This is a genomic window from Lacticaseibacillus camelliae DSM 22697 = JCM 13995 (assembly GCF_001311195.1).
In the GTDB taxonomy this organism is placed as follows: Bacteria; Bacillota; Bacilli; order Lactobacillales; family Lactobacillaceae; genus Lacticaseibacillus; species Lacticaseibacillus camelliae.
This window is the reverse complement of the sequence record NZ_BBAJ01000011.1, coordinates 1-45,619: the sequence shown is the minus strand read 5'-3', so window position 1 is coordinate 45,619 and position 45,619 is coordinate 1. Positions and strand designations below refer to the sequence as shown.

42 protein-coding genes and 12 pseudogenes are annotated in these 45,619 nt (G+C 55.9%); 42 read left to right on the top strand and 12 right to left on the bottom strand.

Going from position 1 to position 45,619, the window contains the following annotated elements; all coding sequences use genetic code 11:
- On the top strand, positions 1-575 hold a 575-nt coding region (locus JCM13995_RS03530), incomplete at its 5' end, for a GNAT family N-acetyltransferase (RefSeq protein WP_225350695.1).
- On the opposite strand, the gene JCM13995_RS15620 is transcribed toward JCM13995_RS03530, so the two are convergent.
- The 3 genes from JCM13995_RS15620 to JCM13995_RS03515 are packed head-to-tail and all read right to left on the bottom strand — an operon-like array spanning position 511 to position 2,076.
- Positions 511-1,020 carry an LURP-one-related/scramblase family protein gene (locus JCM13995_RS15620; RefSeq protein ID WP_225350694.1) on the bottom strand — a complete coding sequence of 170 codons (510 nt, stop codon included), beginning with the start codon at positions 1,018-1,020 and terminating at the stop codon, positions 511-513. The two genes, JCM13995_RS03530 and JCM13995_RS15620, sit on opposite strands and share 65 nt — an antisense overlap.
- Positions 993-1,190 carry an LURP-one-related/scramblase family protein gene (locus tag JCM13995_RS15615; RefSeq protein WP_054662527.1) on the bottom strand — a complete coding sequence of 66 codons (198 nt, stop codon included), beginning with the start codon at positions 1,188-1,190 and terminating at the stop codon, positions 993-995. Before JCM13995_RS15615 ends, JCM13995_RS15620 begins: the two co-directional genes overlap by 28 nt.
- On the bottom strand, positions 1,174-2,076 hold the full coding sequence (locus JCM13995_RS03515) for a Cof-type HAD-IIB family hydrolase (protein ID WP_054662524.1): 903 nt from the start codon (positions 2,074-2,076) through the stop codon (positions 1,174-1,176). The genes JCM13995_RS15615 and JCM13995_RS03515 overlap by 17 nt, the downstream gene beginning before the upstream one ends.
- 86 nt (positions 2,077-2,162) lie before the next feature.
- Here JCM13995_RS03515 and JCM13995_RS03510 point away from each other — a divergent pair.
- From JCM13995_RS03510 to tsaE, 3 genes and pseudogenes are all read left to right on the top strand, one after another.
- Positions 2,163-2,847, top strand: a pseudogene (locus JCM13995_RS03510) (uracil-DNA glycosylase).
- An 86-nt stretch (positions 2,848-2,933) separates the two neighbouring features.
- Positions 2,934-3,911: pseudogene (gene pta, locus JCM13995_RS03505) on the top strand (phosphate acetyltransferase); the annotation flags it as partial.
- An 81-nt stretch (positions 3,912-3,992) separates the two neighbouring features.
- Positions 3,993-4,448 carry a tRNA (adenosine(37)-N6)-threonylcarbamoyltransferase complex ATPase subunit type 1 TsaE gene (gene tsaE / locus JCM13995_RS03500; protein ID WP_054662521.1) on the top strand — a complete coding sequence of 152 codons (456 nt, stop codon included), beginning with the start codon at positions 3,993-3,995 and terminating at the stop codon, positions 4,446-4,448.
- A 57-nt stretch (positions 4,449-4,505) separates the two neighbouring features.
- On the opposite strand, the gene JCM13995_RS03495 is transcribed toward tsaE, so the two are convergent.
- On the bottom strand, positions 4,506-5,042 hold the full coding sequence (locus tag JCM13995_RS03495) for a 3'-5' exonuclease (RefSeq protein WP_054662518.1): 537 nt from the start codon (positions 5,040-5,042) through the stop codon (positions 4,506-4,508).
- A gap of 12 nt (positions 5,043-5,054) precedes the next feature.
- The gene (locus JCM13995_RS03490) at positions 5,055-5,810 is read right to left on the bottom strand and encodes an exodeoxyribonuclease III (protein ID WP_054662542.1); all 756 of its coding nucleotides are present in this window, start codon (positions 5,808-5,810) and stop codon (positions 5,055-5,057) included.
- A 120-nt stretch (positions 5,811-5,930) separates the two neighbouring features.
- On the opposite strand from JCM13995_RS03490, the gene murB reads away from it, so the two are divergent.
- The 13 genes and pseudogenes from murB to JCM13995_RS03440 all read left to right on the top strand — a co-directional run bounded on the left by murB (position 5,931) and on the right by JCM13995_RS03440 (position 16,512).
- The gene (gene murB / locus JCM13995_RS03485) at positions 5,931-6,827 is read left to right on the top strand and encodes a UDP-N-acetylmuramate dehydrogenase (protein ID WP_054662515.1); all 897 of its coding nucleotides are present in this window, start codon (positions 5,931-5,933) and stop codon (positions 6,825-6,827) included.
- Between the two features lie 29 nt (positions 6,828-6,856).
- Positions 6,857-7,054, top strand: a complete 198-nt coding sequence (locus JCM13995_RS15610) for a hypothetical protein (RefSeq protein WP_225350693.1) — start codon at positions 6,857-6,859, stop codon at positions 7,052-7,054.
- Positions 7,055-7,126: 72 nt separating this feature from the next.
- Complete coding sequence (locus JCM13995_RS15605) at positions 7,127-8,128, top strand: cation:proton antiporter (protein ID WP_263849552.1); 1,002 nt, start codon at positions 7,127-7,129, stop codon at positions 8,126-8,128.
- The gene (locus tag JCM13995_RS15600; RefSeq protein WP_225350691.1) at positions 8,082-8,276 is read left to right on the top strand and encodes a hypothetical protein; all 195 of its coding nucleotides are present in this window, start codon (positions 8,082-8,084) and stop codon (positions 8,274-8,276) included. The genes JCM13995_RS15605 and JCM13995_RS15600 overlap by 47 nt, the downstream gene beginning before the upstream one ends.
- A gap of 20 nt (positions 8,277-8,296) precedes the next feature.
- On the top strand, positions 8,297-8,956 hold the full coding sequence (locus JCM13995_RS15595) for a hypothetical protein (protein WP_225350690.1): 660 nt from the start codon (positions 8,297-8,299) through the stop codon (positions 8,954-8,956).
- 136 nt (positions 8,957-9,092) lie between these two features.
- Positions 9,093-9,956 (top strand): DUF3737 family protein, encoded by an 864-nt coding sequence (locus JCM13995_RS03475; protein ID WP_054662512.1) that lies wholly within the window; start codon positions 9,093-9,095, stop codon positions 9,954-9,956.
- Positions 9,953-11,124: pseudogene (locus JCM13995_RS03470) on the top strand (MalY/PatB family protein). Before JCM13995_RS03475 ends, JCM13995_RS03470 begins: the two are co-directional and overlap by 4 nt.
- Before the next feature lie 11 nt (positions 11,125-11,135).
- Positions 11,136-11,951 (top strand): aldo/keto reductase, encoded by an 816-nt coding sequence (locus JCM13995_RS03465; protein ID WP_054662509.1) that lies wholly within the window; start codon positions 11,136-11,138, stop codon positions 11,949-11,951.
- Between the two features lie 212 nt (positions 11,952-12,163).
- Entirely contained in the window at positions 12,164-12,703 is a 540-nt protein-coding gene (locus tag JCM13995_RS03460) for a helix-turn-helix domain-containing protein (protein WP_054662506.1), read from the top strand.
- Between the two features lie 12 nt (positions 12,704-12,715).
- Positions 12,716-13,803, top strand: a pseudogene (locus tag JCM13995_RS03455) (ABC transporter ATP-binding protein).
- Positions 13,804-13,835: 32 nt separating this feature from the next.
- On the top strand, positions 13,836-14,633 hold the full coding sequence (locus tag JCM13995_RS03450) for an ABC transporter permease (protein WP_054662503.1): 798 nt from the start codon (positions 13,836-13,838) through the stop codon (positions 14,631-14,633).
- Positions 14,630-15,455 (top strand): annotated as a pseudogene (locus tag JCM13995_RS03445) (ABC transporter permease). The gene JCM13995_RS03450 and the pseudogene JCM13995_RS03445 overlap by 4 nt, the downstream one beginning before the upstream one ends.
- Complete coding sequence (locus JCM13995_RS03440) at positions 15,439-16,512, top strand: ABC transporter substrate-binding protein (RefSeq protein WP_054662500.1); 1,074 nt, start codon at positions 15,439-15,441, stop codon at positions 16,510-16,512. The pseudogene JCM13995_RS03445 and the gene JCM13995_RS03440 overlap by 17 nt, the downstream one beginning before the upstream one ends.
- Positions 16,513-16,635: 123 nt before the next feature.
- On the opposite strand, the gene JCM13995_RS03435 is transcribed toward JCM13995_RS03440, so the two are convergent.
- Complete coding sequence (locus JCM13995_RS03435; RefSeq protein ID WP_156314303.1) at positions 16,636-16,938, bottom strand: hypothetical protein; 303 nt, start codon at positions 16,936-16,938, stop codon at positions 16,636-16,638.
- Positions 16,939-17,567: 629 nt separating this feature from the next.
- Here JCM13995_RS03435 and JCM13995_RS03430 point away from each other — a divergent pair.
- Positions 17,568-17,960: a single-stranded DNA-binding protein gene (locus JCM13995_RS03430; RefSeq protein WP_054662494.1), complete on the top strand. Its 393-nt coding sequence runs from the start codon at positions 17,568-17,570 to the stop codon at positions 17,958-17,960.
- A gap of 45 nt (positions 17,961-18,005) precedes the next feature.
- Here the strand turns inward: JCM13995_RS03430 and JCM13995_RS14270 are convergent, their stop codons facing one another.
- A complete protein-coding gene (locus tag JCM13995_RS14270; protein ID WP_156314302.1) occupies positions 18,006-18,182 on the bottom strand; it encodes a hypothetical protein in 177 nt (58 codons plus the stop codon).
- 232 nt (positions 18,183-18,414) lie between these two features.
- On the opposite strand from JCM13995_RS14270, the gene JCM13995_RS03425 reads away from it, so the two are divergent.
- Together JCM13995_RS03425 and JCM13995_RS03420 are read left to right on the top strand one after the other, a co-directional pair.
- A complete protein-coding gene (locus tag JCM13995_RS03425; protein ID WP_054662491.1) occupies positions 18,415-19,272 on the top strand; it encodes a patatin-like phospholipase family protein in 858 nt (285 codons plus the stop codon).
- A 108-nt stretch (positions 19,273-19,380) separates the two neighbouring features.
- Complete coding sequence (locus JCM13995_RS03420; RefSeq protein WP_054662488.1) at positions 19,381-20,145, top strand: epoxyqueuosine reductase QueH; 765 nt, start codon at positions 19,381-19,383, stop codon at positions 20,143-20,145.
- Between the two features lie 597 nt (positions 20,146-20,742).
- On the opposite strand, the gene JCM13995_RS03415 is transcribed toward JCM13995_RS03420, so the two are convergent.
- The 3 genes and pseudogenes from JCM13995_RS03415 to JCM13995_RS13615 all read right to left on the bottom strand — a co-directional run.
- The gene (locus JCM13995_RS03415; protein WP_156314301.1) at positions 20,743-21,501 is read right to left on the bottom strand and encodes a hypothetical protein; all 759 of its coding nucleotides are present in this window, start codon (positions 21,499-21,501) and stop codon (positions 20,743-20,745) included.
- 570 nt (positions 21,502-22,071) lie between these two features.
- Positions 22,072-24,861: pseudogene (locus JCM13995_RS03410) on the bottom strand (cation-translocating P-type ATPase).
- Positions 24,862-25,157: 296 nt separating this feature from the next.
- A pseudogene (locus JCM13995_RS13615) lies at positions 25,158-26,521 on the bottom strand (aldehyde dehydrogenase family protein); the annotation flags it as partial.
- A gap of 307 nt (positions 26,522-26,828) precedes the next feature.
- Here JCM13995_RS13615 and cdaA point away from each other — a divergent pair.
- The 4 genes and pseudogenes from cdaA to glmS all read left to right on the top strand — a co-directional run bounded on the left by cdaA (position 26,829) and on the right by glmS (position 32,160).
- A pseudogene (cdaA, locus tag JCM13995_RS03395) lies at positions 26,829-27,672 on the top strand (diadenylate cyclase CdaA).
- Positions 27,669-28,737: pseudogene (locus tag JCM13995_RS03390) on the top strand (CdaR family protein). The pseudogenes cdaA and JCM13995_RS03390 overlap by 4 nt, the downstream one beginning before the upstream one ends.
- A 39-nt stretch (positions 28,738-28,776) precedes the next feature.
- On the top strand, positions 28,777-30,138 hold the full coding sequence (gene glmM / locus JCM13995_RS03385; protein WP_054662476.1) for a phosphoglucosamine mutase: 1,362 nt from the start codon (positions 28,777-28,779) through the stop codon (positions 30,136-30,138).
- Between the two features lie 211 nt (positions 30,139-30,349).
- Positions 30,350-32,160, top strand: a pseudogene (gene glmS, locus JCM13995_RS03380) (glutamine--fructose-6-phosphate transaminase (isomerizing)).
- A gap of 126 nt (positions 32,161-32,286) precedes the next feature.
- On the opposite strand, the gene JCM13995_RS03375 reads toward glmS, so the two are convergent.
- Entirely contained in the window at positions 32,287-32,595 is a 309-nt protein-coding gene (locus JCM13995_RS03375; RefSeq protein WP_054662540.1) for a hypothetical protein, read from the bottom strand.
- Positions 32,596-32,844: 249 nt separating this feature from the next.
- On the opposite strand from JCM13995_RS03375, the gene JCM13995_RS03370 reads away from it, so the two are divergent.
- From JCM13995_RS03370 to JCM13995_RS03295, 18 genes and pseudogenes are all read left to right on the top strand, one after another.
- A complete protein-coding gene (locus JCM13995_RS03370; protein ID WP_054662473.1) occupies positions 32,845-33,309 on the top strand; it encodes a VanZ family protein in 465 nt (154 codons plus the stop codon).
- Between the two features lie 72 nt (positions 33,310-33,381).
- A complete protein-coding gene (locus JCM13995_RS03365) occupies positions 33,382-34,134 on the top strand; it encodes a YebC/PmpR family DNA-binding transcriptional regulator (RefSeq protein WP_054662470.1) in 753 nt (250 codons plus the stop codon).
- Between the two features lie 78 nt (positions 34,135-34,212).
- Complete coding sequence (locus JCM13995_RS03360) at positions 34,213-35,064, top strand: ATPase, T2SS/T4P/T4SS family (protein WP_054662537.1); 852 nt, start codon at positions 34,213-34,215, stop codon at positions 35,062-35,064.
- A complete protein-coding gene (locus JCM13995_RS03355) occupies positions 35,057-36,028 on the top strand; it encodes a type II secretion system F family protein (protein ID WP_054662467.1) in 972 nt (323 codons plus the stop codon). Before JCM13995_RS03360 ends, JCM13995_RS03355 begins: the two co-directional genes overlap by 8 nt.
- On the top strand, positions 36,025-36,339 hold the full coding sequence (locus JCM13995_RS03350) for a prepilin-type N-terminal cleavage/methylation domain-containing protein (protein WP_054662464.1): 315 nt from the start codon (positions 36,025-36,027) through the stop codon (positions 36,337-36,339). Before JCM13995_RS03355 ends, JCM13995_RS03350 begins: the two co-directional genes overlap by 4 nt.
- Entirely contained in the window at positions 36,336-36,461 is a 126-nt protein-coding gene (locus JCM13995_RS17495; RefSeq protein ID WP_082397696.1) for a type II secretion system protein, read from the top strand. Before JCM13995_RS03350 ends, JCM13995_RS17495 begins: the two co-directional genes overlap by 4 nt.
- An 84-nt stretch (positions 36,462-36,545) precedes the next feature.
- Positions 36,546-36,770 (top strand): hypothetical protein, encoded by a 225-nt coding sequence (locus JCM13995_RS03345; RefSeq protein ID WP_156314300.1) that lies wholly within the window; start codon positions 36,546-36,548, stop codon positions 36,768-36,770.
- Positions 36,771-36,786: 16 nt separating this feature from the next.
- Positions 36,787-37,083 carry a hypothetical protein gene (locus JCM13995_RS03340; RefSeq protein ID WP_054662458.1) on the top strand — a complete coding sequence of 99 codons (297 nt, stop codon included), beginning with the start codon at positions 36,787-36,789 and terminating at the stop codon, positions 37,081-37,083.
- The gene (locus JCM13995_RS03335) at positions 37,040-37,525 is read left to right on the top strand and encodes a type II secretion system protein (RefSeq protein ID WP_056988977.1); all 486 of its coding nucleotides are present in this window, start codon (positions 37,040-37,042) and stop codon (positions 37,523-37,525) included. The genes JCM13995_RS03340 and JCM13995_RS03335 overlap by 44 nt, the downstream gene beginning before the upstream one ends.
- The gene (locus tag JCM13995_RS03330) at positions 37,506-37,718 is read left to right on the top strand and encodes a hypothetical protein (RefSeq protein WP_054662452.1); all 213 of its coding nucleotides are present in this window, start codon (positions 37,506-37,508) and stop codon (positions 37,716-37,718) included. Before JCM13995_RS03335 ends, JCM13995_RS03330 begins: the two co-directional genes overlap by 20 nt.
- A gap of 70 nt (positions 37,719-37,788) precedes the next feature.
- Positions 37,789-38,799, top strand: a complete 1,011-nt coding sequence (locus JCM13995_RS03325) for a class I SAM-dependent methyltransferase (protein WP_054662449.1) — start codon at positions 37,789-37,791, stop codon at positions 38,797-38,799.
- 13 nt (positions 38,800-38,812) lie between these two features.
- Positions 38,813-40,003 carry an acetate/propionate family kinase gene (locus tag JCM13995_RS03320; RefSeq protein WP_054662446.1) on the top strand — a complete coding sequence of 397 codons (1,191 nt, stop codon included), beginning with the start codon at positions 38,813-38,815 and terminating at the stop codon, positions 40,001-40,003.
- A gap of 52 nt (positions 40,004-40,055) precedes the next feature.
- Positions 40,056-40,514 carry a hypothetical protein gene (locus JCM13995_RS03315; protein ID WP_054662443.1) on the top strand — a complete coding sequence of 153 codons (459 nt, stop codon included), beginning with the start codon at positions 40,056-40,058 and terminating at the stop codon, positions 40,512-40,514.
- A 147-nt stretch (positions 40,515-40,661) separates the two neighbouring features.
- Positions 40,662-41,315 (top strand): amino acid permease, encoded by a 654-nt coding sequence (locus JCM13995_RS16670; protein WP_263849551.1) that lies wholly within the window; start codon positions 40,662-40,664, stop codon positions 41,313-41,315.
- Positions 41,236-42,038, top strand: a pseudogene (locus JCM13995_RS17490) (amino acid permease). The gene JCM13995_RS16670 and the pseudogene JCM13995_RS17490 overlap by 80 nt, the downstream one beginning before the upstream one ends.
- Positions 42,031-43,382, top strand: a pseudogene (locus JCM13995_RS03305) (amino acid permease). The pseudogenes JCM13995_RS17490 and JCM13995_RS03305 overlap by 8 nt, the downstream one beginning before the upstream one ends.
- Positions 43,383-43,570: 188 nt before the next feature.
- On the top strand, positions 43,571-43,768 hold the full coding sequence (locus JCM13995_RS03300) for a recombinase family protein (RefSeq protein ID WP_054662440.1): 198 nt from the start codon (positions 43,571-43,573) through the stop codon (positions 43,766-43,768).
- Between the two features lie 79 nt (positions 43,769-43,847).
- Positions 43,848-44,378 (top strand): recombinase family protein, encoded by a 531-nt coding sequence (locus tag JCM13995_RS03295; protein WP_225350696.1) that lies wholly within the window; start codon positions 43,848-43,850, stop codon positions 44,376-44,378.
- Positions 44,379-44,691: 313 nt separating this feature from the next.
- Here the strand turns inward: JCM13995_RS03295 and JCM13995_RS14265 are convergent, their stop codons facing one another.
- Entirely contained in the window at positions 44,692-45,309 is a 618-nt protein-coding gene (locus JCM13995_RS14265) for a hypothetical protein (RefSeq protein ID WP_156314299.1), read from the bottom strand.
- Between the last annotated feature and the right edge of the window lie 310 nt (positions 45,310-45,619).

The following is a 45,619-nucleotide window of genomic DNA, read 5'->3' as shown; positions in this document are numbered from 1 at the left end:
CCGCAACAATTATGATTCGTCCAAGTAAACCTGAAGACGCGGCGGCCGTTGTGCCGCTGATCGATTTGGTCTTTGAAGAAATGGAAGTACCCGCTTTGATGCGCATGCGCAAGCCCGATTTGTATAAGGTGTTCAGACAAGCCTTTTTGTTGCCTGACTACCGCTACGGCTACCCGCAGACCACGGTTCACGAAGGCGCAAATGGCGTGGATGGGATTCTGGTCGGCTATCCGCATGAGCAAGAAGCGCACATTGATGACGCGTTTAAACCGCTGCTCCCAAGCGTCGGGCTCCCGGTTGACCACGAACTGTTCCCGGATGTTGAAACCGATCCGGGCGAGTGGTACATCGATACCTTGGCCGTGGCCGAATCGGCGCAGCATCATGGCGTTGGCACGGCGCTGTTGAACGGCATCGTGGCGCCGCTCAAAAAGCGCGGGGTGACGCTGCTGTCCCTGAACGTTGACCAGACCAACCCCAACGCCGAGCGGCTGTATCGCAAGGTCGGCTTCAAGAAGACGCGCGAGCTGATGATCGGCTCGCACCGCTACAACCACATGACAAAAGCGATTTAAGCATGAAAAAGGCAGACCCGAAGCGGATCTGCCTTTTTTTATGCTGATGGTTAAAATGATTTTGCGAATCGGTCCGGGCTTGCGGCCAAGAGCTGCCTCGCTTAAGTGCCGAAGTGTAGGCCAGACTGCCGCGCGTCAGGGGGTTGGTCAGGTGCACGAACCGCCACCGGTCGAGGACGGCAGCGACCAAGAGGCCGGCATGGACATTGCGGGGATCGAGGATGTCGATCTTAAACGTGGTCGAGGTCGCGGCCCCCACGGCGGCAATCGTGGTCACGGTTTTCACCCCATGATAGATGTGGTACTCATTGGCGAGCAGATTCCCAAAAATCAGCCAGTTGAGGTCGGTCACAAAGACAAACTCGTGCCAGACCCCGAGCATCTTCTTCACACTGCCGGCTTTTTGGCCGTCTAAGGTCAAGTCGTAGCGGGGCGACATCCCCATGGTTTTCTGGCGGATCTCCCGAGTTCTTGGCCGGAGATGGTGTGCAGGTTGAAACTATCATTGGCCAGGCCGTGGCGCCCGTTGAGAATGAACGCCGGGCGTGATTGGTCGTCCTTGACCACGGTGACCCCGGATTCGTGGAGCGCCTGGGCATCAATGTAGTACAGCATTGACTTCGCCGCCTTTTTCTTGTTCATTCAAGGCGATGGCCCGGTGAATGGCCTGGGCCACCCCGTCTTCAACGTTGGTTCCAGTCACGTGCCAAGCCAGCTGCTTGATTTTGGGGACGGCGTTGGCCATGGCCACACTGTATTTGGCCATGCGGATCATTGACTCATCGTTGAGGTTATCCCCGATGGCCATGACCTCAGCCATTGTGATTTGTTTAAGGGCGGCGTAGGCAGCCAATGCAGGGCCTTTTTGCGCATCCTGAGCGTTGATTTCAAGATTATTTTCGCCGCTGGACGTGACTGCTAAGCTTCCCTGCGCTTCGAGCTGGGCCTTGAGTGGGGCCAGGGCGGCTTGGCCACCATCGGCGAACACGACCACTTTGAGGATCTCGGCCTTTGGCGTGATGAATTGCCGATAGTCGTCAACATATTGCGTGGACAGGTACTGAATGCGGTGCTTGGCCTGTTCAGTGAGCTGGTCTTCTGACCAGTCAGCATGGTAATGGCGCAGGGCGTGCTTCATGTCGGCCAGGCGATGCTCGTATGAATTCGAAACGACGCCGTCTGGAACCACGAGCTCGCAGTAGAAGCCGGCCCGGTCGATCTGATCAAGCACGGCAAGCAGCAGGTCGTGCGCAAGGGGCACATGGACCTTGACCTGCCCAGCCTCGTTGTAAACCAAGGCCCCGTTGATCGTGATGAACGCCGGTTTGAGCCCGTGACGTGAAAGCCGCGGCTGGGCCTGTGGCAAGTTGCGCCCAGTGGCCACGATAAATTCAATGCCGGCAGCCTGCGCATCCCGGATCGCCTGGGCGTTGGCCGGAGAAACTTCAGAGTCGGCATTGAGCAGTGTACCGTCTAGGTCGGACGCGATCAGTTTGATCATGGCAAAACCTCCAATCATCGCAATTTTACCATAAAAGCGGATGCAAAGCGGGCCAGGCTTGAGTACACTAGACTTGGAGGTTAGTGATGAAAACACTGATTCATAATGACTGGCAGACCGTGCTGGCCCCGGTGTTCGCAGGCCCGGAGTACGCCCGGCTGCACCAGTTTCTCAAACAAGAGTACCAAACGCAGACCGTCTACCCGGAGATGCATCACATTTTCCAGGCGTTCGAATGGACGCCATTTGACCAGGTCAAAGTCGTCATTTTCGGTCAGGACCCGTATCATGGCCCGAACCAGGCGGTCGGGGCCAGCTTTGCCGTGGCGCCAGGGGTCCCGCTGCCGCCCTCACTGCAGAATATTTATAAGGAACTCCAGGATGACCTGGGCTATCCACCGGTCAGTCACGGGTATCTGAAGAGCTGGGCGCAGCAGGGCGTCCTGCTGCTCAACGCCGTGCTGACGGTGCGCGCGGGCCAGGCCAACTCGCACCGCGGCCAGGGCTGGGAAACGCTGACTGATGCCGCAATTGCCGCCTTGTCCGACCGTGGCGGGGTCGTCTTCATTCTCTGGGGAAGCTCCGCCCGGGCCAAAAAGCAGCTGATCGATCTGGGCAAAAATGCGGTGGTTGAATCCCCTCACCCGAGCCCGTTGTCCGCGTACCGTGGTTTTTTTCGGCAGCCGGCCGTTTTCGCGGACCAACGCGCTGCTCGCCAAGATGGGCGAAACCCCGATCAACTGGCAGTTGCCCGCCCAGCCTGAGGCGTAAATTTTCAGTGCGGTTTGCCTGAATAATTGCTATGATAGACCCTGAACGTTGTATGCGCTAACAAAGCAATTAATGGAGGGATCATTTTGGACTTAATTCAGAGCTTGGAGCAGAAAATCACCGGCAAGAATTACAGCATCGTTTTTCCCGAAGGCACTGACCCCCGCATTCTTGGGGCAGCAGTCAGACTCGCTTCGGAAGGGCTGATCCAGCCATCGTCCTTGGCAAGCAGAGTGAAGTCGAAGCGGTGGCCAAAGACAAAGGCTTCACGCTGGGCAAGCTGACCATCCGGGATCCGCAAACCGACCCGATTCTGCCGGAAATGGCGAAGGCCTTTTTTTGACCGGCGGAATGGCAAAGCGACTGAAGACCAGGCGGAGGCCATGGTCAAAGATCCGAACTACTTCGGTACTATGCTGGTGTACATGGGCAAAGCGGATGGCATGGTTTCCGGTGCCGTCCACTCGACTGCCGACACAGTGCGGCCGGCGCTGCAGATTATCAAGACGCGGCCAGGCGTGTCGCGGACCTCTGGTGCCTTCATCATGCAGCGCGGGCGTGACGAGCGCTACCTGTTTGCCGATAACGCCATCAACATTGATCCGGATGCCCAGACCCTGGCGGAAATCGCTATCGAGTCTGCCAAAACCGCGAAGTTGTTCGACATTGACCCCAAAGTGGCCATGCTGAGCTTTTCGACGAAAGGGTCAGCCAAGGCGCCACAGGTGGATAAAGTGGTTGAAGCGACTGCTCTGGCGCATCAACAGGCCCCGGACCTGGCGCTGGACGGCGAGTTGCAGTTCGACGCGGCCTTTGTGCCAACCGTGGCTAAGCTGAAGGCGCCGGATTCCAAGGTTGCCGGGAATGCCAATGTCTTTATTTTCCCGGATCTGCAGTCAGGCAATATCGGCTACAAGATCGCCCAGCGGCTCGGCAACTTCGAAGCGATCGGGCCGATCCTGCAGGGGCTGAACAAACCGGTATCCGATCTGTCACGTGGGGCCAATGAAGAGGATGTGTACAAAGTGGCGTTGATCACCGCCGCTCAGAATCTGATCGACTAGTTATGTTAAACTGAGGATGGTTTTGAACCGTCAAATGAGCGCCGGTGCAATTGCCCGGCGCTTTTGTCTGGAGGCGCATTGATGGAATTCGACAATGAAACAGCACTGCAGGGCTTTGCCGAAAGCGTGGCACCGCACTTGGTGGGTGGCGATGTCCTGCTGCTTGACGGTGACCTTGGGGCGGGTAAAACCAGCTTCACCAAGGGCTTAGCGCGCGGGCTGGGAATCACCGATTATATCAAAAGTCCCACCTTCACCCTGATCCGGGAGTATCCGGCCGGTCGCCTGCCGCTTTACCACATGGACCTGTATCGGCTTGAAGGCGGCGGGGCCGGTGACCTGGGGCTGGAGGAATATTTTGAAGGCGATGGCGTGTCAGTGGTCGAGTGGCCGGATTACCTCGGCGAGGCCATGCCCGAGAGTTATCTCCTGATTCATTTCATTAAGGATGACTTTGACGATAACAAACGCACGCTGACCTTCGAGGCTGAAGGCTCACGCGCAAAGGCGTTGCTTGAGGCGTTGCCCATTCAGTAAGCGAGGCACAAAAAATCATCCGCATGGCCGGTTGGTCATCGCGAGATGATTTTTGCGTTAAGCGGTCATTTTCAGCATCGGCGCCAAGGCCGCCTGCCCGAAGCGCTGGGCCTGGGCGATCAAAATCCGCGCGCACGCGTAACTGTCCTGCAAGGCATTGTGATGATGCGCCAGCGGAATGTGCAGCGCCGCGCTGACGGTATCCAGCCGGTGGTTGGGCAGTTCAGGCATCAGCTTTTTCGCGGTCCTGGCGGTGTCGATCACCTGGTAGTGGGGCACCTGAATGTCGTAGCGCTCAAGCGTGCGCCGCAGCACAGACACATCGAACGGCGAGTTGTGCGCGGTGACCAGTTGATCCGGGGTGAAAAAGCTTTGGATGTGCGGCCACACCGCCGGAAACGTGGGCTGGCCAATCACCTGGGCGGCCGTGATGCCGTGAATGCGGACGTTTTGCGGCTCGAATGGGCCTTCCGGATCGATCAGCGTGTAGAATGAATCGACGACCCGGTTTCCCCGCACCACGACCAAGGCCAAGGAGCACGCACTCGCGCGCTGCCGGTTGGCCGTTTCAAAGTCCATTGCAATGAAGTCCATGTCAGTCTCCTATCAGTCAGCGGTTTGCAGCTCGACCGGGCAGTGGTCTGAGCCCATGATTTCGTTGTGGATCTTTGCGTCTTTCATGTACGGCACGAAAGCGGTGCTGCCGACAAAATAGTCGATGCGCCAGCCGGCGTTGCGGGACCGCGCGTTAAACCGGTAGCTCCACCACGAGTAGGCGTCGGCGACGTCAAGGTAGAAGTGGCGGAAAGAATCGGTGAAGCCGGCTTCGAGCTGGGCGGTGAAGTCCGCGCGCTCCTCGTCGGTGAAACCGGCATTGTGGTGATTAGAGGTCGGGTTTTTCAAATCGATTTCGTGGTGTGCCACGTTCAGATCCCCGCAGTAAACCAGCGGCTTTTTCGCCGCCAGCGTCTGGGTGTAGGCGAGAAACGCCTTGTCCCAGCCCTGCCGGTAGTCCAACCGCTTCAGCTCGCTGCCGGAATTCGGGGTGTACACCGTCATGAGGTAGAATTTCGGGTACTCCAGTGTGATCACGCGGCCCTCATCATCGAATTCCGGGACCCCGATGCCGTAGGTGACATTGAGCGGTTCATGTTTGGTGAAAATGGCCGTGCCGGAGTATCCCTTGCGCTCGGCATAGTTGAAATACTGGTGGTAGCCTGGCAGGTCGAGAGTGGCTTGACCGGCCTGCATTTTGGTTTCCTGGATGCAGAACCAGTCCGCGTCCAAGGCGTTGAATGTCGTCATAAAATCGTGCTTTAAGACGGCCCGCAAGCCGTTGACGTTCCATGAAATCAATTTCATCATGTACTGCCTCCGTTCGTAATGCCTTCAGTATATAAGAAAACGGGGCGGGTCTCAAACGGCTGACGAAGGCTGATTTATGTTAAAATTAACCGGTAATTTAATTCTGGGAGGCAGATCATGACTGCAGCCGTAATCGATGGCATAACCATCTTAAAAAATGAACCACTGAGTAAGTACACCTTTACCCGCACCGGCGGGCCGGCCGATCAGCTGGCCTTTCCCCGCTCGGTCGAGGAAGTCGAAGCGCTGCTGCAGTACGCGAGCCGCCAGCACCTGCCAGTCACGGTGATTGGCAACGCCTCGAATCTGATCGTGCGCGACGGCGGCATTCGGGGGTTGACCCTGATCCTGACGGCAATGGCCAAAATCACCGTGGATGGCGACCAAGTGACTGCCCAAGCCGGCGCCCGGCTGATCGATACCACGGAAGCGGCGTACCGCGCCGGCCTGTCGGACTTTGAGTTTGCTTGCGGCATCCCGGGTAGTATCGGGGGCGCCGTTTACATGAATGCCGGGGCGTATGGCGGTGAGATCAAGGACATCCTGGTGGCGGCAACGGTGCTGACCCAGGCGGGTGAGCTGAAACGCTACGACAACGCCGGCATGGCGTTCAGCTATCGCCACAGCATCGTGCAAGACACCGGTGACGTGGTCCTGCAGGCAACCTTTCAGTTAACGCCGGCGCCTAAGCCTGACATTCGGGCCCGGATGGACAAGCTGAACGCGCGGCGGGCAAGCAAGCAGCCGCTGGAGTATCCGTCCTGCGGTTCCGTTTTCAAGCGCCCAGTCGGGCATTACGTCGGGCCGATGATCCAGCAGGCCGACCTGCAGGGCCATAAAATCGGCGGCGCCCAAATCTCAATGAAGCACGCCGGGTTCATTGTGAATATCAATCACGCCACGGCCACGGACTACATGGCGATGATCCGTTATGTGCAAAAAAATGTGCTGGCGAAATTTGGCGTCCAGCTTGAACCCGAGGTGCGCATCATCGGGACTGAACAAGCGTTGTAATGCCAATTTGAAGAAGGGAGGTGAGCGGCGTGCAGTTGGTTGAAGCGGTCTTGCTGCTCATCTCTTTGGTGATTGTCTCTAACGTCATCAGTCATTACTTGGTCGTGGTGCCAGTTTCCTTGATTCAGGTCGCGCTGGGGCTGGGGGCGGCCCTTTTTTTTCAAGCTGAGCCTCGACATGCAGACGGACTGGTTCATGCTGCTGTTCACGGCCCCGCTTTTGTATAATGACGGTCGCCGTTTTCCCAAACGTGAGCTGTGGCAGCTGCGCGGCGCGATTGTGGCAATGCCATTTTTCTGGTGTTTATCATCACTTTTCTCGGCGGGTTCTTCCTGCACTGGTTGGTGCCCGCGATGCCGCTGGCGGCCAGCTTTGCCCTGGCCGCCATCCTGGCGCCGACGGACCCGATCGCCGTTCAGTCGCTGGCCAGTCGGGTGCACCTGCCTGCAGGGTTGATGCATCTGATTGCCGGGGAAAGCCTGATCAACGATGCCAGCGGCCTGATTGGGTTTAAGTACGGAATCGCTGCGGTGATGACCGGGACGTTTATCTGGACGCAAGCCATTGGCGACTTTTTCTACATCGCCGTGGTGGGTGCACTGGCCGGTGCACTGCTGATGGGCATCATCAACCTGGTGCGGCTGTGGCTGCTTCAACAGGGCATCAACGATACGATCCTGCACGCCGTGTTGCAGCTGATCACGCCGTTTTTGATCTATCTGCTGGTCGATGACGTCATCGGCGCATCCGGCGTCATCGCGGTCGTGGTGGCCGGACTGCTCACCAACGCCAGCGGCAACCGCTTCATTTCGGCATTGCCAGAGCTGCGCATCGTGACGGAAAAAACCTGGGACATCGTCGTGTACGTCCTCAACGGCCTGATCTTCATTCTGCTGGGTCTCGAGCTGCCGGTGGCCATGCACGCAACCATTGAAAGCCGCGCGGTGTCGACGTGGCAGGCCCTGCTGGACGTGGTGCTGGTTTACCTGGTGATGCTGGCGATCCGGGTGGGCTGGACGTACGGCTACATGTGGGTTACGGCCTGGCATCAGCAACGCAGACCGACCCAGCGTCTACCTGGCGCTGCTGAACGGCATTGCCGGCGTGCGCGGGGCCATTTCGCTGGTCGGGGTGCTGGCGGTGCCGGTGCTTCTTCCTTCAGGGGCGCCATTTCCAGAGCGTTCGCTGATGCTATTCATCGCGGCCGGGTACATTGTTTTATCGATGATCGTGGCCACATGGGTCTTGCCGGTGATGACCAAAAATCGCGCGCCGCTGCGGTTGCGGGGCTCTGCCGTTGAGGATGCCGGCGATGTGGAGGACGCGGCCCAGCCGGCCGATGTGCGCCTAATGACCCACGCGCAGGCGCAGCGTGTGCTGTACCAGAGCGCCGTGCGCAAGCTGGAAAGCGAGCGCCGGGAAACAAATCAAAAGCCAGTCCTTGACTGATCGACGAGTACCAGCATTTATTGCGGCGCCTGGAGCTTCAAGAAGATGACAGCGATGACTTGCCGCCGTTTATTCAGGATGAGATCGCTCTGCGGGCAGTCGGGGTGGCTGGTGAACTCGCCGCCCTGGAGCAGCTGTTTGAAGCAAATCAAGTCAGTGAGCCGCTTTACCAGAAAACCAAGCGGCGCCTGCACACGCGGGAGCGGTCGCTGACGGCCATGGCCCAGAATCATGGGCACCTGAACCTGTCAGACATTGTGGACCGGGCGAAGGCGGCGATCCCGCATTGGTGGCATAAGGTCGCGGCCGAACGGTTCGGCCGGACGCTTAATGGCGAGCGCTTGGCCGTTGAAAAAGCAATCGCCAAGGGCGGCCTGAAGGCACTGAGCGAGTACTTGCGACAGCCCGAGCACCGGGCCCGCCAGTTCAATCGTCAGGTGATTTACGCCTTGATCGTTCAGTACCGCAACCGCATCGCCACCGCCAAGGCATCGGCCAAGCAAAAGTCGCTGCAGTACGAGCAGGAAATGGCCCGGCTGCGCACTTTGGCCTTGGCCGCTGAACGGGCGGCCATCCATGATCTGCTGGAACAGGGGTACATCACGGTGGCCATGGCGCAGCGGTTATCACAAAGTGTGAACTATACTGAAAACGCCGCGGCTCTGGCCACGCTTGAGTGACGGTCCATCGCATCAATAAAATGATAGAATAGACGGGTAAGCGGGTTCCCGCAGTACCCAGTTTTGTTGCAGGGAGCCTCTGGCTGCCTGCTTTTTTTTGCCCGGAAAAAGCGCTTGGCCAGTGAGGGAGGAAACAATGGAAACCATTCAGGATCAGTTCTTTGATGGCGAGCGGCCGCTTTTTGGCAAACACGATGCCCGGCTCATTCGCACGACGTTCGGTGAAGGGGAATCCCCTTTGAAAGAGAGTCGAGACATCACGCTGCGTGACAGTACCTTTACGTGGAAGTATCCGTTGTGGTACAGCAAGCACGTGGATGTGATCAACACGATCTTTGAGACCATGAGCCGCAGCGGCATTTGGTACACCGATGATATTTCACTGCGCAACTGCAGCTTTCAGGCGCCGAAGTTGTTCCGGCGCGCGCATCACATCACGCTGCAAAACGACCACTTTTCAAACGCCGAGGAAACGCTGTGGTCGTGTTCAGACATTGCCATCGAAAATGTGGATGCCAGCGGTGATTATTTTGCCAAGGACAGTGAGAACATCTATGTGGACCACCTGAACCTGATTGGCAACTACGCGTTTGATGGTTGCCGCTACGTCGAGGTGCACAATTCCACCTTGGTCACCAAAGACGCGTTCTGGAACTGCGATCATGTGGTGATTTTTGATTCAGTGATCTCCGGTGAATACCTGGCTTGGAACACGAAGCACCTGACGCTCATCAACTGCACGATCGCCAGCGACCAAGGACTGTGCTACACGGATGATTTGACGCTCAAGAATTGCAAGATGATGGAAACGGATCTGGCCTTCGAGTACTGCACCAATATCGACGCGGAAGTCACGACGCCGATTCGCAGCGTGAAGAATCCCAGCTCGGGTAAGATCCGGGCGAAGGCGATCGGCACGCTGATCTTGGATCCGACAAAAATCGATCCGGCCAAGACTGAAATTATCTGTGATAATCAGCCCAAGGTGGTGCAGTCATGAGTGCGTTTGATCAGATCATCGATCGCAGTGGAACCGATTCGATCAAGTGGGCGGTGAAGCCCGGCGAGCTGCCCATGTGGATCGCCGATATGGACTTCAAAACCGCGCCGGCGATCATTGACGCGATGCAGCAGAAGGTCCAGTTCGGGGTGTTCGGTTATGAGGAGCCCCCGGCTGCGTACTTCAAAGCGGTGGCCGACTGGTATGAAAGCCAGCACGGCGCGCGGCCGGACCCATCGTGGATGTGGTACTGCACCGGCGTGATTCCGGCGGTTTCCTCAGTGGTGCGGCGGGTCTCACACCCTGGCGATAACGTCGTGGTGCAGGCGCCGGTTTACAACATGTTTTACCACTCGATTGAAAATAACGGCCGGCACACGCTGTCTTCAGATTTGGTTTACGATGCGGCCGCTGGGACGTATCACATCGATTTCGCAGATCTTGAGCAAAAGCTGGCAGAACCGCTGAGCACGCTGATGATCTTGTGTAATCCGCACAACCCGATCGGCAAGGCTTGGTCAAAGGCGACGCTGACCCGCATCGCGGAACTATGCTTGAAGCATCATGTGGTGCTGCTTTCAGACGAGATCCATGGCGACCTGGTCTTCGGGGCGCGGCCTACACGCCGGTTTTCGCGCTGCCTGAAGCCCTTCGCGACAACGCGGTGATCTGTGTGTCGCCGTCCAAGACGTTCAACGTTGCGGCCCTGCACGCGGCGACGGTCATTGTGCCTGGGCAGGCGCTGCGAGAATCGGTGACGCGGGCCATTAACAACGACGAGCTGGCCGAACCCAATCTGCTTTCGCTGCCGGCGAGCATCGCGGCGTACACCCAAGGGGCGGCGTGGTTGGCCGACCTGAAGCGCGTGCTTGCGGCCAATCGGCAGCAGGTTCAAGCTTCCCTGGAAAAAATGCCGGCGGTGCGGCCGGCATTCGAGAATGCGACCTACCTGCTGTGGCTGGACATTTCGGCGCTGCACACCGACAGCGAAACCTTCTGTCGGTTCCTGCGGGCGCAGACCGGGTTGATCCTTTCGGCCGGCAGTGAGTATCGCGGCAACGGGGCTCAGTTTATCCGCATGAACATCGCCTGCCCTCAAGCCATGCTGACAGATGGGTTAGGGCGACTCGCCAAGGGCGTGCAGTTATTTGAACAACAAAATCAATAGGAGGCATTACAATGGCATCTTCGATTTTGAGTGAGACTTATACATTGGCAAATGGTGTGAAGATCCCGAAAGTGGGCTTTGGCACCTGGCAGATCCCTCAGGCAGAGGCGCAGGAAGCAGTGTATAACGCGCTGTCCCTCGGCTACCGGCACATCGACACGGCGCTCGCCTATCAAAACGAGCAAGGCGTCGGCGCGGCCATCAGTTATTCCGGGATCCCGCGTGAGCAGCTCTTTGTGACCACCAAGCTGCCCGCAGAGACGAAGACTTACGCAGGCGCGAAGAAGGACTTTGAGACGTCGCTGAAAAACCTGGGTCTTGACTACGTTGACCTGTACCTGATCCATGCGCCGTGGCCATGGGCCAAGCGCGGCAACTACGACAAGGAAAACAAAGAAGTTTGGAAAGCCATGGAGGAGATTTACCAAAGTGGCCGGGCCAAGGCAATTGGGATTTCCAACTTTGGCGTGCCGGAAATGAAGAACATTTTTGCCGGCGCCAAGGTTAAGCCGATGGTCAATCAGATCCAGTACCACGTCGGCTACACTGAAAACACCATCACCAAGTTTGCCAAGGACAACGGGTTGTTGGTCGAAGCATACTCGCCGTTAGCCACCGGCCGGCTGCTTCAGGACCCAGACCTCACGGCGATGGCCGAACAGTACAACGTGTCGATCGCGCAGCTGGCAATTAAGTTCTGCCTGCAAAATGGCGTTCTGCCGCTGCCCAAGGCGACCCACCGGTTCCACGCCGAGAGCAACACGCAGCTGGACTTCACCATCAGCGATAAGGATATGGACAAGCTGAACAGTCTCGAAGAAGAATAGTGCGGATTCAGATTGTTGCCGTTGCCTGCGGGTGACGGTTTTTTTGTGGCAAAATGACGTTTGCCCACGCGTCAAGGGCTCACCCGCTTGTCAACAAACTGTAATGAAAACGTAGCGCTTTTTGCTTGAATTCACCGCCTGACCCGGTATAATAGGCAAAGCGTACTAAACTTATGGTTTAGTTTGACAAAACCAGGGCTGGGGGTGGCCGAATGGATATTGGTCAGAAGATTCGTGATTTGAGGATTCAGAAAAATCTGACTCAAGAGGAGTTGGGGGAACGCACCGACTTGACCAAGGGGTATATTTCCCAGCTTGAGCATGATCAGTCCTCACCGTCGATGGAGACTTTTTTTGATATCTTGAACGTGCTGGGCCAAACGCCGGCCCAGTTTTTCACTGAGAATAAGAACCAGCAACTGGTATACGCGGTCGCGGATCAGACTGAATACGAGGATGAGGAGCGCGGTTACCAGCTGCGGTGGCTGGTGCCGGAGTCCAATGAGAACGAAATGGAGCCTGTCCACATCACTTTTAAGGCGGGCGGCGAATTCAAAACGTTTGAACCTTCACCGGCTGAGACTTTCATTTATGTGGTGTCAGGGCGAGTGACCCTGCAGCTGGGGAATGAGACCTATTTGGCCAAGCGCGGCGAGACGATTTATTTTCACGCCACGCAGCAGCATCGGATTGTGAACGCGGCGCGCGGCCAAAGTGTGATCCTACTCGTCGCCACGGCGTCGTATCTTTAGGGGGAGTGAAAATTGAGCAAAACGATCATTGAATTGCGGCATGTCAGCAAGGTTTACGGGGACACGACCGTGCTGAAGGACATCAACATTGAAATCGAGCAGGGCAAGTTTTACACGCTGCTGGGCCCCAGCGGTTCAGGCAAGACCACGATCTTGCGGGCGATTGCCGGTTTTCTCGATCCCACTGCTGGTGATGTGCTGTTTGACGGCAAACGGATCAACGACATCCCGGCCAACGAGCGCAAGGTCAACACTGTGTTCCAGGACTACGCCTTATTCCCACACCTGAACGTCTTCGAAAACGTGGCGTTCGGCCTCCGGATTCAAAAGCGCAGTAAAAAAGAGATCGAAACGCGGGTGCATGATGCGCTGAAAATGGTGCGGCTGGAAGGGTTGGCCGACCGCGAAATCGCCGAGCTCTCAGGCGGTCAGCAGCAGCGGGTCGCCATCGCCCGGGCCATTATCCTGGAGCCGGAAGTGCTGCTTTTGGACGAGCCGTTGTCGGCGCTTGATGCCAAGCTGCGCAAGGACATGCAGTACGAACTGCGCGAGCTGCAGCAGCGGCTGGGCATCACCTTCCTGTTTGTCACGCATGATCAGGAGGAGGCGCTGGCGCTTTCCGACGAAATCTTTGTCATGAACGATGGTGAGGTCCAGCAGTCTGGCACGCCGGTCGATATCTACGATGAGCCGGTCAACCATTTTGTTGCCGACTTCATCGGTGAATCCAACATTGTGTCCGGGCACATGGTGCAGGACTACTTGGTGGAATTCAACGGGAAGCAGTTTGAGTGTGCCGATGCGGGGATGCGTCCGAATGAAGCGGTTGAAGTGGTGCTGAGGCCAGAGGACTTAGACATCACCGCAGTGGGGGCCGGGAAGGTCACCGTTGACGTCGACACGCAATTATTCCGCGGCGACTACTACGAAATCGTGCTTACGATGACGCCAAGAACGAGTGGCTGATTCACTCGACGAATCCCGCCAAAGACGGCGATCGGGTCGACCTGACGTTTGATCCGGAAGATATCCATGTCATGCGGTTGAACGAATCCGAGGAAGACTTTGACGCGCGGCTGGAAAGCTACGAAGGCGAATAGGAGGCGGAGAATGAAAAAAATCAACGCAAAACCTGGTCTTTTACGTGCCTTACATTCTCTGGATCCTGCTGTTCGTGATCGCGCCGATGGTGCTGATCGTCTATCAATCCTTCTTCAACATTGAAGGGGACCTCACGCTCAGCAACTACGCCACTTATTTTCAATCCGGCACTTATATCATGATGACGATCAATTCGGTCTGGTACGCCTTCTTGATCACCGCGTTCACGCTGCTGATTTCCTATCCGGCCGCGTATCTGCTGCATTACGCCAAGCATAAGGAGCTGTGGCTGCTGCTGATCATCCTGCCAACCTGGATCAATTTGTTGCTGAAAGCCTACGCGTTCATCGGCATCTTCAGCCAGGATGGCGGCATCAACACGTTCCTGCGCACGGTCGGGCTCGGCACCCACCAGTTCCTGTTCACGGATTTTTCGTTCATTTTTGTTGCCAGCTACATTGAGATCCCGTTCATGATCCTGCCGATTTTTAACGGCATCGAGGAGCTGAACGAGGGGCTGGTGAACGCCAGCCGCGACCTTGGCGCCAAGTGGTGGCAGACGTTCACGCGCGTGATTCTGCCGCTGACCATGAGCGGGGTGAAGGCCGGCGTCCAAGCAGTGTTCATTCCCAGCCTGAGCCTCTTCATGCTGACTCGCCTGATTGGGGGCAACCGGGTCATCACGCTGGGGACGGCCATTGAAGAGCATTTCCTGACGACGATGAATTGGGGCATGGGCTCGACCATCGGCGTCGTGCTGATTGTCGCGATGGTCATCATCATGTTCCTGACGGGTGAGCGGAAGAAGAAGGGAGGACGGCAAGCATGAAAAAGTGGAAATGGTCGAATCTATACCTGATTTTTGTCTTCATCCTGCTGTACGTGCCGATTGCCTACCTGATCATTTACAGTTTTTCCAAGGGCGACACCATGAGCAACTTCCGGGGCTTCACCTGGGCGCATTATAGCGAGCTCTTCGCGGATACCCGGATGATCCAGATCGTGGTCGACACCTTGATGCTGGCGCTGCTGTCCAGCCTGATCGCGACGATCGTGGGGACTTTGGGGGCGCTGGCGATCAGCCGGACGAGCAAGCCCGTCCTGAAAAATACGATCCTGTCGCTGAACAACATTTTGATGGTTTCACCGGATGTCATCATCGGCGCCAGTTTTCTGATCTTTTTCACGGCGCTGCATGTGCGCTCGGGTTCTTGTCCGTGCTGCTCAGCCACATCGCCTTCTCGATTCCCATCGTGGTGCTGATGGTGCTGCCGCGGCTGTCGGAGATGAGTCCGTCGCTGCTGGATGCGGCGCGGGACCTGGGGTCGACGAATACGCAGACCCTGACCCGGGTGATCATGCCGTTCATTACGCCAGGCATTCTATCCGGCTTCTTCATGGCGTTCACGTACTCGCTGGATGATTTTGCCGTGACCTTCTTCGTCACCGGGAATGGCTTCGAGACGTTGTCCGTTGAGATTTACGCGCGGGCGCGTCAGGGCATCAGCCTGGAGATCAACGCGCTGTCAGGGGTCATGTTCATTTTCTCCCTGGTGCTGGTCATCGGTACTACTTCATTCAGCGCGGCACGGCTTCACACAAGGCGAAGCTGAAGGCAAAGGGGGCGGCACTCAATGAAACGACTCATTAGCATGGCTGCCGTCATACTGGCCGCCGTCATCGGGCTGGCCTTTTGGAGTAACTCGCTGCAAAAAGCCCAGGGCGCAACGGGTGATAATACGTTGAACCTGGCCAACTGGGGCGATTACATCGATCCGGCACTGGTCAAAAAGTTTGAAAAAGAGTCCGGCTACCACGTCAACTTGGAGACTTTTGACTCCAATGAAGCGATGTACACCAAGATTCAGCAAGGCGGCACCTCCTATGACCTGACCGTGCCTTCCGAATACATGGTCGAGAAAATGGCGCGCGCCAAGATGCTGATCCCGCTGGACAAAAGTAAACTGCACGGGCTGAACAATTACGGTTCGCTGTACATGAACCGGTCGTTTGATCCCGGCAACAAGTACTCGCTACCCTACTTCTGGGGAACGCTGGGGATCATTTACAATGACAAGTTTGTTTCGGCCGAAGAGGTTCAGCACTGGAACGACTTGTGGTCGCCCAAGTTCAAGGACAACATCATGCTGATCGACTCGGCACGCGACATCATGGGCTTTTCGCTGCGGTCGATGGGCAAGTCCATGAACACGACCGACCCGAATACCTTGGCGCTGGCCAAGGCAAAGCTGGATCAGATGTCACCCAACGTCAAGGCCGTCGTCGCGGATGAAATCAAGATGTACATGGCGGCCGACGAGTCTGCTTTGGCCGTGGATTGGTCAGGCGAGGCGGCCGACATGATGGCGAATAACTCACACCTGCGCTATGTGGTGCCGAGTGAAGGGTCTAACCTCTGGTTTGACAACTTGGTCATTCCGAAGACCGCCAAGCATTTCAAGGCCATTTACGCGTTTCTGAACTTCATCACGAAGCCGAAGAATGCCGCCCAAAACGCTGAGTACGTCGGTTATTCCACCCCTAACACAGCCGCCCTCAAGCTGCTGCCGAAGTCCGTGCGGAATGATAAGCAGTTCTACCCGGATGCGGATGTGATCAAGAAGTCTGAGGTTTACAAAGATCTCTCACCGAAAACGGTGGGGCTCTACAACGACTTATACTTGGAATTTAAGATGTATCGCCGTTAGAACTATCGAACGTCGATACTAAAACGCGAGAGACTCATGCTGCTAGGCAGCATTGAGTCTCTCGCGTTTTTACTGATTTAGGTTTAGACAGCGAAAATAGGAATTCCATGCACACGTCCTTAATCACTCATCAGCTAGAAATTGATTAAAATTGTTTTCCTTAGAGTCCAGAATCAAGGTTTTACCGGCGTACAAAGAAACATATATCCCGCGTTTGCGGATTGGATCTGTGATTAATTTTTGTTTGGCCATGGAATCGAGCACAAGTTTTTGCGCCTGCGTTGCCAGTTGCTTGCGGGAACTCAGCACGAGTGAGGAGACTTTTAAGGCATCGGCATGCGCCGCCAAGCGATGGTCTTGGCCGAGCGTCACGCTTTGCAGGTACATCGCCCAGTCATACTCATGTTGAGGGGCCCCGTTTTTCACCGCTTGGCAGCGCCGAATCGCTTGTGTCACTGCTGCTACTGCTTTTTGGCTTGCTCGATCGATCAGGGGTGGTCCCAGATTTTTTGACAGACGCGGGATGGGGTTGTTCGCTGTTCTGCCAATGGAGATTTGGCATGAAGATGCCGATCCCGACTAGAAATAAGCCTGCAGCCGCGGCAAGCTCCGCCAAATGACGGGAGCGCTGAAGCAAAAGGCATCCGATTGAGACAATGATTGTGAGTATGCCAAGGACAATTAAAAGCCAGCTGATATGTGCCATTGACGCTTCCTCCTGTCGCTGAACTTGCTTCCAAATCTGATTGCTTGTTATTGCGGTGAGAACTAGTCTTCATTGTGCGAGCCGAGCGGTGACCGAATGGGGTTAATGGGATGCCTTATATTAGCACGTGGGCAATCAATCTGAAAGCCTCAGCTTTGAACAGACTGTCCCTGTTGGGCGGTGGCGCAGGTTCAGGATTGTAAGGGGATTCGTGGTGGTTGGCGAAATATATCCTCAGACCCGCGAAAAAGACGGGGTCACGCAAGAGAAACGGAGGAATCACTCATGTTCAATCGAGTGTCGCTGACAGGGCATTTAGTGCGAGAAATGGAGCTGAAGAAGACGGCTGGTGGCATCAGTTACGGTTTTTTTCACGCTGGCGGTCGCGCGGGGCGCACGGGATGAGCAGGGCAATCATCCCGCTGACTTTATTCGCGCCATCGTGTGGGATAAAAAGGCTGAGTTGATGGCCAGGTATTTACACAAAGGGTCATTAGTTGGGGTGGAAGGAAGATTGCAGTCATACGCGCGTGAGAACGGTGAGGGGCAGCGGCGCACCGAATTGGAGGTCGTGGCGCAAAACATTATTTTCCTCGAGTCGCAAAAGGTTTACGAGTTCAGGCAAGGTCAAAAGGCTCAGCGTGCCGGTGGTGGGGATGCCGGCTCAGGATTTACCCAGGGCGATCCCTTTGATCCCGAGAAAAAAGACGTCGCGATTCCAGAAGAGGATCTACCTTTCTAACGAGACAAGAAAAGCGCCCATCTACAGGCGCTTTTCTTATCCACGTTACTTGTTCTCGTGGAGCTGCTCATTCTTGCGCTGGACGCCTTTTAGCGCTGTATCAAACAGCAGTGCGACGTCCTCAGGTGACTTATCGCTTAAATCCTGCTGACGCAACCATTCTAGCGCGATGGCTTCATCGCGATTGGTCGGGAAAAACTGTGAAGCGTTTTCTGTTGTCATGCTCTCATCTCCTGTGCATATTATGGCACACGAGGGGCGGCTGCGGCCATTTGGCACGCTTTTTTTCGTTCAGCCCCACCTATGCCGCGTTGAGTGTTGGTTTGACCTTCACAGACGCCACCGGCTGGCGACTTGTAAATAAGCGGTTTCTCCCGTATACTAAACGCCAAATGTTTTCTCGAAGATCTGGCGGTCGCGACGCACTGCAGTCGCACAACAAAGGAGACGGCGAATGTACAAAGCAGCATTAGTTCTTGAAGGGGGCGCCTTGCGCGGCCAGTACACAGCAGGCGTGCTCGACACGTTCTTGACGCACGACGTTCATTTCGAGTTAGTCGTCGGCGTTTCTGCTGGTGCGCTGTGTGGGACGAACTATCTCTCCGAGCAGATTGGGCGCACGAACGCGATCAACACGAAGCATCGCACGGACAAGAATTATATCTCGGTCGGGCGCGCACTGCATCACCAGGACATCATCAATTTGGATTATCTTTTCGGCGAACACGGCGGCGACTGGGAGAATTTTGATGACCGAACCTACCGCACTTCCCGCAGTGAGTTTGTCGTTGTGGCGACCTCGATCGAGCTGGGTCACGCGGTTTACTTCCGGCATCCCCAAGGGCGTGATATGGTGGCCGACCTGAAGGCGAGTGCCGCGATGCCGTTCATTTCGGCTGAGGCCTACACCAGTGCGGGGCCATGCCTGGACGGCGGCATTGCCGATTCGATTCCCTTCGAGTACGCGCAGCACCGCGGGTATGACAAAGTGGTCGTCATTCGCACTCGCGAGCGTGCCTATCGCAAGTCGCCGACGAGCCAGGTCCTGCGCCGCGCCTATCAGCGCGCCTTTGCCGCCCATCCGACGTTTGTTCAGACCGCAATTGCCCGGCCGGAGATGTATAATCGGCAGGCGGCGGCCTTGGAACAATTGGAAAAGGCCAATCAGGTCTTTGTGATCGCACCTGAGCAGCCGGTGACCGTGGGCCGGCTGGAGCACGATGTCGATAAGCTGAAGGCGCTGTACCAGACCGGGACGACCGAAGCGGCTTCAGCTTTACCGGCGATGCGTGACTACCTGGAGCAGGACTAGCCAGCAGGATTAACGGCGGCGCCGACCGACCTGTTTGTCGCACCACCGGTTTGTTGTGTTTGCAGCACCGCTTTTGTATACTGGGAGCATCAAGCGGGAGGGGTGGCCATGCTCGAATACGAAACCATTGCCAGTCAGTTCGAGAAGGATCAGAAAATCAATTTTGATCAGATCCTGCAGCAGGTGATCGCCGGCTGGCAACAGACGGGCCGCCGTCCGCGGCTTCTGATGCACTCGTGCTGCGCGCCGTGTTCGACTTACACGTTGGAATATTTGACGCAGTATGCCGACGTCACGATTTACTACTACAATCCAAATATTCACCCGCGCATGGAGTACGAACGGCGCAAACTCGTGCAGGAACGTTTCATCGCTGATTTTAATCAGCGGACTGGGAACACGGTACGCTTCATCAGTGCCGAGTATCGCCCGAGCGATTGGCTCGCGCACACCAAGGCGCTGAAAGACGAACCCGAAGGCGGGGCGCGGTGCAAAGTCTGCTACAACTTTCGGCTGGACGCCGTGGCCCAGAAAGCCCGGCAGTTGGGCTTTGACTATTTTGGCAGTACCTTGACCATCAGCCCAAGTAAAAATGCGCAGTGGATCAACGAAGGTGGGCTGGAGATCCAACACATTTACAATGTGGCTTACCTGCCTAGCGACTTTAAAAAGCGTGGGGGTTACGCCCGCTCCGTGCAGATGTGCAAAGAGTACAACGTTTACCGGCAGTGTTACTGCGGCTGCTTATTTGCGGCCAAGGCGCAAGGCGTGGACCTCAAGCGCGTGAATCGCGAGGCCACCGCGTATGTTGCGCAGCACGAAGGCGATGATTTTAACGGGATTCAGTTTCGGCTTCACCGTCAGGCCCAGTAGCTCGCATTGAATGCGGGCTATTTTTGTCCTTGCCGGTTGTTTTTAGCCAGGCAGCGTCCTACATTAAAGACGGATGGAACCGGTTACGTCAGGAGGAGGCGAGAACGATGGCAAAAGAACCAGAGATACCAGGGCTTGGTGTCGACTACTCGTTGGTCTTTGATCAGCCCAGGAAGAGCGCGCGGTCCGCTTGGCGCTGAATCCGGTCGTGGCTTACCTGCGGCCCTACAAGGGCGGTTATCGTTTCAGCTCCAACCTCGGACCCACAGCGCTCAGTGTTCGCCTTAAGCGCGCACTGAACCTGCCGTCAAGAACGTTTACGCTTCAGTCAACCAGTGCGGCGTTCAATCCGCTATTCTAAGGTCGGCTGTTGCATGATTAGCCCAAAAGAGCCACCATTCCGGTTTGAATGGTGACTCTTTTAATCTACCCGCTGGCTTCTGCGAACCTGCTGATGAGTGGCGCTTGCGAGTGCGCGATCAGCCTCAAAGTCTAGCCAAGCCTGGTGAGTTGCCGGGTTCGCGCCGGGGTCTGGCAGCATCGAGGTTGGTCGGCCCGCTTTTAGCCACTGCTGACGGTAGTGATGAAGCTGATCCATCATCTTGATGCGCACGGCAGGTTTGCGCGCCGCCCATCCAGAAATTTTCGGGCGGATCGCACGCGTGCCATACTGACAAATTCCTCTTCTGGGTGCGGCGAAAAATCAACGAGGTGTTCCTTGGTCACCAGGCGCTGGATATGCCGCGCCCCGTCTAGCGCGGGCAATCGCCGCGCGCCTTTCACCAACCTTGTCAACGCTGATTTGCGGGTGGCGAGTTCTTTCTGGTGAAGACGCCGCAACTGACGTAACAAAGCCGGTGAGCTCTGGGTAAAAGCGTTCTCTTCCCGCCGCTGCAGCGTTTCTAGATCAATGTCTCCTGCCTGGTAGGCGGTCTGCCAAGCGGTGAATTGCTTGATTTGCCGCCCACGGAAGGACTGGCCACGCTGCAGCTTCGCGAGGCCGTTACGATCAAGCGTCGCAATGGCCCTTCGCACGGCGGTCAAGGCTTGGGCATGCTGACTGTGTAGCAGCGAGAACGAAAGCACCCAGCCGGTGACTGCCAGGCGCTCTCCCAGTGACCAGCTTGCCCCTCGGGCGGCCAGGGTCTTGGATAAGACAACGGTGACGATCTGACTCGGTAAAGCGAGCGGCTCGCCGCTTTCGGTCTGAAAAGTATCTGCATAGATCACCAGCAGCGGCACGTTCGCCACTTCACCAGTTGGGGTCAGGACACTGCGCGTCATTCCGTCGCAGACCCAGCCGGCCACGCGCAACGCAAAGCCGGGTGGTTTCTGAATGATGAGCTTAAAGGCCATTTTTGACGCCTCGCTTTCTCCTTTGCAGTCAGTGTACACCGCGTTAATGACAGCGAGAAGCGATTCGCCTCGGCCGGGCAGCAGTAACAGTGGCCACCAGCTCATTGACAAAAATCACCATGGCCGAGTCAAAATTTTTGCGAGTGGCCCTGACCCATGTTATCTTGACAGTGGAAGAAGGGAGCCGCGGCCAGCGCAGCCTTGGCATCACTACCCGGACACCTCCTGACGGTCCAACCCGCATTCTGGGTCGATCAGGCACACCGAGCCTTCAGATCTGTTTGGCGATGAAGCCCACACCGACACTGTGGGGCCCTTCAAGGGCGTGTGGAAGGATGCTGCTGCCACTTTCCTAGCTTAATCAAGCGACTTGCCGTGGTGACGCGGCAGGGGTAGCAGGGCGCCGGGCAACCGGAGCAATCAAACAGCCGCGAGGAGCGCGGCCAGGGACACCATTTCACGGCGAAATGGTGTCTTTGTCGTGCTTTTTTCAACGGACAGCGCTCTGGCATTGAAGCCGACAAAAAACCGACCAGTTTGACGTTCAAACTGGTCGGTTCAAAATGATGGCTAAGCGACTGCTTTACTAGTGATGCCCAAGCGACGCCGGTCGATCCACTTGCGTAGCTGTTCAATCAGGAAGATCGGAATTGGAATGGCGAAGAGGAAGAGCCAGTCGCTGCCTTGAAGCACTGTGGTGTTGAAGAGTTCCTGCACACCAGGCGTCATGGTCAGGAAGGCGAACAGAATGACTTCAAACACGATCCCGTACCAGACGCGGCGGTTGGAGAACAGGCCGACTTGCATGACCGAGGCCGTCTTGGTCCGGCAGTTCAGGGCGTTGGCGATCTGGGAGAAGACGATCGCGCCGAGCACCATGGTCGTCGCCCGGGAGTAAACCTGACCGGAGGCGGCTAGGGCGATGCTTGGCCAACCGTTTTGCACATTGACGAAGAAGTACGCAAACGTGGAAACGGCGGAGCTAATGAGGCCGTACCAGAGGAAGGCTTTCCAAACCACGGACTTGTTCATGAGGTGCGCGTTCTTGGCACGCGGTGGCTGCTGCATGATCCCAGGTTCGGCTCGTTCGGAGCCCAGCCCCAGCGCAGGCAGCATGTCGGTGCCCAGGTCAACGGTCAGGATCTGCATGACCGTCATTGGGAGTGGAATTAACCCACCGGAGAACAGGAACAGGGCGGAAGGCACGGCTTCTGGCACGTTAGAGGTCAGAATGTAGGTCAGGAACTTCTGCAGGTTAGAGTAGACGGTCCGGCCTTCCTCAATGGCGGCAACGATCGAAGCAAAGTTATCATCGGTGAGGATCATGTCCGCGGCGTCTTTGGCAACGTCAGTCCCGGTGACCCCCATGGCGACCCCAATGTCGGCCTTCTTCAGGGCAGGCGCATCGTTCACCCCGTCACCAGTAGAGGCAACAATTTCGCCGTTCTTTTGCAGGGTCGAAACGATCTTGTACTTCTGTTCAGGCGCAACGCGGGCAAAAATGATCTCACCCTTCAGCGCGTCCTGCAGTTCAGCTTCGCTCATGGCCTCAAGTTCAGTACCGGTCACGACGCGCGCTTTGTCAGAGGTCAGACCAATTTTGACGGCGATCGACTTGGCAGTCAGCGAGGAGTCCCCGGTGACCATGATGATCTTGATGTTGGCTTCATGGCACTTCTTGACGGCGTCGTAAATTTCTGGGCGCGGTGGGTCAGCCATGACAGTCAGGCCGACGAAGGTCAGGTGATTTTCGGCTTCTTCGATGGTCAAATTATCCAGTTGCTTCTGCTGATCAGATTCGGCCGGAATCTCACGGTAAGCGGCAGCCAGGGAACGCAAGCCAAGCTTGGCGTACTTTGTGTTTGCGACGTCAATGGCGCGGCGGTCATCGTCAGTAATCGGCCGAATCTTGCCATCGACCTGAATCGTGTCACACTGGTGCACAATGTCTGACAGCGAGCCTTTGACGCAGACGGCCAGGGTGGAATCATTGATCTGGTGGACCGTGCTCATCCGCTTACGGTCGGAGTCAAAGGAAAATTCCTTGACCCGCGGGGTTTCTTTATTGGCTGCGGCCAAATCGTAGCCAGCCTTTTGAGCGAGAATGATCAACGCCGCTTCGGTTGGGGTGCCTAGGATTTTAGGCTTGCCGTTGTCTTTATCCTGCTGAACCTGGGTATCATTGTTGAGGGCCGAAACGCTGATCAGCCGGTTCAACTCTGGTTCTTTTGCAGGATCGACTTTTTGCCCGGCAAGCTCAATGTGGCCATTGTTCACGTAGCCCTGCCCGGTGACGATGTATTCCTTACTACGGGTCCAAACATGGTTGACCGTCATCTGGTTCTGGGTCAGCGTCCCGGTCTTATCCGAACAAATCACAGTGGTTTCGCCCAGTGTTTCCACGGAGTTCAGATCCTTGACCAGTGCGTGCTTTTTAGCCATTCGGGTGACGCCTTGCGCCAGACTCAGAGAAACCGTTGGCAGCAGGCCTTCAGGGATGAAGGCAACAATCATGCCCAGTGCAAAGATGAACGCTTTGGCGACAGGGTAGTGAACGAAGAAAATCGAAGCGACGAAGAAGGCGATTCCGATGCCAATGGCAATGATGGAAATCTGCCGAGTCAGGTGATCCAACTCGATGGCCAACGGACTCTTGGCCTTTTTCTGTTGCTGCGTCAGCGCCGCAATTTTCCCAAACTCAGTGTGCATCCCGGTGGCGATGGCCACCGCTTTACCAGTGCCGGCACCAATGGTGGTCCCAGCATAAATCAGGTTGCTTTCGGCAAACTGACCTTCGCCTGGGTCGTATTTCACAAATTTGGACTCTGGTACTGATTCACCAGTCAGCGCACTTTGGTCAACTTGCATCGAGGTGGCCTCGATCAACCGGGCATCCACTGGGATCGAGTTGCCGGCTTGGAGCATGAAAACATCGCCAGGGACCAGCTCGGTGGCATTTTTTTGCTCCAATTTGCCATCGCGATAGACCTGCGTGTAGGTCGGCAGCATGGCCATCAGTGAATCTGTGGCTTTTTTTGGCCTGGAACTGTTGCCAGTAGCTGAACAGCCCGTTAATGATGTCGACCAACCAGATCGCGATCCCCAGTTCCAGCGTTCCGGAAAAGATCGCAACGAACCCGGACACCCACAAGAGAATCGCCATCAGACTGGTGAAGTTCTTAATGAATGCCTTGAAACGAGATTCACCCTGGGCTTTGGTGATCGTATTATCCCCGTACTGGGTGAGCCGCTTTTTTTTGCTTCGGCCTCACTAAGCCCAGTGGCGGTGGTATTGAGATCCTTTAGGACCTCATCAGGTGAATCAGTCGCGTACTGTGCTTTTTTTTCTGTCACAGACATAATCTTTCTAACCTCCACGTTTCGGCATGCGCCGAAAAAATGGCCCGGCTGGGCCGGGCACCCCAAACTTTACGGCCAATTGACCGTGTGGTTCATAGAGCCATTCTAACGCTTTGGCGCCGATTGAACACCCATTTTTGCGGTTTGTTCAAGCGCTTTAAACGGGTGCGCGCAAAACGCAGCCGACTCGCGATGGCAAGCCGTGCTGGCGTTTTAGCAAAATGAGAAATTGATTAATTTGCGTGAATCAAATCGCGCAATTCGCCGATCAGCTCGTTCGGATGACGGGTGGCGCGAGCGACGGTTTTAATGTTCAGCAGGTCCATGTCAGTCAGGTTATGCGAGATCGAGTTCTTGCCGTAAGAGCCGGTGCCAAGCGTTAACGACGGGGTCAGCTTGTTGAACAAGCCGCCAATGCCACCGAGTGAGGCGGGAGAATTGACCAAGATGCGGCAAGCTGGCATGCTTTCGCCAAATGCCGCAATGACCTTTTCGTCGGTCGTGTGGAGTGCCGCAGTGTGACCGAGGCCACCATAGTTGAGGAGGGCCTGGCACAGGTCGAAGGCGCTGGCCTGGTCATTGGCGATGTACAGGCCCAACACCGGGCAGAGCTTTTCCCCGGAAAGCGGGAAATTCTGGCCGATGCCGTCGAGCTTGGCAATCAGCAGCTTGGTGCCTTTTGGTACGCTGAGCCCGGCCTTCTTTGCAATCGTTTCTGCACTCTGGCCGGCGATTGGCCCGCGGACGGTGTGACGCTGAGGATCGATCACCGCGTCGCTGAGTTGCGCAATTTCAGTTTCAGGAACAAAGTAGGCACCGCGCTCACTGAAGGCTTTACGAACAACCGGGTAAATCTCGCGATCAACGACGATGCTGTTTTCGGAGGCGCACACCATCGAGTTGTCAAAAGACTTACTTAATAGGATATCGTTGACCGCAGCATCGATATCGGCAGTTTTTTTTCAATGTAGGCTGGCGCATTGCCGGGGCCCACGCCCAGTGCCGGTTTGCCGGTGGAGTAGGCCGCTTTGACCATGCTGGGGCCGCCGGTCGCGAGGACCAAAGCGACACCCTGATGGTTCATGAGTGCGCTGGACGCCTCAATGCTGGGGTGCTGAATGCACTGAATCAGCCCCGCTGGGGCACCGGCTTTGACGGCCGCGGCCTCCAGCACCTTGACCGTTGCCGCGCCGCACTGCTGAGCCTGCGGGTGCAGACCAAAGATGATCGCGTTTCTGGTTTTCAGGGCAAGAATCGCTTTGAAAATGACGGTCGAGGTGGGGTTCGTGACCGGCGTGACCCCAGCCAAAACACCGAGCGGTTCCGCATATTTGGTCAGGCCGTTGACTTTGTCGTCTTCGATCATGCCGACGGTTTTATCGTCCTTGATCGAATTCCAGATGTATTGACTCGCGTAGATGTTCTTGATGGCCTTGTCTTCTGCGTTGCCGCGGCCGGTTTCTTTCCACGCGAGGAACGCGAGGTCCTTCGCGTGCGCTCTGGCGGCAGTTGTGACCGCGCTAGTGACCGCGTCGACTTGCGCCTGGCTGAATTTAGAGTAGGCGTTGAACGCGAGCTGAGCGCGGCCAACCAACGTGTTGACTTCGGCGGCAGGGTCCGCCTGTTTATTAACTTGCTTGATTGCAGTAACTTTTGCCATGTTTGTTACATCTCCATGTCTTGATTACCTTCATCCTAACGCGTTGAAAATGGATGTAAACAAGGTGAAAACATGGTATAACAGGCATCAATCAGTGTTTCAGAAAACGTGCCTGGAGGCGGTGGACGACTTGAGACTGAGGAACTCTGTGTACATTTTCACGAGGTCATGAACTGGATGCAATCGAATTCATTCTGGCTGTATTGGTACAGAAAAATATTTTCCCGAAACAGTCACTGACAGGCCCGCAAAGAAGAACCCGGCGGCCGTGGTATAATAAGTCGATAATATAAATGGAGGACAGGCTATGCAGGATTTTCTCAGTAACATACTGCGCTGGTCAACGCTGACCAATTTGATCGATATCCTGGTCGTCTGGTATGTGGTCTACCGTCTGATCATGCTGGTACGCGGGACTAAGGCCGTTCAGCTGCTTAAGGGCGTCTTTGTGATCGTCGTGATCAAGATTGTTTCCCTTGTCTTGCAGCTGCACACTGTGGCTATATGTCGATATGATCATTACCTGGTCCGTGCCTGCGATGGTCATCATTTTTCAGCCGGAGATCCGGCGTGGCCTGGAACATCTTGGCCGCGGGTCGGTTCTGCCATGGACCAAAACCGACGAACACCAGCAAGAAGAGCGGTTGGTCAAGGAGCTGGATAAAGCGATCCAGTACATGAGCAAGCGGCGAATCGGGGCGCTGATCACCATTCAGAAAAACACTGGGCTCGAGGATTACATCGAGACCGGGATCCCAATTGATGCCGACGTTTCCGGCGAGTTGTTGATCAATATTTTTATTCCGAACACCCCGCTGCACGATGGGGCGGTCATCATTCGGGACAATCGCATTGCCGTGGCTGCCGCGTACCTGCCGCTTTCTGAGAGCAATTTGATTCCCAAGGAGTTGGGCACTCGGCACCGGGCGGCGGTCGGGATCAGTGAAGTGACTGACGCGTTGACCATTGTCATTTCCGAAGAGACTGGCGGCGTGACCGTGACGACCAACAATTACTTGATTCGCGATTTGACCCGCACGGATTACCTGAAGCTGTTCAGGGCCCAGCTGATTCCTCAAGATTCTGAGAAACAGAATTGGTTTCAGACGTTCTTCTCTGATTTGAAGCGCAAGGGAGGGACCAAGCGATGAAATTCAACTTCAGTAAGCTTTGGGACAGTAAGTGGTTCTACCGCATCCTCGCATTGGTATTAGCCATTGCGTTGTTTGGCTACGTCAACGCGGAGCAGATCAACCGGACGCAAAGCAATGGCAACAATGGGTCGGCTGTGACCGCCACGACCAAGCGGACCCTGCGCGTGCCGTTGGAATTAAAGGCCGATACGGACAAGTATTTCATCACGGGCTATCCGCAGCACGTCAGCGTTGATTTGGAAGGCAGTGCCAGTCTGGTCACCGTCACCGCCAACACGCTGAATTTTCGGGTGATCGCGGATCTCACCGGCCTTGGCGTTGGCACGCACACGGTCAAGCTCAAGGAACAAGCTGAACAAGGACCTGACCTACGCCATCAAGCCAGAGACCATCAAGGTGACCATTCAGGACCGGCGCACGCGTAAGATGCCGATCCAGGTCAAGTACAATGAAGATAGTTTAGCCCCTGGGTACACGGCCGACACGGCCCAACTGGGGTCGGAAACTGCTGAGGTCACCGGCGGCAAGGGCGAAATTAATCGCGTTTACCAAGTCGTTGCCAATGTTGTGCTGACGCGCAACACCAAGGCGGACGTCGACCAGGAAGTCCTGCTTCAGGCGCTGGATGAGGATGGGAACACCTTAAATGTCGTGATTTCACCGGCCACCGTGCACGTTCATTTACCGGTCAGCCTGCCAAGCAAGAAAGTCTCGGTGGTGCTGAAGCAGACTGGTACCGTTCCGCATGGGACCAGTTTCACCTTGAATACGGACACGACCAGTGCCACTATTTATGGCAGTCGGGCGGCTTTGCGCAAGATTGACTCGTTGACGGTCCCAATCGATGTTTCTAAAATCAATAAGAGCACCACGATTACGGTGCGGCTGACCGCAGCGGCGGCCGGAATTGTTTCCAGTGATCCACGTACCATCAAGGTGCATGTTACGCTAGTCACCGACCCAACTGCGAATGGCACCACAGGCAGTGGTGCTGGCAGCAGTAGTTCAAGCAGCGCAAGCAGCAGTTCATCAAGCACCGCCACTAGTTCGACTGAGAAATAACCTTCGCATTTAAAAAAATAGAGAAATGAGGCATTTGGCATGACGAAGTATTTTGGCACTGACGGGGTTCGGGGTATCGCAAATCAGGAACTGAGTCCAGAGCTCGCTTTTCGATTGGGGCGCTGCGGCGGCTACGTGTTGACCCAACACGCAAAAGACACCGCCAAAAAGCCTTTGGTGCTGGTCGCAAGAGACACGCGGGCGTCTGGCGAAATGCTGGCCGAGTCGCTGATTTCGGGCCTGCTGTCCGTGGGCATCGAAGTGCTGTCGCTGGGTGTCATCACGACGCCGGCCGTGGCCTACCTGATCAAGGTGCAAAGTGCCGATGCAGGGATCCAAATCTCTGCCAGTCACAATCCGGCCGAGGACAACGGCATCAAGTTCTTCGGGCCTGACGGCTACAAGTTGTCAGATGACACTGAGGACGAAATCGAAGCCTTGCTGGACGCTCCGGAGGACACCCTGCCGCGCCCGGCGGCCGAGGGGCTTGGCCACGTCAATGATTATCCAGAAGGCGCACTGAAGTATACGCAGTTTCTGGAGCAGACACTGTCTGACGATCTGACTGGCATTCACGTGGCACTCGATGCGGCTAACGGGGCGACAAGCGGTCTGGTCGCTCGGCTGTTCGCTGATCTGGACACGGAGTTTGAGACGATGGCAACGCACCCTGATGGCATCAACATCAACAAAGGCGTTGGGTCAACCCATCCGGAGGCCTTGGCCAAGTTTGTTGTGGACAAAGGGGCGCAGGTCGGCCTTGCCTTTGATGGCGACGGCGACCGCTGCATTGCGGTCGATGAAAAGGGCCAAATCGTTGACGGCGACAAGATCATGTTCATCTTGGGCAGTTACATGAAGGCACAGGGGCGGTTGAAGCAGGACACCGTCGTCACGACCGTGATGTCCAACCTCGGCATGTATAAGGCCTTGGAAGCAAACGGCATGAAGTCCGTACAGACGGCGGTCGGCGATCGGCACGTCTCAGAGGAAATGCGCGCTCACGGCTATAACATCGGCGGCGAGCAAAGCGGCCACGTGATTTTATTCGATTATCACAACACTGGTGACGGCATGTTGACTGGGATCCAGTTGCTGAACGTGATGAAGAAGACTGGCAAACCGCTCTCCGAACTGGCGGCGCCGGTTCACACATATCCGCAGAAGCTGGTCAACGTGAAGGTTCAGGACAAGAACAATTGGAAGCAGTATCCCGCGATTCAGGCGGCCATTGACACCGTCGAAAAAGAAATGGCCGGCGACGGGCGCGTGCTTGTGCGGCCCAGCGGGACTGAGCCGCTGCTGCGGGTAATGGCCGAGGCCAAAACCACGGATCTGGTCAATCAGTACGTCGATCAAATCGTGGCTGTGGTTAAAAGTGAAATGGGCGGCGAAGCGTAATCATTTTCTAATGGGTCCCTGGCTAGGGTAAAATCTAGTCAGGGCCTTTTTGTTTGCGAGAGCCACTATACCAATGTTTTAAAAAATACCTATACCACCGTTCAAAATAATTGACAGTGTTCCGCCATACGGCTATATTTGGTGGTACATCATCCAAACCAATTTGGCAAGAATGGTTTATACCAATATAAAAAAGAATGGACGTGTGACTATGTGTGGAATTGTTGGCGTTGTCGGTAAGAAGAATGCAACTGAAGTGCTGCTGAACGGCTTGGAAAAGCTGGAGTACCGTGGGTACGATTCCGCCGGCATTTATGTCAATGGGGGCAGTGGTCACGACTACCTGGTGAAACGGGTGGGTCGGATCAGTCAGTTAGTTGCCGGGGTGGGGCCAGAGGTCCAGGGCACGATGGGCATTGGGCACACGCGCTGGGCGACCAATGGGAAGCCGACGGTGGCCAATGCCCATCCGCACGTCTCCAACGACGAGCGTTTCTACTTGGTGCACAACGGCGTCATCACCAACGCGGCGGCTTTGCGGGCGAAGTACCTCAGTGATGTTGTCTTTGCCGGGCAAACTGACACCGAGGTCGTGGTTCAACTGATTGCCGCTTTTGCTCGTGACGGGCTGACCGCGAAGGCGGCATTTGCGAAGACCCTGAGCCTGCTTGAGGCTCATACGCCTTTTGCCTGGCTGATCGGACCGATCCGGCTCATCTGTACGTTGCCAAGAACAAAAGCCCGCTGCTGATCGGCAAGGGCGCCGGCTTCAACGTGGTTGCCTCAGATGCGCTGGCGATGCTGCAGGAAACCGACCAATTCATTGAGCTCAACGATGGCGAACTCGTGACGCTGACTGCAGACCAGATCACAATTGAAAATGCCGCGGGTGAGCAGTTGGACCGCGCCCCAATCACAGTCACCATTGATGCGGCCGATGCGGAAAAAGGCACGTTCCCGTTTTATATGCTGAAGGAGATCTCCGAGCAGCCAGCGGTGATGCGGCGCTTGGTTTCCCGCTATGTCGACGATGCGGGGACGCCGCAATTCGATTCGGCCATGCTCTCGGCGTTGGCGGCGGCCGACCGGTTGTACATTGTGGCGGCCGGCACGAGTTACCACGCCGGGCTTGTCGGCCAGAATCTGTTCGAGCACCTCGCTGGGGTGCCAACAGAGGCTTACTTGGCGTCCGAGTTCGGTTACCATCAGCCACTGCTTTCCGCCAAACCCATGTTTATTTTCCTCACGCAAAGTGGCGAGACGGCCGACATTCGCCAGGTCTTGGTCAACGTTAAACAGGCCGGCTACCCTTCCTTGACCCTGACCAATGTGATCACCTCAACGCTGGCACGAGAAGCAGACTATGCGGTTGAGCTAGGTGCAGGCCCTGAAATTGCCGTGGCTTCAACCAAGGCCTACACGGCCCAAGTGGCGGTCGAGGCGCTGTTGGCTAAAGCCCTGGGCCAGCACAAGGCACTGCCACTGGCTGCAGCGTTTGATGTGGCCCACCAACTGAGCCTGGCTGCCACCGGTCAGCAGGCGCTCATCGATCAGCAGGACAAACTCCATGAACTGGCCACAGAGATGTTTGCGCAAACCCGCAACGCCTTCTTCATCGGTCGCGGCACGGACTACTATGTCAGCCTCGAAGCCGCCTTGAAGTTGAAAGAGATCTCATATGTCCAGGCGGAGGGCTTTGCCGCCGGGGAGCTGAAGCACGGGACAATTGCGTTGATTGAGCAGGACACGCCGGTGGTCGCGTTCATCACCGATCCCATCACCGCGGCGCGCACGCGGAGTAATGCGGAAGAGGTGGAAGCCCGCGGCGCCAAGGTGCTGCGAATCGCTTCCGCGGCCTTGGCCGAGCCAGGCGATCAGTTGATCGTCGATGACCTGGATCCAATGCTCACCCCGCTGTTGACGATTATTCCGGGGCAACTGCTGGCCTACTTCACCAGCCTTGACCGCGGCTATGACGTCGATCGGCCGCGCAACCTCGCTAAGTCGGTCACGGTTGAGTAGCTGAGTTTAAAAAAAGCCCCCCACGATCTGTTCTGCGCATGTGTGCAGTTCGATCGTGGGGGGCTTTGGCGTTTCCTAGGCGAGTGACTTTGCCTGGCGCAGTTGGTTGCAGCCAGGTGAATACGCTCAGCCGATAAAGTTCTTACTTTGCAGCGCTTTTTCGGAGTAATCATCTGCCGGGCCATAGCCGTGGCCCAAAAGGTCGTTGATGTAAAGCCGGTTGTAGACAAACGAGAAGACCAGCCCCACGAGTGCCCCACCAAAGCCGAAGGTGGGGATGCCGAGGATGATCGTAATCGCTAATAGAATAAAGAACCATTTCCAGTCGCCGCGCACCAAGGGCACGAGCACCCCGAAAAAGAAGGTCGTCCATGAAAAGCCAATCTTTGCCTGCTTGATTTGCCGAGTCGCTGGATTTGTCAGATTTATTTTCATTTTTCCCATCCCAATATTTATTGACAGTGTTTTGCCTGCGCTAATTATAGCGAATTCTACGCGGTATAGACAGTGATTCCAGCGGCGGCGCCTCACCTGTGCCATTAGTGCTTCCACGCCTTAGGCCAAGGCGGCTGCCAGGTGGGGGAAGGGAGTCGTGTCGGCACCGGGGCTTGTGCTAAACTAATTTGAGCGGAGGGGTGTCGATGCTAAAAAAAATACAATTGGCTCTGGCTGGACCTGGGCCTCATGGTCGTCTTATTTATCAGTTCAAGCATGCCGTACCACGATCAAAGCATCGTGCCAGAGCTGCACGCACTACTGCCAGCGCATTCCGGTTGGGCGTGGCTGAACCACATTAGTTTTTACTGGGCGGCGCAACACGTCTCGATTAGCGCGATGGGGCTGGCCGGATTCGTTGAGTTCTTCGTCCGGAAACTGGCGCACTTTACCGTCTTTTGCCTAATCGGGCTGGCGGCTGTGCTGGGCTTGAGGGCGCGCGTCCAGCCGAGTTGGTTGAGACTGGTGCTGGCACTGCTCAGCAGCACCGGGGTGGCGGCGCTGGACGAGTTTCACCAAATGCTGACTGCCGACCGCACACCGCTGTTTCAGGACGTGATACTGGACACGGTTGGCGCACTCGTCGGGATCGGCATCGCGCTGCTGGTCACTCAGCGCCGCCGTCGGCCCAAGAAGCGCTCTGCGGCGCGTTGAACCGGCGCCTGTTTTTTTGCTATACTCAATAGCGTTTATGTGCATACTAATTTTTCGAAAAGAGGGTTTAAGATGTCAGGACATTCCAAGTGGCACAACATCCAGGGCCGTAAGAACGCTCAGGATGCCAAGCGCGGTAAAATTTTTCAAAAAATCTCCCGTGAGCTTTTCATGGCAGCAAAGCAAGGTGGTTCTGACCCAGACAACAACCCGTCGCTGCGGTTGGTCATGGATAAAGCCCGGGCAGCCAACATGCCCAAGGACAATATCAAGCGCGCGTTAGATAAAGCTGAGGGTGGCGACACCACTCAATACGATGAAGTCCAATACGAAGGATACGGCCCAGCCGGGATCGGCGTCTTGGTCGAAGCGCTGACCGATAATAAAAACCGGACTAGCTCCGATGTGCGCGTGGCCATCACGCGTCACGGTGGCACGATGGCCGGGGCCGGTGCGGTGTCTTACATGTTTAACAGCAAAGGCTACTTCGTGATCAACCGCGAAGGACTGGATGTCGATGAGGATCAAATGCTTGAGGCGGTACTTGAAGCTGGTGCTGAGGATCTCCAGACGTCCGACGACGAGTTTGAGATTTATACGGATCCCAAAGATTTTGCTGCGGTCCGCGATGCGCTGGAGTCTCAGGGCTTCCACTTCACGACTTCAGAGCTGACGATGGTGCCTGAAAACACCGTGCCGATTCCTGAAGATAAGCTTGAAACCTTCCAGAACATGATTGATGCGCTGGAAGATAATGACGACGTGCAGAATGTTTACACATCGGCCAGTGGCCTGACGAAGCCCCTGCCAACTAAGTTCATTTGAACGTGCTTGACCTGACACCCCTCAGATTTGAGGGGTGTTTTTGTGTGGCTGGCGAAATCTTTTGACGAGGTGAGAAAGATGGAGTCGGGATTGCTTGAGGTTTTTGCAAAAGCACGTGCTGTTTTCGCCAGTGACGTCTATTTTCTCTCCAAGCCGGAAGGGATTTTGGTGGTGGTGCGTACGGCCGCTGGGTGGGCGCAAACCGAGATCAAGTCGGCGGCGGAAGGCACCAGCTGGATCCGGGCCCTGAAATACGATGCCGGGATGAATGTGGCGGAAACGCGGCGGCCGCAGCTCGGAGCCTTGCCGTTAAATGAGCTGGGCGTCACTCTGCGCCTCAGCACCGTGGGTGATTACACGAATCAAGAGGCGCTGGTGGCGCGGCTGATTTATGGGGTGCCGGGGTTGGATCAGTGGACGGAACCCATCGTTAACGATCTGGTCACTCGGCTGGCTGATCATCGGATGCTGGCCTTGTGCGGGCCGACCGGCAGCGGCAAAACGACGTTACTTTATCAAGTGGCCATGGCCTTGGGGACGGCGCAGATGGTGATGACCATTGAGGACCCGGTGGAAATTGCGGCCCCAGAATTCCTCCAGCTGCAGGTCAACCCGGAGGCGGGAATGAGTTACGCCAGTCTGCTGAAGGCCGCACTGCGCAAGCGCCCCGATGTCTTGGTGATCGGCGAGATTCGCGATTTTGAGACCGCGCAGGCGGCCTGTGAGGCGGCGATTTCCGGGCACATGGTGTTGACCACCGTCCACGCGCAAACAGCGGCGCAGGTGCCGCTGCGTCTGATTGCGCTGGGCGTGGCTAAGCCGCTGGTCAATGCCGCGCTGAGGCTGAGCGCGGATGTGCGCTTGGTCAGTACGCCGGTCGTGCACCCGGTGGTATCAGTGGTCGTTCACAAGGAGGACAGCCATGCGTAAGCAGCGGATCCCGTTAGCCGTCCAGCTCGCCGTGTGTGAGCAACTGAGCCAGGTCCTCGCCGCGGGGTTTAATCTGCGTCAGAGCCTGCAAGTGGTCACCCTGACTTTTGACGCCCAGACGCCTGTGTGGACGGCCGTAGACCTGCAGCTGAGCGCGGGCACAAGTTTGGCCGAGAGCCTGGCGGCAAATCATTTTCACCCGCAGATTGTCGCGCAGCTGGCCCTGGCGGAACATCACGGTCAACTGGCCGATGCGCTGCACGATGCGGCTGAATTAGTGCGGGTGCAGACGGAAAGTCGCCACAAGCTGCGCCAACTCATGGTCTATCCGTTGATCTTGTTGGCACTGCTTGCGGTCATTCAGACCGTGCTGCTGGTTGGGGTGCTGCCCATGTTGGGCAGTACGCATGCCAGCTTTGTCCAAACTGAGTTGCTTGGCGCCGCGGCAGTGCTGGTTTTGGCTGCGGGCAGCTGGCTTGGCCTTCGCAGATTAAATGCAGTTGAGCGGGCCGGACTGTGGCAAAAAGTCCCCGTTATTCGCACCCTTGCGATCAATTATTACCGGTACCAATTTGTGAGCGGCCTGGCCCAATACTTGGCCGCTGGCTTGCCGCTGATCACTTATGTGGGCGCGCTTAGCGAAGCGGCAAACAATCCGTTGAGCCCTGTTGGCCAATCGGTCCAGGCCCGGCTGGAGGCAGGAGAGCCGCTTCAAGCGGCGCTTGAGCATCCGCTGATTTATGCCCCGGCCCGGCAATTGTTAATGCTTGGCCAGCCGCCGAAGCTCGTGCAGGCGGGAATGACGTTGTTTGCCAAGCAGTTGTTAAAACAGTTTGGGGAACGTGTGGAGCGCTGGTTGGCCGCGGTCCAACCAGTGATGTTTATCCTGATTGGCCTTCAAATCGTCATGATGTACCGAGAACTGTTGTTGCCGCTGTACGATCACTTAGGAGGATTACCATGAAGAAGCGCAAAGCGTTTACGTTGATCGAAGTCCTTGCCGCGTTGGCGCTCATCATCGTGTTGACGCTGACCCTGGTGGTCACGATTCAGGCCCAGGTCCGGCAGGCTAAAGTTCGCCAGAGTCAGGCCGTGGTGACAACCGTTAACGCGCAGATCGACATTGCCTACCAGCAGCCGGACAGCAGTAATGGCGACTTTACAAACCCTGATGCGCTGGTCAGGGCCGGCATCATCACCAGCGGTCAGCAAAGTCAGCTGGCGGACGTGGCGACTTATTCGCCGGGGCCACCGCCGGCCTATAAGGTCAAATGAGACGCGCGTTTACGCTGATTGAGGTCATCCTTGCCCTGGCCATTTTCATCATCATGAGTGCGGCCTCACTGGGAGTGGGCCGCGCCATTTTAGTTCACGAACGAGAGGAGCAGTTTTTTTAATCAGCTGATCAGCGACTGGAATCAACTGAGGCAGCACATCAAAGCCAACGACGACAAGGCTGGATGACCGTCACGGAGCGCTTGGTGAAGTTTCAAGAGCAAGGCGCGTTAGGCGCGAGCAGTTACGCGCTTGCGCTTCCGGATTCGCTGAGGGTTGTCCCAATTGGCGGGCAGACAGACGGGGACGTCAAAACCAGCAAGCTTCAGTACAAATTTTTCGGTACGGGGGCGGTGGACAGTGGCACCGTCGTGTTTCAGCGGGGCAGTGGCAAGTTTGTGAGGGTCGTGGTGCTGATGCAGTGGGGGTGATGGTACGAAAGGACGGGTGAGAAGCGCCAGTGTCCTAGCGGAGCACTTAGGCGCGCTGATCGTCACCGCCGTCATCGTGGGCTGGTTGACGCTGCTGGCCCGCCAGTATCAGGTGCAGGTGGCACCGGTGGCCCAAGCGGTGGCGGTGCGCTACGCCGCCCGGACGGCATTGGCCGCCCATCCAGGGACAGGTAAGACGACCATTTGGCTGGGGAAAAATGCCTATGCGGTGACAATCACAGACAGCGGTGTGGAGGTGCAAAAAGCAGATGGCCAAAAGTTCTGGTTTTCATTCCGCGATGACGCTCGCTGAGGTGTTGGTGGCGCTGGCGCTGCTCAGTGGGTTGTTTCTGATTTGGCGACCGGTGCTTGATGCGATCCGCCGGCTGCCGGACTTGACTGAGGAAATGGCCATGCTCGATGCGGAAAGCTCGCTTGCGGCGTACATGGCAGGATCGGCAGAGTTCAAAACCGTGCAGATCAATTCGTTGTATTATCTCGTTCCAGACCCCGCGCCTTTGAAAATCAATGGTCAGCCGTCGTACCGGCAGTTGAACTTAGAGGTGCGCCTCACGTCTTCGGGTTCTTATCTGCAGGGCTCCGGAACGACCAGTGGGCCGGGGACGACTCCTTTGATCTACAATGTCAAAAAAGTGGTGTACACGACCGTCCGCCCGGGAATCGTGCGTTATGAACTTTACTTTTTCCACGGCAGCCGGCTGACAGGAGTGCTCAATGACAAAACGACGCGCTAGTGCACTGATCAGCGCCATCATGCTATTGCTTTTGGTGACTCTGATCAGCGGGGCCGCCTTGCGCCAGTTTGCCATTTGGCGAGTGGCTTACGAACGGCGTCTGACCTATGAGCAAAAGGCTTTCGCTGATGCTTACGTCAGATGGAAACGTGTCCAATCCCCAAACGACGGGGATGAAGTTGTGCAACCTTGAACATTATCAACTTGAATAAGCCCCCGCGCACCGGTAAAATAGTTTTGTACGATTATAAGGGGGCAACAGCGTGGCCAACGAGCACATGGAATCACTGTATCAGGCATTAGACCAGGCGACCAGCCTGCTGCACAAGCAAGTGAAGACCACCTATCTTGAAGCCGCAACGGAGGCTGGTGAAGATCTGCAGTCCGGGACGATCAATGTCCAGGACGGGGTGCCGGATCAAGCCACCGTTGAAAAATTAACGGCTTTGTTTAAGCCGGTCGACCTGACGACCTTTTCCGCGGAGGAATGTCGCCAGGCGCTGCAGTTGGTGCTGGTCAAAGCCATCCAAATCGATGGAATTGAACCAAACAAACAGGTGACGCCAGACGCCATGGCCGAGTTGGCGACCTTCATCGCCAGCGTCTTTTTGAAGCCGGTTCCTAAGCAGCTAACGGTTGCTGATTTGGCGGTGGGTACTGGTAATTTACTGTTTGCGGTCATGAACCAGCTGAAGACGGCCTTGGGTGCGGAAGTCAAGGGTGTCGGCGTGGATAATGATGAGACGCTCTTGGCTTTTGCCGGGATGAGCAGTCAGCTTCAACACCAAGACGTCGACTTGCTGCATGAGGATGCCTTGGGGCCGCTGGCCACTCGCAATGCGGACCTCATCGTGTCTGACTTACCTGTCGGCTATTACCCGCTGGATGAGCGCGCAAAGCAGTTCGCAACCGCGGCCAAGAAAGGCCACTCGTATGCGCACCATCTGCTGATCGAACAGAGCCTGCGGGCGCTGAAAGCTGGCGGCCTCGGGCTGTTTTTCGTGCCGAGCACCGTCTTTCAATCCGAAGAAGCGGCGGGCTTAACGGCGTGGCTGACATCCAGTGCCCACTTCCAAGGGCTCCTGAACCTGCCGCAATCGTTGTTTGCCAAGGCGTCAGCGCAAAAATCGCTGCTGGTCCTTCAAAAGCCTGGTCAAGGGACCAAGCAGGCGAAGCAGGTGCTGCTTGGCAGTTTTCCGGAGCTGACAGACCGTGATGCCTTTAGTCAGTTCATTGACTCAGTGCACAGCTGGGCCGCTCAAAATCTAGCGTAGGAGAGATGTTCAAATGCCAAAAATTTTAGCAATCAATGCCGGTAGCTCAACTCTGAAGTGGAAACTGTTCAACATGCCCGCCGAAAAGGTCATCGCGGAAGGCATGGTCGATCGCATGGGCCTGCCGAATTCAGAATTTAAGGTCAAGTACGGCGACGGCCAGAAGTACGTGGTCAATCAGGACATTCCCACGGCTGATATCGCCGTCGACATGCTGCTTAAGGCCATGCTGGACCTTAAGATCATCAGTGACTACAAGGAAATCGAAGGCGTTGGGCACCGCATTGTTGCCGGTGGTGAGCGCTTCAAGGAGTCCGAAAAGCTCGACGAGAAATCCTTGAAGGAAGTCGAGGACCTTTCAGAGTACGCGCCTCTGCACAACCCGGCGGAAGCGGATGGCGTCCGCGCCTTCATGAAACTCCTGCCTGGGGTGCCAGAGGTCGGCGTGTTTGATACGTCTTTCCACACCACCATGCCGAAAATGAATTACCTGTATTCTATCAAGCCGGAATACTACGAAAAGTACGGCGCCCGTAAGTATGGCGCGCACGGCACCAGTCATCGCTACGTCTCCCACCGCGCTGCCGAACTGCTGGGCAAGCCGCTTGAGGAGTTGCGGATGGTCACGATGCACCTGGGTTCCGGGGTCTCAATCACGGCCGAAAAAGACGGTAAGTCCTTCGACACGTCCATGGGCTTCACGCCGCTTGCCGGGGTGACGATGAGTACCCGGAGCGGGGATATCGATCCGTCGCTGGTCGCGTTCCTGATGCAGAAATTGAACATCACCGACCCGGAAAAGATGATTGACATCCTGAACAAGGAGTCCGGCATTTACGCACTGTCGGGGCTTTCGCCTGACATGCGCGAGCTTGAGAAGACGCGCGACACGCGGCCAGCCTCTCAACTTGCCATCGATATCTTCGCCAACCGGATCATCAAGTATGTCGCCGGCTACGTTGCGGAAATGGGTGGGGTCGATGCCCTAGTCTTTACCGCCGGGATGGGCGAAGGCGACATCGTGATGCGCAAGCGGATCATTGATGGCCTTTCCGTATTCGGGGCTAAGATCGATGACGAGCGTAATAATGTGATGGCCAAGGAACGGCTGATTTCTAGTGATGATTCCAAGGTCAAGGTCCTGCTGGTCCCAACCAATGAGGAACTGATGATTGCGCGTGATGTCGTCCGGCTTGGCAAGTAGTCAAAAATCGGCCCGTGACGGCCGATTTTTTAAATGAAGGGAGAGAAGCACGATGACGATTTTTAGTTATGTTTACCTAGCCGTCTTTGTGGTTGCCGTCGCCGTGCTGATCTACGTGCGCACGCAGCTGGTCTTTGCAGCGCGTCCTAACCACTTTTTCCAGTGGTTCTACTGGGCTGCCGCGGTCATGATCGGGATCTTCACGGTGCTGACGAGCCGCACGCCGGCTGATTACATCAGCGGGTTCTTCATCACCGGGATGCTCGGCCTGTTCGGGTTTTGGCGCAACGGCATCACGCCGGACTCGCTGATCACTCGGATCGGGGCCGTCCGCGGCCTTGATTCGCTGACCGCACTGCACCTCTCAGTGCTCCCAACGGGCTTGACCGAGCTGGCGGCAATGGCGGGCAGTGTGACCATTGCCAAGCTGCGGTTCAAGCAGTCGCCTGCTGTGATCAAAGCTTTTTTTGGACAAAAGACCGAACCGGCGAGGGTTATCATTGATCAGTGAGATAATTTCATCAAAGCTTTAAGAAAGTGAACAAAGCCGTGGCCTCATCACATTGAGGCCGCGGCTTTTGTGCGTCAGCGGCGGGCTGGGCTTTGAAAGGCGGTAAAACCACTATTACAATAGAATTACGATATCGGAGGGAAATACATGCAAGCCAAACCGCAGCAAGAATTATCTCGCAGTCTAAAAGGACGTCACGTTCAGCTGATTGCCATTGGCGGCACCATTGGGACGGGGTTGTTTCTCGGCGCTGGTCAATCCATTCACGTGGCGGGACCGTCGATCCTTTTGGCGTATTTGATCGCCGGGTTGGTGTGTTTCCTGATGATGCGGGCGATGGGGGAGCTCTTAATGTCCGACCTGTCCCAGCATTCCTTTGTTGATTTCATCAAGCGCTACCTTGGGAAGCGCGCCGGCTTTGTGGTCGGGTGGACTTACTGGATCTGTTGGCTGGCGATCGCGATGGCGGAGGTCACTGCCATTGGCCTGTACATTCGGTTCTGGTTTCCTACCTTGCCGCAGTGGCTGCCGGGACTAGTCGCGCTCGTGATTTTGCTGCTGATGAACCTGATTTCGGTGGGTGTGTTCGGGGAAACCGAGTTCTGGTTTGCGTTGATCAAAGTTGGGGCCATCATCGGGCTGATCATCATCGGGTGCTGGATGATTGCCGTGCATTACCCGACCGCCAGTGGTCACGCCGCCGTTTCGAATCTCGTCAACTATGGGGGCTTTTTTTCCCAAGGGGCTGCATGGGTTCCTCGCTTCGTTTCAAATGGTGACGTTCAGTTTTGCCGGGATTGAAATGGTTGGCATGACGGCGGGCGAAACCGCCAATCCGAAAAAAAAGTCATTCCCGAAGCCATCAATGAATTACCGCTGCGAATCATTCTTTTTTTTACATCGGCGCGCTTGCGGTGATCATGTGCATCTACCCGTGGTCGGCGGTGTCGCCGAACTCGAGCCCCTTCGTTCAGGTGTTCAGCAATGTGGGCATCAGGCAGCGGCCGATATCATCAACTTCGTGGTTCTCACCGCCGCGGCGTCGGCCTGCAACTCCAGTCTTTTCACCACTGGGCGGATGCTGTTTTCTTTGACCATTGGCACCAAGAATTCGGTCCTGAAGCCCTTCGGCAAGTTGTCACGGCGTCAGGTCCTGCGAATGCAATCTTGGGGTCTGCGGCGCTGATCGCCATCGCTGTGCTGCTCAATATCTTTCTGCCCAGCGCCGTATTCACGTTAATCTCCAGCGTGGCGACGACGAGCTTCTTATTTGTGTGGGGGATGATCATTCTCGCTCACATTCGTTATCGCCAGCAGAATCCCCATCCGCAAGGCTATGTGGCCCCGTTTTACCCGGTCGGTGATTATTTGGTCTTGCTGTTCTTCGTAGCAGTTGCTATCATCATGCTTATGTCTAAAACTACCGCGATTCCGGCGCTGCTGGCTGCCGCCTGGGTGATTCTCATCAGCCTTGGCCGCTTTTGGCACGACCGTCGCGAACGGAAAGGACCCTTGCATGGCTGACAAAAATTCTCAAGATGAACTTGCCCGCAATCTGTCGGCCCGTCACATTCAGCTGATGGCCATTGGCGGGACCATTGGGACCGGACTCTTTTTGGGGGCCGGTCAATCGATACACGTTGCCGGACCGGCGCTGATCTTTGCCTACTTGCTGGCCGGGGTGATGTGTTTTTTTCTGCTTCGCGCGTTGGGTGAGCTGCTGCTGGCCGATTCCGGTGACCGGTCGTTTCTCGATCTCATTCGGCATCACCTGGGGCCTCGAGCCGCTTTCGTCACCGGCTGGACGTATTGGTTCTGCTGGGTCGCCATTGCCATGGCCCAGGTCACCGCGATCGGGGTTTACATCCGGTTTTGGTGGCCAAGCTACCGCAGTGGCTGCCGGCGCTGGTTGCACTGGTGCTGCTGCTGGCAGTCAACCTGAGCGCGGTGGGGTCGTTTGGCGAGTTCGAGTTTTGGTTTTCGATGATCAAAGTCGTCGCGATTGGCGCCTTGATCGTCATTGGCGCATTCATGATTTTTGGTCACGCGCCCACCACTGCAGGCGCAGCAAGCCTTGCCAACTTGACCGGCCACGGTGGCCTTTTTCCCAAGGGGCTGTGGGGCTTCATGCTGTCGTTTCAAATGGTGGCTTTCTCCTTTACCAGCATCGAGCAGGTGGGGCTAACGGCCGCCGAGACCCATGATCCGAAGCGCACGCTGCCGCGGGTGCTCAATTCGCTGCCTGTTTTGGTCATTGTGCTGTACGTCGGTGCGCTAATTGTTCTAATGAGTATATTTCCGTGGTCAAAAGTTGCGGCAAACGGCAGCCCGTTTGTGCAAGTGTTCAATAGTCTGCACATTCCCGCCGCGGCCAGCATTGTCAACTTCGTGGTGCTGACCGCCGCCGGTTCGGCCTGCATGGCGGCGATATACAGTGCCGGGCGTTTGTTGTTTGAACTCAGCATCACCCGGCCGCGGCTGCATGCACTGGCCAAACTGTCAAGGCGCCAGGTCCCGGTGCGCAGCTTGCTGGTCAGCAGTGGGGTCATCGCCGTCGCAGTGGCACTGAACGCCGTGCTGCCGGCCTCTGTGTTCACCCTCGTCACAAGCGTTGCCACGGTCTGCTTCCTGTTTGTTTGGATGATGATCATCATCGCCCATTTGCGATATAAGAAACGTCACCCCGAACGCGGGCTGTTCTCGGCGCCGCTGTTCCCACTTGGTGATTGGTACGTCCTAGTATTTTTAGGCTTTGTCTTCGTGGTGATGTTTTTCAGCTGGGACACTGCCATCGCCACTGCTGCAGCACTGGCCTTGCTGCTGGCGCTTTCAGTGCTGGCGCAGTTGCAGCATCCAAAGAAGTCGTGAGTCAGTAAGTGAAAACGCACCGTTAGCGCAGGGGATAAGCAAATTTGCTTATCGGCGCGCTTGCCGGTGCGTTTTTGCTTGGGGTCGACTAATCGTGATTGACTAACTGACACCAAGGCAGTAGAATATTCCTGATTATTCAGAACTTATATGCAAAAGTCATTCCCATGGCCGAGGAGGTCGCAGGCATGAATTATGGTTATGCACGGGTCACATCGGCAGCTGAGACAGTTGGTGCTCAGGTTGCGCAGCTCAAAAAGTATGGCGTTGGTCAGGTTTTCAAAGAAAAATACACTAACAAGCGCGTGAATCGGCACCGCCTCAATTCATTGCTGAACCAGGTGCGGCAGGGTGACACGATCACGGTGACGAGACTGAGTCGCTGACTGCCAGCCCGAGCGAGGCACTGAATCTGATTAAGACGTTGCGGGAAAAAGGCGTTGCCTCAATGTTCTCAATTTGGGCGTGATCGACGACACGATTGTTGGCCGGCTGACTGTTAGAATTTTGGCGGCAGTCGTGGAGATGGAAAACAGCGGCATTGTTGAGCGCACCCAGGCGGGCAAGAATTTTGCCAAGGCGCACAACCCGGACTATCGTGAGGGCCGCAAGCCGGCCCTCACGCCAGAGCAAACGCGCAAGATGCTCCAACTGATCGACGAAGCCGGCAAGTCGCAGGCTGAGGTCGCCAAGCTGCTCGGCGTTTCGCAGTCGACCATTTCGCGAACCTATCGCACTGAAAAGCTAAAGATTCAGGCGTATGCGGAAGATGGCGATATCAGTGCAGCAAGCGCCTATGACCGCCTGGGTGAAGGCGGTCGGGCAATTGTTGCACAGGCTCAGGCGGATGGTAGTTGGCCCATTGAAGACCCGATTTATGATCAAAAGCCGGCGGGTGTTGATGACGTCGCGGATGATGAGTTGCCCGGTTTCAGCGCGCAGATTAAAAAGTCTCTTGGCGATCTAATCAAAGAAAATAATACGCAGCCTAAATAGCATTTAAAGCCTGAAACCCAGAAAAGACGCTGAGTGAGGGCTTTTTCTTTCAGAACTGAATAGTGCTGCAAACATACTCGCCTTTTTATACAGCTGTAAATTTAGTTTTTTTGCTGGCAGGGAGTCGCTCATTGTTAAGATAGGTGAAGTCTGAATATGCCTTTAATCATCATGGAAACATCAAGAACAGGGCGTAAACTCTGATTTTGTAAATGAACAGAGAACTACAAAATGGCCACTCCGAGTTGGAGCGGCCGCGACTGGTTTAGACAATTCAATCTGTACTTGGTGGCAGACAGAAGTGAGCTTCGATTTATTGTCCTGGCTTGGACAATGAACTTGCGGGCTGAGTCTTTCGAATATAAACAGCACCACGATTGATTTCAGCACCTCGGCCTAAAGTGTAGTAACTGACCTGAATGACGTACAGGTGGTCACCTTCACAAAGCAAACCAACGGGTTCGACACTGGCCTGATTGTTTTCATCCTTGAGATAGACCAGCTGGTCAAGATCATCGAGTCGTGATTTTGCGCCCAGCGCGCTGAGGCTATTATTCACTTGGTTGACTGACAGGAGGTGTGGGTGGGGCATGTGGCGTGGTTGTCTGGTAAACAATTGGTCGAACAGTGTACCCGTTAACGCGTCCTTCAAGGTAGCGTAATGCGTCTGGTGATAAACCGTTCCCTGATATAATCTGCCGCGGTTACTGATCCACGGCGATAATATGGTACTGGCCCGCCGCCGTGGTGAGCTGAGGTGACCGTTTTCAGCTTGAAGTGAAATGGCGGTTCCTGTTTCGACCCAAACTTGTCTGGGTTGCTTCAGGACACTCGAAGTGTGTGCCCGGACTGCTGAATGACTGGTTTGATTGCAACCGGTAAGCAGCACCATGCTTGTAAGCACGGCCAATAAAGCGAGTAGCTTTCTCACGAGTCTGCTCCCTAGTTTTCGTCCAGTGTAAACCCGCTGGGAGATAATGAGTGACTTAGCTATTTTGGATTGGAGAAATCTTAATCAGCGGCCGCATGAAGCGAGAATGGGGGGTGTGATTGGGACGCATTAGTTGGTGGTTAACGCAGAGTGCCAATCATATTGAAATATAGTTTCTTGCGATGAGGCTCTATCACAGGATGTGGTCATAAAGTTTAAGCCAACAGGAAATCGATGCAAAACAAAACGCAAAGAAAGCCACATTAGCGGCATCCCTACCGAATAGTAAAAGACTTCTACCCTCAATTTT

Bases quoted from the DNA above. Each gene is read 5' to 3' on its own strand.
- JCM13995_RS15620 (WP_225350694.1), bottom strand. From the start codon at position 1,020: ATGGGGATGTCGCCCCGCTACGACTTGACCTTAGACGGCCAAAAAGCC.
- JCM13995_RS15615 (WP_054662527.1), bottom strand. From the start codon at position 1,190: ATGCTGTACTACATTGATGCCCAGGCGCTCCACGAATCCGGGGTCACC.
- JCM13995_RS03515 (WP_054662524.1), bottom strand. From the start codon at position 2,076: ATGATCAAACTGATCGCGTCCGACCTAGACGGTACACTGCTCAATGCC.
- tsaE (WP_054662521.1), top strand. From the start codon at position 3,993: ATGGAATTCGACAATGAAACAGCACTGCAGGGCTTTGCCGAAAGCGTG.
- JCM13995_RS03495 (WP_054662518.1), bottom strand. From the start codon at position 5,042: ATGGACTTCATTGCAATGGACTTTGAAACGGCCAACCGGCAGCGCGCG.
- JCM13995_RS03490 (WP_054662542.1), bottom strand. From the start codon at position 5,810: ATGAAATTGATTTCATGGAACGTCAACGGCTTGCGGGCCGTCTTAAAG.
- murB (WP_054662515.1), top strand. From the start codon at position 5,931: ATGACTGCAGCCGTAATCGATGGCATAACCATCTTAAAAAATGAACCA.
- JCM13995_RS15600 (WP_225350691.1), top strand. From the start codon at position 8,082: ATGACCAAAAATCGCGCGCCGCTGCGGTTGCGGGGCTCTGCCGTTGAG.
- JCM13995_RS03475 (WP_054662512.1), top strand. From the start codon at position 9,093: ATGGAAACCATTCAGGATCAGTTCTTTGATGGCGAGCGGCCGCTTTTT.
- JCM13995_RS03465 (WP_054662509.1), top strand. From the start codon at position 11,136: ATGGCATCTTCGATTTTGAGTGAGACTTATACATTGGCAAATGGTGTG.
- JCM13995_RS03460 (WP_054662506.1), top strand. From the start codon at position 12,164: ATGGATATTGGTCAGAAGATTCGTGATTTGAGGATTCAGAAAAATCTG.
- JCM13995_RS03440 (WP_054662500.1), top strand. From the start codon at position 15,439: ATGAAACGACTCATTAGCATGGCTGCCGTCATACTGGCCGCCGTCATC.
- JCM13995_RS14270 (WP_156314302.1), bottom strand. From the start codon at position 18,182: ATGACAACAGAAAACGCTTCACAGTTTTTCCCGACCAATCGCGATGAA.
- JCM13995_RS03425 (WP_054662491.1), top strand. From the start codon at position 18,415: ATGTACAAAGCAGCATTAGTTCTTGAAGGGGGCGCCTTGCGCGGCCAG.
- JCM13995_RS03420 (WP_054662488.1), top strand. From the start codon at position 19,381: ATGCTCGAATACGAAACCATTGCCAGTCAGTTCGAGAAGGATCAGAAA.
- JCM13995_RS03415 (WP_156314301.1), bottom strand. From the start codon at position 21,501: ATGGCCTTTAAGCTCATCATTCAGAAACCACCCGGCTTTGCGTTGCGC.
- glmM (WP_054662476.1), top strand. From the start codon at position 28,777: ATGACGAAGTATTTTGGCACTGACGGGGTTCGGGGTATCGCAAATCAG.
- JCM13995_RS03375 (WP_054662540.1), bottom strand. From the start codon at position 32,595: ATGAAAATAAATCTGACAAATCCAGCGACTCGGCAAATCAAGCAGGCA.
- JCM13995_RS03370 (WP_054662473.1), top strand. From the start codon at position 32,845: ATGGTCGTCTTATTTATCAGTTCAAGCATGCCGTACCACGATCAAAGC.
- JCM13995_RS03365 (WP_054662470.1), top strand. From the start codon at position 33,382: ATGTCAGGACATTCCAAGTGGCACAACATCCAGGGCCGTAAGAACGCT.
- JCM13995_RS03360 (WP_054662537.1), top strand. From the start codon at position 34,213: ATGGAGTCGGGATTGCTTGAGGTTTTTGCAAAAGCACGTGCTGTTTTC.
- JCM13995_RS03355 (WP_054662467.1), top strand. From the start codon at position 35,057: ATGCGTAAGCAGCGGATCCCGTTAGCCGTCCAGCTCGCCGTGTGTGAG.
- JCM13995_RS03350 (WP_054662464.1), top strand. From the start codon at position 36,025: ATGAAGAAGCGCAAAGCGTTTACGTTGATCGAAGTCCTTGCCGCGTTG.
- JCM13995_RS17495 (WP_082397696.1), top strand. From the start codon at position 36,336: ATGAGACGCGCGTTTACGCTGATTGAGGTCATCCTTGCCCTGGCCATT.
- JCM13995_RS03335 (WP_056988977.1), top strand. From the start codon at position 37,040: ATGGCCAAAAGTTCTGGTTTTCATTCCGCGATGACGCTCGCTGAGGTG.
- JCM13995_RS03330 (WP_054662452.1), top strand. From the start codon at position 37,506: ATGACAAAACGACGCGCTAGTGCACTGATCAGCGCCATCATGCTATTG.
- JCM13995_RS03320 (WP_054662446.1), top strand. From the start codon at position 38,813: ATGCCAAAAATTTTAGCAATCAATGCCGGTAGCTCAACTCTGAAGTGG.
- JCM13995_RS03315 (WP_054662443.1), top strand. From the start codon at position 40,056: ATGACGATTTTTAGTTATGTTTACCTAGCCGTCTTTGTGGTTGCCGTC.
- JCM13995_RS16670 (WP_263849551.1), top strand. From the start codon at position 40,662: ATGCAAGCCAAACCGCAGCAAGAATTATCTCGCAGTCTAAAAGGACGT.
- JCM13995_RS03300 (WP_054662440.1), top strand. From the start codon at position 43,571: ATGAATTATGGTTATGCACGGGTCACATCGGCAGCTGAGACAGTTGGT.